At 72.6% G+C, this 57,671-nt stretch carries 49 protein-coding genes and 1 pseudogene (1 of these 50 cut by a window edge); 32 read left to right on the forward strand and 18 right to left on the reverse strand.

Annotated elements, in window-relative coordinates; genetic code table 11:
* Window positions 1-192 carry the 3' end of a S8 family serine peptidase gene (locus IO36_RS10975; RefSeq protein WP_037618857.1) on the forward strand. 3,117 nt of this gene lie to the left of the window's left edge, so 192 of the gene's 3,309 nt are visible here — the last part of the coding sequence; its start codon lies off the left edge, out of view; the stop codon is at window positions 190-192.
* Window positions 193-390: 198 nt separating this feature from the next.
* Here IO36_RS10975 and IO36_RS10980 read toward each other — a convergent pair whose 3' ends face one another.
* Both IO36_RS10980 and IO36_RS10985 read right to left on the reverse strand, forming a co-directional pair.
* On the reverse strand, window positions 391-1,173 hold the full coding sequence (locus IO36_RS10980) for a hypothetical protein (protein WP_037618858.1): 783 nt from the start codon (window positions 1,171-1,173) through the stop codon (window positions 391-393).
* A gap of 1 nt (window position 1,174) precedes the next feature.
* The gene (locus IO36_RS10985) at window positions 1,175-1,702 is read right to left on the reverse strand and encodes a sigma-70 family RNA polymerase sigma factor (protein ID WP_209441183.1); all 528 of its coding nucleotides are present in this window, start codon (window positions 1,700-1,702) and stop codon (window positions 1,175-1,177) included.
* 307 nt (window positions 1,703-2,009) lie between these two features.
* Here IO36_RS10985 and IO36_RS10990 point away from each other — a divergent pair, with 307 nt between their 5' ends.
* Complete coding sequence (locus IO36_RS10990) at window positions 2,010-3,029, forward strand: aspartate-semialdehyde dehydrogenase (protein ID WP_037618861.1); 1,020 nt, start codon at window positions 2,010-2,012, stop codon at window positions 3,027-3,029.
* A gap of 71 nt (window positions 3,030-3,100) precedes the next feature.
* Here IO36_RS10990 and pepN read toward each other — a convergent pair whose 3' ends face one another.
* Complete coding sequence (gene pepN / locus IO36_RS10995; protein ID WP_037618862.1) at window positions 3,101-5,680, reverse strand: aminopeptidase N; 2,580 nt, start codon at window positions 5,678-5,680, stop codon at window positions 3,101-3,103.
* Window positions 5,681-5,792: 112 nt separating this feature from the next.
* Here pepN and IO36_RS11000 point away from each other — a divergent pair, with 112 nt between their 5' ends.
* Entirely contained in the window at window positions 5,793-6,278 is a 486-nt protein-coding gene (locus IO36_RS11000) for a DUF1203 domain-containing protein (RefSeq protein WP_037618864.1), read from the forward strand.
* A gap of 196 nt (window positions 6,279-6,474) precedes the next feature.
* On the opposite strand, the gene IO36_RS11005 is transcribed toward IO36_RS11000, so the two are convergent.
* Window positions 6,475-7,989 (reverse strand): FAD-dependent monooxygenase, encoded by a 1,515-nt coding sequence (locus IO36_RS11005; protein ID WP_037618866.1) that lies wholly within the window; start codon window positions 7,987-7,989, stop codon window positions 6,475-6,477.
* 102 nt (window positions 7,990-8,091) lie between these two features.
* Here IO36_RS11005 and IO36_RS11010 point away from each other — a divergent pair, with 102 nt between their 5' ends.
* Window positions 8,092-8,712, forward strand: a complete 621-nt coding sequence (locus tag IO36_RS11010; protein WP_078943114.1) for a TetR/AcrR family transcriptional regulator — start codon at window positions 8,092-8,094, stop codon at window positions 8,710-8,712.
* 357 nt (window positions 8,713-9,069) lie between these two features.
* Here IO36_RS11010 and IO36_RS11015 read toward each other — a convergent pair whose 3' ends face one another.
* The 3 genes from IO36_RS11015 to IO36_RS11025 are packed head-to-tail and all read right to left on the reverse strand — an operon-like array spanning window position 9,070 to window position 11,791.
* Window positions 9,070-9,309 (reverse strand): hypothetical protein, encoded by a 240-nt coding sequence (locus IO36_RS11015; RefSeq protein WP_037618868.1) that lies wholly within the window; start codon window positions 9,307-9,309, stop codon window positions 9,070-9,072.
* A 56-nt stretch (window positions 9,310-9,365) separates the two neighbouring features.
* Window positions 9,366-11,522 carry a 4-alpha-glucanotransferase gene (gene malQ, locus IO36_RS11020; RefSeq protein WP_051900300.1) on the reverse strand — a complete coding sequence of 719 codons (2,157 nt, stop codon included), beginning with the start codon at window positions 11,520-11,522 and terminating at the stop codon, window positions 9,366-9,368.
* Entirely contained in the window at window positions 11,522-11,791 is a 270-nt protein-coding gene (locus IO36_RS11025; RefSeq protein WP_037619402.1) for a hypothetical protein, read from the reverse strand. Before IO36_RS11025 ends, malQ begins: the two co-directional genes overlap by 1 nt.
* 343 nt (window positions 11,792-12,134) lie before the next feature.
* On the opposite strand from IO36_RS11025, the gene IO36_RS11030 reads away from it, so the two are divergent.
* The 6 genes from IO36_RS11030 (at window position 12,135) to IO36_RS11055 (ending at window position 20,098) form a co-directional block, all read left to right on the forward strand.
* Entirely contained in the window at window positions 12,135-15,329 is a 3,195-nt protein-coding gene (locus IO36_RS11030) for a glycoside hydrolase family 84 protein (RefSeq protein WP_425535522.1), read from the forward strand.
* Between the two features lie 33 nt (window positions 15,330-15,362).
* Window positions 15,363-15,983, forward strand: a complete 621-nt coding sequence (locus IO36_RS11035) for an RNA polymerase sigma factor (RefSeq protein ID WP_051900301.1) — start codon at window positions 15,363-15,365, stop codon at window positions 15,981-15,983.
* Entirely contained in the window at window positions 15,980-16,876 is an 897-nt protein-coding gene (locus IO36_RS11040; protein ID WP_037618870.1) for a zf-HC2 domain-containing protein, read from the forward strand. Before IO36_RS11035 ends, IO36_RS11040 begins: the two co-directional genes overlap by 4 nt.
* Before the next feature lie 98 nt (window positions 16,877-16,974).
* On the forward strand, window positions 16,975-17,757 hold the full coding sequence (locus IO36_RS11045) for an ABC transporter ATP-binding protein (protein ID WP_037619407.1): 783 nt from the start codon (window positions 16,975-16,977) through the stop codon (window positions 17,755-17,757).
* Window positions 17,754-19,436 carry a hypothetical protein gene (locus IO36_RS11050; protein WP_051900302.1) on the forward strand — a complete coding sequence of 561 codons (1,683 nt, stop codon included), beginning with the start codon at window positions 17,754-17,756 and terminating at the stop codon, window positions 19,434-19,436. Before IO36_RS11045 ends, IO36_RS11050 begins: the two co-directional genes overlap by 4 nt.
* Window positions 19,437-19,510: 74 nt before the next feature.
* Window positions 19,511-20,098, forward strand: coding sequence for a hypothetical protein (locus IO36_RS11055; RefSeq protein ID WP_037619409.1), 588 nt, complete (start codon window positions 19,511-19,513; stop codon window positions 20,096-20,098).
* A 49-nt stretch (window positions 20,099-20,147) separates the two neighbouring features.
* On the opposite strand, the gene IO36_RS11060 is transcribed toward IO36_RS11055, so the two are convergent.
* The gene (locus IO36_RS11060; RefSeq protein ID WP_037618871.1) at window positions 20,148-20,684 is read right to left on the reverse strand and encodes an HNH endonuclease; all 537 of its coding nucleotides are present in this window, start codon (window positions 20,682-20,684) and stop codon (window positions 20,148-20,150) included.
* 268 nt (window positions 20,685-20,952) lie between these two features.
* Between IO36_RS11060 and IO36_RS11065 the strand changes: the two genes are divergently transcribed.
* Entirely contained in the window at window positions 20,953-22,065 is a 1,113-nt protein-coding gene (locus IO36_RS11065) for a mechanosensitive ion channel family protein (RefSeq protein WP_037618872.1), read from the forward strand.
* A gap of 361 nt (window positions 22,066-22,426) precedes the next feature.
* On the opposite strand, the gene IO36_RS11070 is transcribed toward IO36_RS11065, so the two are convergent.
* Complete coding sequence (locus IO36_RS11070; RefSeq protein ID WP_158997296.1) at window positions 22,427-23,086, reverse strand: hypothetical protein; 660 nt, start codon at window positions 23,084-23,086, stop codon at window positions 22,427-22,429.
* 414 nt (window positions 23,087-23,500) lie between these two features.
* Here IO36_RS11070 and IO36_RS11075 point away from each other — a divergent pair, with 414 nt between their 5' ends.
* The 14 genes from IO36_RS11075 to IO36_RS11140 all read left to right on the forward strand — a co-directional run bounded on the left by IO36_RS11075 (window position 23,501) and on the right by IO36_RS11140 (window position 42,742).
* Window positions 23,501-24,337: a hypothetical protein gene (locus IO36_RS11075; RefSeq protein WP_037618874.1), complete on the forward strand. Its 837-nt coding sequence runs from the start codon at window positions 23,501-23,503 to the stop codon at window positions 24,335-24,337.
* Window positions 24,338-24,593: 256 nt separating this feature from the next.
* Window positions 24,594-25,805, forward strand: a complete 1,212-nt coding sequence (locus IO36_RS11080) for an ROK family transcriptional regulator (RefSeq protein ID WP_037618875.1) — start codon at window positions 24,594-24,596, stop codon at window positions 25,803-25,805.
* 113 nt (window positions 25,806-25,918) lie between these two features.
* Complete coding sequence (locus IO36_RS11085) at window positions 25,919-27,256, forward strand: ABC transporter substrate-binding protein (RefSeq protein WP_037618876.1); 1,338 nt, start codon at window positions 25,919-25,921, stop codon at window positions 27,254-27,256.
* A 9-nt stretch (window positions 27,257-27,265) separates the two neighbouring features.
* Entirely contained in the window at window positions 27,266-28,207 is a 942-nt protein-coding gene (locus IO36_RS11090) for a carbohydrate ABC transporter permease (RefSeq protein WP_037618877.1), read from the forward strand.
* A gap of 3 nt (window positions 28,208-28,210) precedes the next feature.
* Window positions 28,211-29,104 (forward strand): carbohydrate ABC transporter permease, encoded by an 894-nt coding sequence (locus tag IO36_RS11095; RefSeq protein ID WP_037618878.1) that lies wholly within the window; start codon window positions 28,211-28,213, stop codon window positions 29,102-29,104.
* A 2-nt stretch (window positions 29,105-29,106) separates the two neighbouring features.
* Complete coding sequence (locus IO36_RS11100; RefSeq protein ID WP_037618880.1) at window positions 29,107-30,372, forward strand: 6-phospho-beta-glucosidase; 1,266 nt, start codon at window positions 29,107-29,109, stop codon at window positions 30,370-30,372.
* The gene (locus tag IO36_RS11105; protein ID WP_078943142.1) at window positions 30,369-31,403 is read left to right on the forward strand and encodes an N-acetylglucosamine kinase; all 1,035 of its coding nucleotides are present in this window, start codon (window positions 30,369-30,371) and stop codon (window positions 31,401-31,403) included. Before IO36_RS11100 ends, IO36_RS11105 begins: the two co-directional genes overlap by 4 nt.
* 338 nt (window positions 31,404-31,741) lie before the next feature.
* Window positions 31,742-33,169 (forward strand): hypothetical protein, encoded by a 1,428-nt coding sequence (locus IO36_RS11110; RefSeq protein WP_425535523.1) that lies wholly within the window; start codon window positions 31,742-31,744, stop codon window positions 33,167-33,169.
* Window positions 33,170-33,183: 14 nt separating this feature from the next.
* Entirely contained in the window at window positions 33,184-34,209 is a 1,026-nt protein-coding gene (locus IO36_RS11115) for a glutamate ABC transporter substrate-binding protein (protein WP_037618882.1), read from the forward strand.
* Between the two features lie 68 nt (window positions 34,210-34,277).
* Complete coding sequence (locus IO36_RS11120) at window positions 34,278-35,612, forward strand: hypothetical protein (protein ID WP_037618883.1); 1,335 nt, start codon at window positions 34,278-34,280, stop codon at window positions 35,610-35,612.
* Between the two features lie 84 nt (window positions 35,613-35,696).
* Window positions 35,697-38,381, forward strand: a complete 2,685-nt coding sequence (locus IO36_RS11125) for a serine/threonine-protein kinase (protein WP_078943143.1) — start codon at window positions 35,697-35,699, stop codon at window positions 38,379-38,381.
* Window positions 38,382-38,384: 3 nt separating this feature from the next.
* Window positions 38,385-39,815, forward strand: coding sequence for a PP2C family protein-serine/threonine phosphatase (locus IO36_RS11130; RefSeq protein WP_037619413.1), 1,431 nt, complete (start codon window positions 38,385-38,387; stop codon window positions 39,813-39,815).
* Between the two features lie 100 nt (window positions 39,816-39,915).
* Window positions 39,916-41,262 carry a VWA domain-containing protein gene (locus IO36_RS11135; RefSeq protein ID WP_037618884.1) on the forward strand — a complete coding sequence of 449 codons (1,347 nt, stop codon included), beginning with the start codon at window positions 39,916-39,918 and terminating at the stop codon, window positions 41,260-41,262.
* Between the two features lie 73 nt (window positions 41,263-41,335).
* Entirely contained in the window at window positions 41,336-42,742 is a 1,407-nt protein-coding gene (locus tag IO36_RS11140; protein ID WP_037618886.1) for an FHA domain-containing protein, read from the forward strand.
* Window positions 42,743-42,903: 161 nt separating this feature from the next.
* Here IO36_RS11140 and IO36_RS11145 read toward each other — a convergent pair whose 3' ends face one another.
* Window positions 42,904-43,896: a methyltransferase domain-containing protein gene (locus tag IO36_RS11145; RefSeq protein ID WP_037618888.1), complete on the reverse strand. Its 993-nt coding sequence runs from the start codon at window positions 43,894-43,896 to the stop codon at window positions 42,904-42,906.
* A gap of 162 nt (window positions 43,897-44,058) precedes the next feature.
* On the opposite strand from IO36_RS11145, the gene IO36_RS11150 reads away from it, so the two are divergent.
* Window positions 44,059-44,463, forward strand: a complete 405-nt coding sequence (locus IO36_RS11150) for a globin (protein WP_037618889.1) — start codon at window positions 44,059-44,061, stop codon at window positions 44,461-44,463.
* 84 nt (window positions 44,464-44,547) lie between these two features.
* Here the strand turns inward: IO36_RS11150 and IO36_RS11155 are convergent, their stop codons facing one another.
* The 3 genes from IO36_RS11155 to ettA are packed head-to-tail and all read right to left on the reverse strand — an operon-like array spanning window position 44,548 to window position 47,360.
* Window positions 44,548-45,282: a DUF8010 domain-containing protein gene (locus tag IO36_RS11155; protein WP_037618890.1), complete on the reverse strand. Its 735-nt coding sequence runs from the start codon at window positions 45,280-45,282 to the stop codon at window positions 44,548-44,550.
* The gene (locus IO36_RS11160) at window positions 45,279-45,689 is read right to left on the reverse strand and encodes an acyl-CoA thioesterase (RefSeq protein ID WP_037618891.1); all 411 of its coding nucleotides are present in this window, start codon (window positions 45,687-45,689) and stop codon (window positions 45,279-45,281) included. The genes IO36_RS11155 and IO36_RS11160 overlap by 4 nt, the downstream gene beginning before the upstream one ends.
* A 6-nt stretch (window positions 45,690-45,695) precedes the next feature.
* Window positions 45,696-47,360: an energy-dependent translational throttle protein EttA gene (gene ettA / locus IO36_RS11165; RefSeq protein WP_078943115.1), complete on the reverse strand. Its 1,665-nt coding sequence runs from the start codon at window positions 47,358-47,360 to the stop codon at window positions 45,696-45,698.
* A gap of 431 nt (window positions 47,361-47,791) precedes the next feature.
* Here ettA and IO36_RS11170 point away from each other — a divergent pair, with 431 nt between their 5' ends.
* The 3 genes from IO36_RS11170 to IO36_RS11180 all read left to right on the forward strand — a co-directional run bounded on the left by IO36_RS11170 (window position 47,792) and on the right by IO36_RS11180 (window position 50,655).
* The gene (locus IO36_RS11170; RefSeq protein WP_037618893.1) at window positions 47,792-48,043 is read left to right on the forward strand and encodes a hypothetical protein; all 252 of its coding nucleotides are present in this window, start codon (window positions 47,792-47,794) and stop codon (window positions 48,041-48,043) included.
* 427 nt (window positions 48,044-48,470) lie between these two features.
* Window positions 48,471-49,682: a YVTN family beta-propeller repeat protein gene (locus tag IO36_RS11175; protein WP_245173210.1), complete on the forward strand. Its 1,212-nt coding sequence runs from the start codon at window positions 48,471-48,473 to the stop codon at window positions 49,680-49,682.
* Window positions 49,683-50,007: 325 nt separating this feature from the next.
* Complete coding sequence (locus IO36_RS11180) at window positions 50,008-50,655, forward strand: class I SAM-dependent methyltransferase (RefSeq protein ID WP_037618894.1); 648 nt, start codon at window positions 50,008-50,010, stop codon at window positions 50,653-50,655.
* Window positions 50,656-50,658: 3 nt separating this feature from the next.
* Here the strand turns inward: IO36_RS11180 and IO36_RS11185 are convergent.
* Together IO36_RS11185 and IO36_RS11190 are read right to left on the reverse strand one after the other, a co-directional pair.
* Window positions 50,659-51,051, reverse strand: a pseudogene (locus tag IO36_RS11185) (transposase); the annotation flags it as partial.
* Between the two features lie 545 nt (window positions 51,052-51,596).
* Window positions 51,597-52,181, reverse strand: coding sequence for a hypothetical protein (locus IO36_RS11190; RefSeq protein ID WP_158997298.1), 585 nt, complete (start codon window positions 52,179-52,181; stop codon window positions 51,597-51,599).
* Between the two features lie 610 nt (window positions 52,182-52,791).
* On the opposite strand from IO36_RS11190, the gene IO36_RS11195 reads away from it, so the two are divergent.
* Entirely contained in the window at window positions 52,792-53,259 is a 468-nt protein-coding gene (locus IO36_RS11195; RefSeq protein ID WP_245173212.1) for a hypothetical protein, read from the forward strand.
* A gap of 259 nt (window positions 53,260-53,518) precedes the next feature.
* Here the strand turns inward: IO36_RS11195 and IO36_RS11200 are convergent, their stop codons facing one another.
* The 3 genes from IO36_RS11200 to IO36_RS11210 all read right to left on the reverse strand — a co-directional run bounded on the left by IO36_RS11200 (window position 53,519) and on the right by IO36_RS11210 (window position 56,027).
* Window positions 53,519-53,695, reverse strand: a complete 177-nt coding sequence (locus IO36_RS11200) for a hypothetical protein (RefSeq protein WP_158997300.1) — start codon at window positions 53,693-53,695, stop codon at window positions 53,519-53,521.
* A 786-nt stretch (window positions 53,696-54,481) separates the two neighbouring features.
* Entirely contained in the window at window positions 54,482-55,099 is a 618-nt protein-coding gene (locus IO36_RS11205) for a class I SAM-dependent methyltransferase (protein ID WP_037618899.1), read from the reverse strand.
* Window positions 55,100-55,385: 286 nt separating this feature from the next.
* Complete coding sequence (locus IO36_RS11210) at window positions 55,386-56,027, reverse strand: SIMPL domain-containing protein (RefSeq protein ID WP_037618900.1); 642 nt, start codon at window positions 56,025-56,027, stop codon at window positions 55,386-55,388.
* Between the two features lie 200 nt (window positions 56,028-56,227).
* Between IO36_RS11210 and IO36_RS44350 the strand changes: the two genes are divergently transcribed.
* A complete protein-coding gene (locus IO36_RS44350; protein WP_051900304.1) occupies window positions 56,228-56,761 on the forward strand; it encodes a hypothetical protein in 534 nt (177 codons plus the stop codon).
* Window positions 56,762-57,108: 347 nt separating this feature from the next.
* Window positions 57,109-57,402, forward strand: coding sequence for a DUF1876 domain-containing protein (locus IO36_RS11220; protein WP_051900346.1), 294 nt, complete (start codon window positions 57,109-57,111; stop codon window positions 57,400-57,402).
* The last annotated feature ends 269 nt before the right edge of the window (window positions 57,403-57,671 follow it).

Here is a 57,671-nt window from a genome sequence, read left to right on the forward strand (position 1 = left end):
GGCACGGTCTCGGTCGACGGCACCACCCCGGTGAAGCTCGCCACCGGCGCCTCGGCCACGGTGTCCGGCACGGTCACCGCCGCGGCGCCCGCGCCCGAGGGACGCGAGTTCTTCGGGCAGGTCCAGCTGGTGAACGCGCGCGGCACGGTCGCGGGCCTCGGCAGCGTGAAGATCGACAAGGTCACTCCGTAGCGGTGTGACCCCCGGCCGCGCGAGCGGTCCGGGGCAGGGGGCGGGCGTCCGGGAACGGGCGCCCGCCCTTTCGCGTTTCCCCCGCCGGGTGCCGGGTGCCGGGGCGCGGCGCATCCCCGGGAACCGGCGTCACCGGTCACGGCACAACCCCGGGGACCCGGCGTCCCGCGTCACGGCACAACCCCCGGGGACCCGGCGTCACTCGGCGCAGCGCGTCGCCCGGGACTCGGGCAGTGCCTTGACGATCCAGGACCGGTCGCGGGCGATCTCCTGCTCGCCGGTGGTCCAGATGTCGGGCGTCGAGGCGTGCCGCTGGATGCCGACCAGCACCTCGTCGCCCCGGTGCAGCCGCGGGTCGACGTCCTGGTCCATCAGGAAGGTGACCTCCTTCGCGCCCGTGGCCGGCTTGTAGTAGTGGTAGACGTCCAGCGTGATCCGGTCCTGCGCGGTGCCGGGGACCGCGGCCACCTTCGTGACCGTGCCCTCCACGAGGAGCCGGGAGCAGGCGATGTAGCCGGGGGCGCTCAGCGAGCCCGCGCCGCCGCGGCCGCTGTCGGCCTTGGCGTCGGACGACGCCTGCGCGTTCTTCGAGTCCGATCCGCCCTGCGCCGCCAGCCAGCCGATCCCGATCACCAGGGAGGCCATGGCGGCGGCCACCAGCGTGGCGACGACGAGGGCGCCCGGATGCCGGGAGCGTTCCTTCGGCCCGCCCCCCGGCCGCCCTCTCCCGGCCGCCCGCGGCCCCCGGGCCCGCCGGTACCGTCCGGCCGCTCCGGGCCTGCGGTCCCGGCCCGGCTCGGCCGGCCGGCCGGCGTCCGCCAGCGCGTCCCCGATGACGATCAGCTGCTCCCGCAGCACGTCCACGTCCGCGGCGGCCGACCGGTGCTCGGCCATGAACACGACGTCGTCGCGAGCGCCCTCGGGCAGTTCGGCGTCCGTGATCGCGGCCAGCAGCGCGTCCAGATCTTCGTACTCGGCCACGTCACACCACCTCGTCCTCGTGCAGGCGGGTGCGCAGCGCGCGGACCGCCGTGTGCAGCCTGCTCTTGACCGTGCCCTCGGGGATGCCGAGCTCGTCGGCGATGTCCCGGACCGGCAGATCGGCGTAGAACCGCAGGACGAGGACCTGGCGCTGAGCGTCGGGCAGTTCGTCCAGGCCCTGGGCGACGGCCAGCGACAGCACGCTGGACTCCTCGTCCGAGGGCTGCTCCCACTGGCGCAGGGAGGCCAGACGCTCCCCGAGCCGCTCCTGCCGGCGTTTGGCCCGGTGCCAGTCCATCGCCAGGTTCGAGGCGACGACCGCCGCCCAGGCGGACACGTCGCGCGGCGCCTCGTCCCCCTTCGCCGCCCGCTCCAGCAACCGCAGCCGGACCTGCTGTACCCCGTCCGGCAGGTCCGCCTGCGGTACGCCGCCGAGCGCGAGCACCGCCCGCACCCGGCGTTCCTGTGTCGCGTCCAGGGGATCGTCCGCCCCCTGTGCCCGACGTGGCCTTCTGCGCAGCACAGCCACCCCTCCCCTCCCCGCGTCCCCTCTACGACGCCGGTGCGGGCCGAAACGTTCGGACCGGTTCGAGTCGTACGTCACACCGGGCCCCCTCGGGTGACCGCGGGCACACCGTACGGCTTGCGGCCGCCCCGGGTCACCGGGCGATTTCTTCGTACCCGGACGCCCGGCCGCCGCAGGATCGGGGCCCGGCGGGGCGCCTTCCGGCGTCCCACTCCTCGAGCGGCGTGACGAAAGGATTGGACACGCGGGCCCGGGTCAGACGCATGATGGAAGCGCTGGACCACGTAGAACGCACGTCAAGGGAGTCGCCGTGAGGGTCGGAATCGTCGGAGCCACCGGGATGGTCGGCACAGCCATGCGCAAGATCCTCGTCGAGCGGGACTTCCCGGTCACGGAACTGCGTCTGTTCGCCTCGGCCCGTTCGGCCGGGACGGTCGTCGACGGGGTCACGGTGGAGGACGCTTCCACGGCGGACTACTCGGGCCTGGACATCGTGCTGTTCTCCGCGGGCGGGGCCACCTCCAAGGCGCTGGCCGAGAAGGTCGCCTCCCAGGGCGCGGTCGTGATCGACAACTCCTCCGCCTGGCGCAAGGACCCCGAGGTCCCGCTCGTCGTCTCCGAGGTGAACCCGCACGCGATCGCGGACCGCCCCAAGGGCATCATCGCCAACCCGAACTGCACGACGATGGCCGCGATGCCGGTCCTGAAGCCGCTGCACGAGGAGGCGGGCCTCGAAGCCCTGGTCGCCACCACCTACCAGGCGGTGTCCGGTTCGGGCGTGGCCGGTGTGGCGGAGCTGCACGGGCAGGCGCTGAAGGTCGTCGGCGAGGCCGACCGGCTGACGCACGACGGCGAGGCGGTCGACTTCCCCGAGCCGCAGGTCTACAAGCGCCCCATCGCCTTCAACGTGCTCCCCCTCGCGGGTTCGATCGTCGACGACGGTCTGAACGAGACCGACGAGGAGCAGAAGCTGCGCAACGAGTCCCGCAAGATCCTGGAGATCCCCGCCCTCAAGGTCTCCGGCACCTGCGTCCGGGTGCCGGTCTTCTCCGGCCACTCGCTCCAGGTGAACGCCCGCTTCGCCCGTCCGGTCTCCGTCGAGCGCGCCACCGAGCTGCTCGCGGGCGCCCCGGGTGTCGTCCTGTCCGACATCCCGACGCCGCTCCAGGCCGCCGGCAAGGACGCCTCGTACGTCGGGCGCATCCGGCGGGACGAGACCGCCGAGCACGGTCTCGCGCTGTTCATCTCCAACGACAACCTCCGCAAGGGCGCCGCGCTGAACGCGGTCCAGATCGCGGAGCTGGTGGCGGCCGAGCTCAACGAGGGCTGACAGCCGCGTCCACCACGCCCGAGGGGGCGGGCACCGGCCGGTGCCCGCCCCCTCGGGGTCGTTCCGCGTGCCTAGGCGGTCGCGGCCGCCGCGTCGGCCGCCTGTGCCTTCAGGGCGCGCTCGACGCCGGAGCGGGACTCCGAGACGAGCCGCCGCAGCGCCGCGTTGGGCTCGGCCGAGGCCAGCCACGCGTCGGTCTTGGCGAGGGTCTCCTCGAAGACCTGGACGCCCGGGTAGAGACCGGTCGCGATCTGCTGCGCGATCTCGTGCGAGCGGGCGTCCCAGATCTCCTTGACCACGGAGAAGTACTTGTCCGTGTACGGGGCGAGCAGCTCACGCTGGTCGGCCTGCACGAACCCGCCGATGACCGCTTCCTGCACGGCGTTCGGGAGCTTGTCGGACTCGACGACCGAGGCCCACGCCTCCGCCTTCGCCTCCTCGGTGGGACGGGCGGCGCGGGCGGTGGCCGCGTGCCGCTCGCCGGCGGCGGTCTTGTCGCGCTCGTACTCGGCGGCGATCTCCGCCTCGTCGAAGCGTCCGACGGCCGCGAGCCGCTGCACGAACGCCCAGCGCAGCTCGGTGTCCACGGAAAGGCCCTCGATGGTCTCGCGGCCCTCCAGCAGCGCCTCCAGGAGGTCGAGCTGCTCCGGCGTGCGTGCGGTCGCCGCGAAGGCGCGGGCCCAGGCGAGCTGGTGGTCGCCGCCGGCCTCGGACGCGTGCAGGTGGGCGAGCGTGGCGTCCGTCCAGCGGGTCAGCAGCGCCTCGCGGGCGGTCGGGTCGGCGTACAGCTCGATGGCGAGCTTCACCTGGCGGTGCAGCGACTGCACGACGCCGATGTCGGACTCCTTGCCGATGCCGGCCAGCACCAGCGCGAGGTAGTCGCGGGCGGCGAGTTCGGCGTCGCGGGTCATGTCCCACGCCGAGGCCCAGCACAGGGCGCGGGGCAGGGAGGACGCGAAGTCGCCGAGGTGCTCGGTGACGAAGGCCAGGGAGTCCTCGTCGAGGCGGACCTTGGCGTACGACAGGTCGTCGTCGTTGAGCAGGATCACGGCGGGGCGGGGCTTGCCGGCGAGCTGCGGGACGGCGGTCAGCTCCCCGTCCACGTCCAGCTCGATCCGCTCGACGCGCACGAGCTTGCCGGTGTCGGCGTCGAGGTCGTAGAGGCCGACCGCGATGCGGTGCGGGCGCAGCGTCGGCTCGCCCTGGGCGCCGGCGGGCAGGGCCGGGGCCTCCTGGCGGATGGCGAAGGAGGTGACGACGCCGTCGGCGCCGGTCTCGATCTCCGGGCGCAGGATGTTGATGCCTGCGGTCTGGAGCCACTTCTGCGACCAGGTGCCGAGGTCGCGTCCGGAGGTCTCCTCCAGGGCGCCGAGCAGGTCGGACAGGCGCGTGTTCCCGAACGCGTGGGCCTTGAAGTAGGCCTGGACGCCGCGGAAGAACTCGTCCATGCCGACGTAGGCGACGAGCTGCTTGAGGACGGAGGCGCCCTTGGCGTACGTGATGCCGTCGAAGTTGACGAGCACGTCGTCGAGGTCGCGGATCTCGGCCATGATCGGGTGGGTGGAGGGCAGCTGGTCCTGCCGGTACGCCCACGTCTTCATGGAGTTGGCGAAGGTGGTCCAGGAGTGCGGCCAGCGGCTGTCGGGGTGATAGGCCTGACAGGCGATGGAGGTGTAGGTGGCGAACGACTCGTTCAGCCACAGGTCGTTCCACCACTCCATGGTCACGAGGTCGCCGAACCACATGTGGGCGAGCTCGTGCAGGATCGTCTCGGCGCGCAGCTCGTAGGCGGCGTCGGTGACCTTGGAGCGGAAGACGTACTGGTCGCGGATGGTGACCGCGCCCGCGTTCTCCATCGCGCCCGCGTTGAACTCGGGCACGAAGAGCTGGTCGTACTTCGTGAACGGGTAGGCGTAGTCGAACTTCTCCTGGAACCAGTCGAAGCCCTGCCGGGTGACCTCGAAGATGGCGTCGGAGTCGAGGAACTCGGCGAGCGAGGGGCGGCAGTAGATGCCGAGCGGCACGGACTGGCCGTCCTTCTCGTACACGCTGTGCACGGAGTGGTACGGGCCGACGATCAGGGCGGTGATGTACGACGAGATCCGCGGCGTCGGCTCGAAGACCCAGACGTCGTCCTTGGGCTCCGGGGTCGGCGAGTTGGAGATGACCGTCCAGCCGGTCGGCGCCTTCACCGTGAACTGGAAGGTGGCCTTGAGGTCGGGCTGCTCGAAGGACGCGAAGACGCGGCGCGCGTCCGGGACCTCGAACTGGGTGTACAGGTAGGCCTGCTGGTCGACGGGGTCGACGAACCGGTGCAGGCCCTCGCCGGTGTTGGTGTAGGCGCAGTCGGCCACGACGCGCAGGACGTTGCGGCCCGCCAGGAGGCCGGGCAGCACGATCCGCGAGTCCTTGAAGACCTCGGCCGCGTCGAGCGCGTCGCCGTTGAGCGTGACCTCGTGGACGGCCGGGGCGACCAGGTCGATGAAGGACTCCGCGTCGTTCTCGGCGGAGTCGAAGCGCACCGTGGTCACGGACCGGTAGGTGCCGCCCTCCTGCGCGCCGGAGAGGTCGAGTTCGACCTCGTACGAGTCAACGGTGAGCAGCTTCGCGCGCTGCTGCGCCTCTTCGCGGGTCAGGTTTGTGCCAGGCACGCGGTCATCTCCTCGTTATGTGTGGGTTGCGCCATCCTTCCACGGGACCCGCACGGAACGCGATGTCCGTTTACCGCCGGTGCCGGGGCGTCACCGGCGTGATCCTCGGTGCATGACGACGTACACCGCGCGGCCCATCGGCCGGACCGCCCTGAAGGAGCTCCGCGACACCGACGACTCCGGCCGCCGGCCCGTGCCGCCGACCGACGCGGAGGGCGGGTCCCCGCTGCGCTGCTGTCTGCGCCGCAGCGAGCCCGGCGAGCGCATCGCGCTGGTCTCCTACGCCCCGTTGCGCCGCTGGGCGCGGGAGACGGGCGCCGAGCCGGGCCCGTACGAGGAGACGGGTCCGGTCTTCGTCCACGCGCAGGAGTGCGCGGGCCCGGCCACGGACGCCCTCCCGTTCACGAACGCCCACCGCACGGTCCGCCGCTACTCGGCCCGGGGGCACATCCTGGGCGGACGGCTGGTGGAGACCCCGGAGGAGTTCCCCGAGGCCTTCGCCGAGGCGTTCACGGACCCGGACGTGGCCCTGGTCCATGTACGGGCGGTGGAGTTCGGGTGCTTCCTGTACGAGGTGCGGCGGGGCCGGGGCGCGTAGCCGGCGGACGTTCGCCGGTCGGAGTGGTCGCCCGTCGGCGTGGTCGCCCGTCGGGGTGGTCGCCCGTCGGGGTGGTCGCCGGGCCGCGCGCCGCCTTCGGCCGGTTCCCGGCACCAGGGCGGCGGGCGTTCCCGGGCGGGCGTTCCCGGGCGGGCCACCGGCCTGCCCGCCTCTCTCCGCCGACGGCCGCGCCTGCCTAGGCCATGGCGTCCGCCGCCCCCACGGCGGCGGCGAGGGCCGCCTCGACCGCGGCGGCGTCGGGGGACTCTGCGGCCCAGGCCACGTATCCGTCGGGCCGCACCAGCACCGTGGTGCGGCGCTCCCCCGCCCAGTGCTCCACGGCGAGACGGCCCGCGCGCTCACCGGCCCGCCCGGTCTCCCCGGTCTCGTTTCCCGGCGGGGCGATCAGGACGAACCGCCCGCCCCGCAGTGCCTCGTAGAGCCGGCCGCTCCCGAGCCGGACGTCGGCGGCGCGGGTACCGACCGACGGGTGGGCACCGCGCGGCGCCCCGTAGGCGTATCCGATGCCCGTGATCCGGCCGATCGCCCTGCGCCGCGCGGGGCCGACGTGGCCGACGACCGCGGTGACGGCCCTGCGCAGCGCCCGCGTCCAGGGGTGCTTGGCCATCGCGAGGCGGACGATGCCGCCGCTGCTGCGCAGCACGGAGGCGCCGACGGGGTGGCGTTCGGCCTGGTAGGTGTCCAACAGGGCCGCGTCGACCTGTCCGTTGAACACCGCGGCCAGCTTCCATCCGAGGTTCGCCGCGTCCTGGAGCCCCGTGTTCATGCCCTGGCCGCCGGCCGGGGTGTGCACGTGCGCGGCGTCGCCCGCGAGGAAGACCCGGCCCACGCGGTAGGCGGGGGCCTGGCGCTCGTCGCTGTGGAAGCGGGACATCCAGCGGGCGTCGCGCATGCCGTAGTCGCGTCCGAGCGCGAGCCGGGTGATCTCCTTGACCTCGTCGAGTCCGAGCGGTTCGCTGTCCGGGACGTCCCGGCCCCGGTGCCAGCCGATCACGCGGTGGTAGCCGTCGCCGAAGGGTGCGATGAAGGCGAACGCGTCGCCGACGGCGTTCGCGGTCAGCAGCGACTCGGGTTCCTCGTCGAGCCGGACGTCCGCGAGCACGACGGACCGGATGACCGAGCGGCCGGGGAACGGCAGCCCGATCGCCGTCCGCACGGCGCTGCGCATGCCGTCCGTCCCGACGACGTAGTCGGCCGTCAGCTCTCCGGGCTCTCCGTCCGGACCGCGGACCGCGAGCGTCACCCCGTCCGGGTCCTGCCGCAGTCCGGTGACCTCCGTCCCGTGCAGGAACCGCACCCCGGTGTCCCGCGCCCGCCGCAGCAGCGCCTTCTCCACCTCGTACTGCGGAATCACCAGGAGGTGGTTGAAGCGGGAGGGCAGCGTGTCCAGCGCGAGGGCGAGTCCGCCGAAGAGCCGGATGCGGTCCAGTGCCTCGCCCTCGCGCTCCAGGCCGTCGGCGAGCCCGCGGGCGTCGAGCTGCTCCAGTGTGCGGGCGTGCAGGACGAAGGCGCGGGAGAGGTTGCTGATCCCACCGGGGCGCTTCTCGACGACGGTGACCGGGACGCCGGCGGTGGCGAGGTCGCCGGCCAGCAGCAGGCCGGTCGGGCCGGAGCCGACGACGATCACCTGACGGGGGGTGGAGGTGCTCTGTGCGCTCGTGGTGCCGGGCTCGTGCGTCTCGCCGGTCATGACGGCCTCCTCAGTTTGCCAACACTTGTTGGCCAACGCCTGTTTGCAACCATAGAGAGCCGTCACTGGACCGTCAACACCTGTTGGCCTACGGTTGTTGGCATGCGATTCGAGGAACAGCGCGAGCCTGGCCCGGAACGGCGCGGGTCCGGCCCCGTGCCCGCGGCGGCACCTCGGCGGTCCGACGCCACGCGCGGCGCGATCCTGGCCGCGGCCCGCGAGCGCTTCGCGGCCGACGGCTACGAGCGCGCGACCATCCGCGCCATCGCCCGCGAGGCGCACATCGACCCGTCGATGGTCATGCGCTACTACGGCTCGAAGGAGGGGCTGTTCGCGGCGGTGCTCGACGTCGATCTGCGGCTGCCCGATCCGGAGGCCCTCGACCGGGGCGACGTCGGCCGTGTCCTGGTGGGCCACTTCCTCGACCTGTGGGAGGAGAACGAGGTTCTCACCGCGATGCTGCGGGTCGGCGTGACCAACGCGGCGGGCGCCGAACGGATGCAGGGCATCTTCCGGGACCAGCTCACGCCGGTGGCCCGGCTCGCCTGCCCCGACCCGGAGCAGGCTCCCGCCCGCGCCGCGCTCTGCGCCTCGCAACTGCTCGGGCTCGGTCTCACCCGCTACGTCCTGCGGCTGCCCCCGGCGGTCGCACTGCACCGCGACGAGATCGTGGCGTGGCTGGGCCCGACGGTGCAGCGCTATCTGACGGCACCACACCCGTAGGCCCGGGCGGGGCCGGGCAGGGCAGGGCAGTTCCGGGCCGAGCCCGGCAGGTCCGGACGGGGCCCGTCAGGTCGGGGCAGGGCCCGGGAGTCCCGGACAGAGCCCGCCAGTTCCGGACAGAGCCCGTCAGGTCCGGGCGGGGGCCCGGCAGGTCCGGACGGAGCCCGGCCGTCCCGCAAGGTCCGGGCAGGTCTCGGCCACGGAGAACCGGGCGGCTGCCCATGACGGGCGGCGGACCCCCGGCGGCCCGCTCCGCTCACGGCCCCCGGAAACACGAAGCACGAAGCACGAAGGGGGAGTCCCCGCGCCGGTCGGTGCGGGGACTCCCCCTTCGGAGAGTCGGTGAAGCGGGGGCGCTCAGCCCTGCTTCGGCTGCTTGTGGGACTTGTCCAGGACCATCACGAGAGCGGTGATGCCCGCGAACAGCACGATCGGCAGCACGACGTAGAGGCCGAGCGTCTCGATCACGCTCAGGCCGGAGCCGGGGTCGTCGCCGTCGTCGCGGGTCAGCGCGAGCGCGGGGGACGACATGAGCAGCATCATCAGCGTCGTACCGGCCGCCAGGGCACCGGCGCGCAGAGCGTTCTTCTTGTCCACGGTGCAAACGTAGCGAACACCTGTCGGGCCCGCGCGCCCGGGGTGCCGTACGGAGGTCACGGGGCACGCCCCGCGGGGTCCTGGGGACCCTCGGGCGATCCGGCGGGGCCGCCCGGGTCGCGCAGCACGTCGATCAGGGCGTGCAGCCGGGGTGAGGCGGCCAGTTCCTCCAGGGTCACCGGGCGCCCCTCGGCGTCGGCGACGGGCAGCCGCCAGTTGGGGTACTCGTCCCAGGTGCCCGGGAGGTTCTGCGGGCGGCGGTCGCCGACGGTGTCCGGGAGCCAGACGCCGATCAGCCGGGCCGGGGTGCGCAGCAGGAAGCGGTGCACGGCCTGGATCTCGGCCTCCTCCGCCGAGGCGGGGGACCCGCCGCTCGGGCCGCGCAGCAGACCGAGCCGGGAGAGCAGCGCCAGCCACTCCCGGACGTCCGTGGCGGCGGCGGTCCGTTCCTCGTCGAGGGGGCGGGTCGACAGGCCGAGCCGGTCGCGGAGTTCGACGTGCTCGCCGGTGAACCGGGCCGCGGTGGACGGCAGGTCGTGGGTGGTGGCGGTGGCCAGGCAGTCGGCGCGCCAGGCCTCGGGGGGCAGCGGCAGACCGTCCCCCTCCCAGTCGCGTTCGAACCACAGCACGGAGGTGCCGAGCACCCCGCGTTCCTGGAGCGCTTCGCGCACCCCGGGTTCGACCGTGCCGAGGTCCTCGCCGATCACCAGCGCCCCGGCGCGTGAGGCCTCCAGGACGAGGATCGCGAGCATCGCCTCGGCGTCGTAGCGGACGTAGGTGCCCTCGGTGGGCGGCCCGCCCGCAGGGATCCACCAGAGCCGGAACAGGCCCATGACGTGGTCGATGCGCAGGGCGCCCGCGTTCCGCAGGAGGGCACGCAGCAGCCGGCGGTAGGGGTCGTAGCCGCAGGCGGCGAGCCGGTCGGGGCGCCAGGGCGGCAGCCCCCAGTCCTGGCCGCGGGCGTTGAAGGCGTCCGGGGGCGCTCCGACGGACATGCCGGCCGCGAAGTACTCCTGCTGGGCCCAGGCGTCGGCCCCGTCGGGGTGGACGCCGACGGCGAGGTCGTGCACGAGCCCGACGCTCATGCCCGCCTCGCGCCCGGAGCGCTGGGCGGCGGAGAGCTGGGCCTCGGTGAGCCAGGCGAGCCGGCCGTGGAAGTCGACGCGGTGCCGCAGCTCGGCGCGGGCACGGGCGGTGGCTCCCGAGCGGGGGTCGCGCAGGGCCGTCGGCCAGCTCCGCCAGTCGGAGCCGTGCACCTCGGCGAGCGCGCACCAGGTGGCGTGGTCCTCCAGCGCCCGGCCCTCCTCCGCGAGGAAGTCGTCGTACGCGGCCTGGCGTCCGGGCCCGAGCGGCACCGCGCACACCGCTTCGAGCGCCTCGCGCTTGAGGGCCCAGACGGCGTCGCGGTCGATGAGGGCGCCCTTGCGCAGTACGGAGTCGCGCAGTCGTCCGGCGCGTTCCAGCAGCGCGGACAGCCGGTCGCGGTCCTCGGCGTACGGGTACTCGGGGACGTCCTCGACGCGCAGGTGCACGGGGTCGGGGAAGCGGCGGGAGGAGGGCCGGTAGGGGGAGGGGTCGGTGGGTTCGCCGGGCACGGCCGCGTGCAGCGGGTTGACCTGGACGAATCCCGCGCCGAGCGCGCGTCCGGCCCAGGCGGTCAGCTCGGTGAGGTCGCCGAGGTCGCCCATGCCCCAGGAGCGCCGGGACAGCAGGGAGTAGAGCTGGACGAGGAGTCCGTGGGCGCGTCCGGGCGGGGCGGGCAGCCGGGTGGGGGCGACGACGAGGTGGGTGTCGGCGGTGCGGCCGTCGGGGGCGGTGGCGGACAGCCGGTGGACGCCCGGCGGGAGGTGTCCGGCCGAGGTCAGCTCCTCGCCCTGTTCGGTGGCGATCCGCAGACGGGTGCCCGCCGGAAGTTCGGCGAGCGGGGCCGGGGCGAGGCCGCCCCAGGCGACCAGCGTCGGCGGCAGCAGCCGCTCCGCCGTTGCCGCCTCGTGCCGCGCGAGGGCGTCCCGGACGGCCTCGGGGGTGCTCGCGTCGACGCCGAGGGCCGCGAGGACCGCCACGAGCGCGCTGTCGGGCGCCGCGACCGTGCGGCCCGGTGAGGGGCTGTAGGCGGGGGCGACGCCGTGCAGTTCGGCGAGCCGGGACAGGGGCGTGGGCGGAGCCGGCTCCGAGGCCGTCCGCGGCGGTTCGTCGGACCCGGTGGGTGCCATCAGGCCCCCGAGGCGGCGCCGGCCGAGGTGGGTTCGCTCGTCAGGTGCGCGGCGTCCGCGAGCGGCGGCTCGCTGGTCAGCGGCTCGGCGTCGGGCAGCGGGGGTTCGCTGGTGAGCGGCGCCGCCGAGCAGGCACCCTCCGCGCCGGAGGCGCACGGGTCGGCGCCCTCGGGCCCGGCGGCGGCGCGGCCGGTCCGCGGGCCGGGGACGGACGCCCGTGCCGCGGGTTCGGACAGGGCCGTGAGGAGCAGGTGTGCCGATGCGGCCACGGGGGCCTCCTTGTCGAGGTCGGATACGGCGGCCGGGGGCATTCCGGCGGTTCCTGCCGGAAACGGATGCACCGGGCGGTCATCGCAGCCCTACCCCGTGGGCGCGAGCGCAGACGCCCCCGGACGGACAACGTGGCTCTGGTCACAATCCGTGTCCGTCCCGCATACCCCGACCGCCCCTCCAGGCTGGGGTAATCCCGGCACTTCGGCCACTCTCGTTGACACCCTCACCACCCGAATGGTGGGCTCGGACGCCAACCGACGCCGTCGTCGGAGCGGCGGGCTACGAGGGGGAACTGTGCGACTCGGGCGTGGAAAGGGAGCGGCCGCACTCGCGTTCGCCGTGGTCGCGGGCGCGTTCGCCACGTCTCCCGCGGCCGTCGCGGCCGTCGCGGCGCCGCACGGTCCGGCGGCCGGCGCGGACGAGTCCGCCGGGAGCGCGGTGCCCTCCGTCTGGCCCCGCCCGCAGTCGCTGCGCGCGAACGGCACCCCGGTCGCGGTCACGGACGAGGTCGTCCTGGTCACCCCCGCGCCGAACGCCGGCTCCGTCCCGTACGGCCCCTACTCCCCCGGCGTGCCGAAGACGCCGTACGTCCCCGGCGTGAGCGCGGACGCGAGCACCCCGGACGCCGACCTCGACCCGTACGCCCTCGAAGCGTTGCGGACGCTGCTGCGGCAGGCCGGAGCGCGCACCATCACCACGGCGCGTGACGGTGACGCGCTCCCGGCGCACGCGCTCGTCGTGCGCCTGGGCACGGAACCGGCGAACGGCGGCGGAGGGGGCGCGGGTTCCTTCGGTACGCCCGTCGCGTCGGGCTCGCTGGAGCGGGCGCTCACCGCGCTCGGCGCCGCGCCCCGCGCCGACCTCCCCGCGGGCGGCTACCGGCTGGCCGTCGGCCGCGCCGACGGCCGCGACACCGTCGCCCTGTCCGGGGTCGGCGAGGACGGCCTGTTCCACGCGGTGCAAACCCTGCGCCAGCTCCTCGGCGCCGGCCGCCGCATCGCCGGCGCCGTCGTCCGGGACTGGGCGGGCACCGCCGTGCGGGGCGTCACCGAGGGGTTCTACGGGGGCCCCTGGACCCCCGAACAGCGCCTCGCGCAGCTGGACTTCATGGGCCGGACCAAGCAGAACCGCTATGTGTACGCGCCCGGCGACGACCTGTTCCGGCAGGCGCGCTGGCGCGAGCCGTACCCGGCCGGGGAGCGCGCCCTGTTCCGGGACCTGGCGGAGCGGGCGCGCCGCAATCACGTCACGCTGACCTGGGCGGTGGCCCCGGGGCAGGCGATGTGCTTCTCCTCGGACGCCGACGTGCGGGCGCTGACACGCAAGCTCGACGCCATGTGGGCGCTCGGGTTCCGGTCCTTCCAGCTGCAGTTCCAGGACGTCAGCTACACCGAGTGGCACTGCGGGGCGGACGCGGTGGCGTTCGGCTCCGGCCCCGGGGCGGCGGCGAAGGCGCAGGCCCGGGTGGCGAACGCGGTCGCCCGGCACCTCGCCGCCCGGCACCCGGACGTGGCCCCGCTGTCGCTGATGCCGACGGAGTACTACGAGGACGGTTCGACCGACTACCGCCGGCGGCTGGCGCAGGCGCTGGACCAGCACGTCGAGGTCGCCTGGACGGGCATCGGCGTCGTGCCGAAGACCATCACCGGTGGCGAACTGGCCCGCACCCGCGCGGTGTTCGGCAGCCACCCGCTCGTCACCATGGACAACTACCCGGTCAACGACTACGCGCAGGACCGGGTGTTCCTCGGCCCCTACCAGGGGCGCGAGCCGGCGGTGGCGACGGGTTCGGCGGCGCTGCTGGCGAACGCGATGCCCCAGGCGGAGGCCTCCCGCATCCCGCTGTTCACGGCCGCCGACTACGCCTGGAACCCGCGGGACTACCGGCCCCAGGAGTCCTGGGAGGCCGCGATCGAGGACCTCGCGGACGGTGACGCCCGGGGCGCGGACGCGCTGCGCGCGCTGGCCGGCAACGAGGCGTCCTCCGTGCTCGGCGGCGAGGAGTCGGCGTATCTGCGCCCGCTCCTGGAGGAGTTCTGGCGGGCGCGCACGGCCACGGACCGGGCCGCGGCCGACCGGGCCTCCGAGCGCCTGCGGGCCGCGTTCACCGTCATGCGCGAGACCCCGGAGCGACTGGCCGGCCGCCCGGTCGCCACCGAAGTGCGGCCCTGGACCGAGCAGTTGGCACGCTACGGCGAGGCCGGGGAGACGGCCGTCGCGCTGCTCGACGCCCAGGCGAAGGGGGACGCGACGGCGGCGTGGACGGCGTACCGGGCGCTGAACCGGCTGCGGACCGGGCTCGCGGGGAGCGAGGTGACGGTCGGGGCGGGCGTCCTGGACCCGTTCCTGACGAAGGCCCGCACGGCGTACGAGAAGTGGGCGGGGCTCGACAACGAGGACTCCTCGGGCCACGACGCCCCGAAGGGCACCGGAAAGGACGGGGACGCGGGCGCCGGAGACGGCGCGACGGCGGGCCCCGGCACCGGCGCCGACGGCGAGGGGAACCCTCCGAAGGACGAGGCGCCCGCGGACGACAGCGGGCCGGACGGCCGCGTCGTCCTGCTCCCGCGCCCCCGGGTCCTGACCGACGTGAGCGTGCTCACCGAGCCCGGAGCGACGGGATTCGTGGAGGCGCACGTCCCGGGCGAGGGCTGGCGCCACCTCGGCGCGCTCGACGCCGGGGGCGCGACCGAGCTCGGCGCGGCGCAGATCGGTACGGCGGGCGTGCGCGTGGACGCGCTGCGGGTCGTCGGCCCCGAACGCTCCCAGGTCCGCCATCTCGTTCCCTGGTTCGCCGACACCCCCGCCGCGGCACTGGACCTGGACCGCTCCACGGCGGACGTGGAGATCGGCGGCACCGAGCGGATCACGGCCCGGCTGACGTCGCTGCGCCCGACCGGTATCAGCGGGGAACTGACCGCGCGGGCGCCCGGGGAGATCCGGGTCAAGGTCTCGCGGCCCGCCCCGACGCTGTCCCGCGGTGCCGTCGTCGACAGCCTCGTGGAGGTCACGGTCCCGCCGGGCACGCCGTCGGGCACGTACAAGGTGACGGTCTCCTTCGGCGCCGAGACCCGCGCCCTGACCGTCCGCGCCTTCCCGCGCACGGCGGGACCCGACCTGGCCCGCACCGGCACGGCCTCCTCCTCCGCCGACGAGACCCCCGACTTCCCCGCCTCGGCGGCCAACGACGGCGATCCGGCGACCCGCTGGTCCTCCCCCGTCGACGACGGCGCCTGGTGGCAGGTGCAGCTCGCCGAACCGGTGCGCCTCGGCCGGCTCGTGCTGAGCTGGCAGGACGCCCACCCGTCCGCGTACCGCGTCCAGGTCTCCGCCGACGGCCGCGTGTGGCGCACCGCGACCACGGTGACCGACAGCCGCGGCGGCCGGGAGTCCCTCCGCTTCGACGAGCACGACGTCCGCTACGTACGGGTGCAGGGCGTCCGGCGCGCCACGGCCTACGGGTACTCGCTGTGGTCGGCGGAGGCGTACGCGGTCGCGGAGGACGCCGGCGGGCAGGAATCCCCCGCGCCGTGAACCGGCGGACCCGAAGCCGTCGATAGACGGAGTGTGAGACTGTTCCGCCCCCGAGGGGGCCACCGGGAGGACGATTCGGACGCGGCGCTGCTGCGGGCCGTCTCGGACGGCGACGCGGCGGCGATGGCCGCACTGTACGACCGGCACGCGGGCTGGCTGCACGCGCGGCTGACCCGGCGCTGCGCCGACCCCGAGACCGTGACCGAGGTGCTGCAGGACACCTTCGTGACGGTGTGGCGGTCCGCGGGCGGCCACCGGGGCACGGAGGCCGGCGGCTGGCTGTGGACCATCGCCGCCCGGCGGCTGGTGGACGCGCGGCGGGTCCAGGAGCGGGCCGAGCGCGTGGAGTACACCGCGCCGGCGCCGGCGCCGTCCGCCGAGGACCGCGTCCTCGCGGAACTCGAGTACGGCGACGTGGGCACGGCGCTGGACCGCATCTCCCCCGAGCTGCGCGAGGTCCTGAGGGCGACGGTCGTGGACGGTCTGACCACCCGCGAGGCCGCCCGTCTGCTCGGGATACCGGAGGGCACGGTCAAGACCCGCGCCCTGCGCGCCCGCGCCGAACTTCGCAAGGCCCTCGCCCAGTTGAACCCGCCCCCGGGCGCCCCCGCGCGCCCGGCCCTGGCCCCGTCCCTGCTGGGAGGCCCGGCATGACCGGTTGGCACGCCCCCGACGACCTCGTCACCCGCTACGCCGACGGTTCCCTCGCGGAGACGGACGCCTGGTCCCTGGACAAGCACCTGGAGCGCTGCGGCCGGTGCGCAGCCCGCGTCTCGCACGCGGTGCGGGCGGGCGCGGCGGGACCGTCGCTCGCGGCGGTCCGCGCCGGCGTCCTGGCCGCCGCACCCGCCCCCGCCCGCGCCCGGCGAACCGCTCCGACGCCCGGGGCCCCGCGGGCCCTCGGCGGGCGGTTCACCCGGATCCTGTGGGCCGCGGGACCCGCCGTCCGCGGGACCTGGGCCGGGTCCGTGGTGCTCGTCGCCCTGGGCGCCGTCGCCCTCGCCTACGGGGGCGGATGGGCGGGCGCGCGGCCCCTGCTGCTCGCCCTCGCCCCCGTCGTCCCGGTGGCCGGGGTCGCCCTCTCCTACGGACGGCACTCCGATCCGCTCCACGAGATCGCCGCCTCGGCCCCCGGGGGCGGGCTGCGGCTCCTGCTGACGCGGACGGCCGCCGTGCTGGCCGTCAGCGCGCCCTCGCTGACGCTGGCGGGACTGCTCCTGCCGTCCCCCGGCCCGCGGCTGCCCGCGGGACCCGCGACGGCCGGCTGGCTGCTGCCCGGACTGGCCCTCACCCTCGCCTCGCTCGTCCTGTCGGGATACCTCGGCTGCCGCACAGCGACGGCCGTGGTGGGCGGCGGATGGCTGCTCGCCGTCTCGGCCCCCCTCCTGCTGTCCGGCGGCACCGGTCTGACGGCCGGTCTCACCGAGCAGCTCTCCCTCTACTTCACCGGCGCCCCCTCCCAGGGCGGCTGGGCGGCGGCGACCGTGCTGTGCGCCCTGCTCCTCGCCGCGCGCCGCACCGCGTACGACCGTCTGGAGACGATGTGAACAGGCCCGACACGACCGCCGTACCGCCCCTCGGCGGCGCCGCGCACCCCACGGGCACACCGGACGGGCACGGCCTGGGCGGCTCCGGCGACACCGCCGTGCGGGTCTCCGGGGACACCGCCGTCCGGGTTTCCGGGCTGACCGTCCGACACCGCAGGACCACCGCGCTCGACGGCGTCGACCTCGACTTCGGGCTCGGCGTCCACGGTCTGCTCGGGCCCAACGGCGCGGGCAAGACCTCCCTCGTCCGTGTCCTCGCGACGGTCGCGCGGCCCACTGCGGGCTGCGTCGAGCTGCTCGGCGGCGACCTGCGCGGGCACCGGGAGCGCGTCACCGTGCGCCGCGAACTCGGCTATCTCCCACAGGACTTCGGGTACTACCCGGGCTTCACGGTGCGGGAGTTCGTCGCCTACGTGGCCTGGCTGAAGGAACTTCCCGGGGCGGAAACCGACGCGGCCGTCGAACGGGCCGTGACCCGGGTCGGCCTCGCCGACCGCATCGACGCCAAGGTGAAGACCCTGTCGGGCGGCATGATCCGGCGCGTCGGCATCGCCCAGGCCATCGTGAACGACCCCCGCCTGCTGCTCCTCGACGAGCCCACCGCGGGCCTCGACCCCGAGCAGCGCGTCGAGTTCCGCGCCCTGCTGCGGGAGCTGGGCCGCACCGCCACCGTGATCGTCTCCACGCACCTCGTCGAGGACGTGGCCGCGGCCTGCACGGAGGTGACGCTGCTGGAGGCCGGGCGGGTCGCCTACCGCGGCACGCCCGGTTCCCTCGCCGCGCTCGGCGCGGACGGCCACGAGTCCGACGGCAACGCCATCGAACGCGGCTACACGACGGCCCTGCGCGGCCACCGCGCGGCGACGGGAGCCGGCCGATGACCGCCCGCGTCCGGCCGGGCGGAGACGGCCCGGCACACACCCCCACCCGAACCGAGACCGCCCACGGGGCCGACGCAGGCCACGGCACGGCCCACGGGAACGGCCCCGGCCGCCGCGAGACCGGCACCCGACACGGGAACGGCCCCGACGACGGGAACGGCACCACCCTCGGGGCCGCCCCCGGGCACGACGCGGGCCCCGAGACCGGCACCGGCCACGGGCACGACGCCGGCCACGGCACCGCCCGCCCCAGCGCCGCCGGCCTCCGCACCGGCACGGCACCCGTGACCCGCCCCGGCCGGGGCGGCGGACGTCGGGGCCCGGGGGCCGGCGGCGGGCGTGGCCGCCTGCGCCGGTCCGCTCCACACCCCCTGCGCGCCGAGTGGCTGCGCGGTTTCGCGCCCTGGGCGGGCGCCGGACTGCTGCTCGCCCTCGTGTGGCCTGTGGCCGCCAAGGCGGACCAGTGGCAGGGAAGCTGGGGAGCGACGACGTACACGCTCAGCAGCGCCGCCGCCATGATCAGCGTCCCGTTCGCGCTCGCCGCGGGCGGCTGGCAGGGCGGCCGGGAACACCGGCGCCGTACGACGGAACTGCGCGCCTCCACCGCCCGTACACCGCTCGTCCAGCTCCTTGCGGCCGCTCTGCCGCTCGCCTGCTGGCTGGCCGCGGCGCAGCTCCTGGTGACCGCGGGAACACTGGCGGCCTGCGCGCCGTACGCGTCGGCGGGCGGACCCGCGTACACCGTGTTCGCGGGGAACGCCCTCACGATCGCCGCCTGCGCGGTCCTCGGCCACGCGGCCGGACGGGCGGTCCCCCTCCGGCTCACGGCTCCGGTCCTCGCGATCGGCGGATACGTGACCGTCGGCGCCCTCGGCACCAGCCGGTCCGACGTCCGCCACCTCGCGTTCTGCATGGTCCAGGTGCTCGGGGACCGGGACCTCGCCGTCTGGTGGTACCCGCTGGTGTCGGCCCTGTGGGCGGCCGGGCTCGCCGCCGCCGCGGTCCTGGCCCTCACCGCGTTCCGCAGGGCCACCGCCCTGCTGCCGCTCGGGGCCGCCCTCGGCGCCGCCGCCCTGCTCGTCTCGACGGGCGACGGCCTGCTGCGCGACAACCCGCTGGCCCACCGCCAGGTGTGCGACACCTCGACCACTCCGAACGTCTGCGTCAACGGCACCTATCCGGGCATGCTGCCGGAGGTGACCCGGGCCCTGTCCGGTCTGGCCGGCCGGCTGCACGGGGTGCAGAACCTCCCGGTCCGTTACGAGGACCTGTGGCGGTCCCCGCACCGGGGCGAGGTCCAGCTGCCGAACCTCGGCCCGATCGGCTGGAGCGTCGTCCGCGGGAAGGTGACCGATCCACGGCGGTACGCGTGGGAGGCCGCCCACATGCTGGTCCGCCCCGACTGCGGCAAGGCGCCGGCAGAGCGGATCACCGTCACCGACGAGGCCGTCCTGCGCTGGCTGGCGCCGGACCCCGCTTACGAGAAGCTGCGGGCGTCCTTCAGGGCGAGCGCCCGGCAGGAGAGAAACACGAAGGAGCTGGCGAAATTCCGGGCGGAGGACACGGCGTACGCACGGCTGACCGCAATGAGCGACGGCGAGCGCCGCTCCTGGCTCGGCCGCTACTTCGCCACCGCCGACGACTGCCACCCGAAGCCGAGCGAGGTGCCGTCCCTGTGAACACCGGACCGAACGGCCGACGGACATCCCGGCCGGCGCGGCCCGCGCCCGGACATCGGCTCCGCCGTCTCGCCCTGTACGCCCGCTCGCGCGCCGTCCCGGCGACCGTCGCGGCCCTGGTCTGCGCCGCGCTGCTCACCGTGTGGATGGCGAGCCGCCAGGACACCTACCTCGACCCGTACCGCAGGGTCCCGCTGGTCGCGCTCGCCCCGCTGCTGGCGGCGGCCGCGACCGGCGCGAGCCTGCACACGCACTCCCCCGAGCTGGACGGCACCTCCGTACGCCGCTGGTGGCCCCGGCGCCTGGCCCACCTGCTGATCGTCGGCGCCCTCGCGGCCACGCTGCTGGCCCTCGCCGTGCCCGGACACGTGCAGGAGTTCGGCGCGGCGGCGATGGTCCGCAACACGCTGGGGGCCATCGGCATCACGGCCGGCGGGGCGGTGCTGGTCGGCGCCCGGCTCAGCTGGATGCCGACGACGCTGTACTTCAGCGCCGTCTACCTCTCGGCGAGCTCTCCCCGTGTGAACAACGCGACAGTGGTGGGCTGGCTCATGCAGCCGGGTCCCCAGCACGGCGCGTGGGCCGCCGCACTCGCACTCTTCGTGACCGGCACGGCACTGTGCGCGGCCCGTGGAGCCCGTCCCGAAGGACCCCGCGTCTGACACGGGGTCGCACGGGCCGGGCCCCGGACCGACACGAAGGCCCGGATCGTCAGGCCGAAATGCCGTCGATCCGGGCCATGGCGTCGTCCGCGCCGTACGGTTGCAGGTAGGGCATCCAGCGCGGGTCCCTGTGCCCCGTTCCGATGATGCGCCAGGCGAGCCCCGTCGGCGGGGCGGGTTTGTGGCGCAGGCGCCAGCCGATCTCGACCAGGTGGCGGTCGGCCTTGGTGTGGTTGCAGCGGCGGCAGGACGCCACCACGTTGTCCCAGGCGTGCTGACCCCCGCGGGAGCGCGGGATGACGTGGTCGACGCTGGTTGCGACGCCACCGCAGTACATGCACCGGCCGCCGTCGCGGGCGAACAGAGCTCGCCTGGTCAGCGGGACGGGACCTCGGTAGGGGACCCGTACGAACCTCTTCAGCCGGACCACGCTGGGTGCGGGGACAGTAACGGTCGCGCTGTGCATGAAGGCGCCGGATTCCTCGAGGCAGACTGCCTTGTTCTCGAGGACGAGGACGAGCGCGCGGTGGAGCGGTACGACGCCGAGCGGCTCGTACGACGCGTTGAGGACCAGGACATGCGGCACGGATGCCTCCTTGTACGCCGGCGGCGCGTGGCTCGCGCCGGGACGATCTGCAGTCAGTCTCCCCTCATGCCTGGTGACGGCGCCACCATGTCCCGGTAACGGGCTGGGAGTGTTTTCGACCACATCCCCTACATCCCCAGGTGAGCGCTGTCTCTCCCCCGAACATTGCAACGATCCACACACGATGCCCCGTTAGTGTGGTGGTTCTGCCCGGACGGCACCCTCCTGTCCCCGCCGCGGGCAGACCGCCCCACTGGAGGTACCTGCTGTGTCCCTGCCCGTCCTATCGGCCCTGGTCTCCGGGCCGGCCCCCTCGCCGTCGCCCTCGACGTCGACCGGTCCGCTCCAGGTGACCCCCACGCTTCAGGACGCCCAGGAGAGTGCGACCCACGCCGCGAGCTGGGTCGAGCAGAACTGGTCGACCTGGCTGGCCATAGGTCTGCGCGTCCTGCTGATCCTGGTGATAGCCGCCGCGCTGCGCGTGTTCGTGCGCCGGGCGATCACCAAGCTCATCGACCGGATGAGCCGCACCGCCGAGGCCGTCGACGGCACGTCGCTGGGCGGGCTGCTGGTCAACGCGGAGCGGCGCCGGCAGCGCTCCCAGGCCATCGGGTCGGTGCTGCGCTCGGTGGCGTCCTTCCTGATCATGGGCACGGCCGCGCTGATGGTCCTCGGCACGTTCGAGATCAATCTGGCCCCGCTGCTCGCCTCGGCCGGTGTGGCCGGTGTCGCGATCGGTTTCGGCGCCCGCAACCTGGTCACCGACTTCCTCTCCGGCGTCTTCATGATCCTGGAGGACCAGTACGGCGTCGGTGACACGATCGACGCGGGCGTGGCCTCCGGCGAGGTCATAGAGGTGGGCCTGCGCGTGACCAAGCTGCGCGGCGACAACGGCGAGATCTGGTACGTCCGCAACGGCGAGGTCAAGCGCATCGGCAACCTCTCCCAGGGCTGGGCCACGGCCGGGGTGGACGTCACCGTCCGCTCCTCGGAGGACCTGGACCACGTCCGGTCCGTCATCGGCGAGGTCGCCGAGACCATCAGCAAGGAAGAGCCCTGGAGCGAGCGGCTGTGGGGCCCGATCGAGATCCTGGGCCTGGACAGCGTCCTGCTCGACTCGATGGTGGTCCGCGTCTCGGCCAAGACCATGCCCGGCAAGGCCGGCTCCGTGGAGCGCGAGCTCCGCTGGCGCATCAAGCGCGCCTTCGACGCCGCCGAGATCCGCATCGTGGGTGGTCCGGCCGCGGTGGTGGAGGACGAGCCGGTCGACCCGAGCGCCGCGGTGGCGGCCCCGTCGGCCCTGGGCAACCCGGCCTCCCCGCAGTCGGAGGCGACGGCGCCCATCCCGTCCCCGGCCGCCTCGTCGGGCGTGCCGAAGTAGGACCGCGACGCCACACACGAGGGGCGGCACCCGGACACCCGGGCGCCGCCCCTTCGTCGTCACGCCACCGCGCGTCTCGACCGGGCCGCCTCTTCACGTCACACGCCCCGCAAACGTCAGCCGGGCCGCCGCTTCACCGTCACACGACCCGCGAGCGTCAGCCGGGTCGCCGCCCCTTCGTCGTCACGCCACCCGCGCGCCTCGACCGGACCGCCCCTTCACCGCCACGCCCCAGCGCACGCCAGCCGGGCCGCCGCACCGTCGCCGCTCGGCCCACCGCACGTCAGCCGGGCTTCCCCTTCGTCGGCGGGCGGTCCGCCCCGTCGCCGTCCACCGTCCACCGTCCACCGTCCATCGGCCGTCAGCCGTCGGCCCGTCCCTCGCGCCCCGGCGGACGTTCCGTCACGAGTCCCTCCGGTACCGGCCCGGCCAGGTGGTCCCTCCCGGCCGGGTGGTCCCTCCCCTGCGGGACCGCCTCCAGCCCGGTCGCCGCGGCCAGCTGGCACACGGCGACGAGCGCCGACCCCCTGCCCAGCCCGGCCACGCCCCGGAGCTCCTCGCCGTCGCGGACGTCGAGGACGACCTCTCCCGGGGCCGCGCCGAAGGACAGCGAGCCCCAGACCGACTGCTCCCCGCGCCAGGGACGCCACCGGAAGTGGATCTCCTCGCGGCCCTTCTCGGCGACGAGGAACGCCCGCTCCGAGGCCACCAGCCGCTCACGGACCCGCTCCTGCCAGCCCTCCGGGTCCGACGCCGGGCGCAGCACCCGCGTCTGCCGCTCGTCCAGCGCGCCGTCGGTGAGCGCGATGCCGGCCTTCCGGGCCCGGCGCCGTAGCGACCGCACTCCGAAGGCGGCCCAGCCGAGTGTCATGACACCCCAGCACAGGGGCCTGAAGAGCAGCCCGCGGGCCACCGAATCCCGGGTGAACCCGTCGCTCACGAACTCGGTGACCAACAGGACGAACGCCACGGGCACGCTCTTGGCCAGGGCCGCGCGCCAGGCGGCCGTCAGCAGCTTCACGGCCGGCCTCCCGGCCGGTCCGGCGCGGCCCACGCCGCACGGTTCCGCTTCATGCGGCGGATCATAGGAACGGGACCCTGTGCACCAGGCATGAGACCGAACCGGCCACCGTCTTCCGCACGGCGAAGACCCCCTCCCCAAGAGGTGCGCACCGGCACAAATCCGCGCGGCCCGACCGGGCCGCGCGGAACCGATCGTGACGAAGCCGTAATGCCCCCGGGCCGTCACGCTCCTGACGCGCCGACAGGGCATTCCTACCCCCGGCACCCCGCCTCCCACACAAGGACGGAACGGTTCCTCTTCACAGGACCCCCGCATTCCCTCCACCTTGATCAACCGTCTACTGTCGCCCCAACAGCGGGCCCTTGTTCTGGAGCGCAACGCCCCGGGGCCCGCCTCGAATGTGGGGAATCCATGCGCAAGTACGCCATCGGCGCCGTCGTGTCCGGTGCCCTGGCCCTGTCCGCCGTGGCCGTGCCGTCCGCCTCGGCCGCCACGCCGGACCTCTCCTTCTCCGGTGTCGTGGTCAACAACGGCAAGCCGATCGTCGTCGGCACCACGAACCTCGTGAAGGTCCCGGTCACCTACACCTTCGTCCGCCCCGCCGGCCTCGTCATCGACGGCGAGCAGAACGGCGCGGGCGTCCTGCTGTACCGCGGCTCCTCGCTCGCGAAGCAGGAGAACGAGCTGGGCCCGGACGACATGCCGACCTGCACCACGACGGCCACGACCGCCACGACGGTCACGCAGTCCTGCAAGGAGGTCATCGCGGTCGACCCGCAGGAGTACCTGTACGAGGCGGCGGACGCCGGCACCTGGAAGATCGCCGGCTTCTACAGCGCCACGGCCCTGGACAACGACGACTCCGACAACCACGTCGGCATGCAGTTCGGCTACGACATGTGGGGCGTCCCCGGGACCGCGCAGGTCAAGCGCGCCGCCAAGCTCACGGTCAACGCCACTCCGGAGCCGGTGAGGAAGGGCGCGACGCTCACCGTCAAGGGCGTGCTGACCCGCGCCGACTGGAACACCGGCAAGTACGCGGGCTTCAAGGGGCAGCCGGCCGTGCTCCAGTTCAAGGCCAAGGGCGCCACCGCCTACAAGACCGTCAAGACGGTGACCACGGGCACCGCGGGCGCCCTGAGCACCACGGTCAAGGCGTCGGCCGACGGCACGTACCGCTACACGTTCGCGGGCACGTCCACCACCGGCACCGCCACGGCCGCCGGCGACTACGTCGACGTGAGGTAACCAGGAGCCGAGCGCTCCGACGCCCCACCCCGAGCCGCCCCCGCCGCAGACGGACCCGTCCGCGGCGGGGGCGGCTCCGTGCGTTCCGGCGACGGCCGCGCGGGCCGGGCGGCGGTTGCTCTTGACGCCCGCACCCCCCGCGGCCTACGTTCCTCGCACCAGCAATAGGAAACTTTCCTAACAATGATCTTCTGGTGGACTTCCCGCAGGCTCCCCTGGGAAGCTGGTCGGCCGAGAAGGGCAGGTGGCGACAGACATGGCAGGTTCCGCCGGTACGCCGGGCACTCCACGCGTCCTGCGCGCGATGAACGACCGTGCCGCCCTCGATCTGCTGCTCGCGCACGGACCGCTCTCACGGACCCGGATCGGGAAGCTCACGGGGCTCTCCAAGCCCACCGCCTCGCAGCTCCTGGCCCGGCTGGAGGCCGCCGGGCTCGTCCTGGCCACCGGCACCAGCGAGGGCCGGCCGGGCCCCAGCGCCCAGCTCTACGAGGTCAATCCGGGCGCCGCCCACGCGGCGGGCCTGGACGTCACCCCCGAGCGCGTCCTCGCCGCCGTCGCCGACATCACCGGCAGGACGGTCGGCACGTACGAACTGCCCACCCCCGGCCGCCGCGCCGCCCAGCCCGTCGTGCGCCAGGTCACCGACGCCCTCGACGGAGCGGTGAAGGCCGCCGGGCTCGCCCGGGACGACGTCCGCCGCCTGGTCATCGGCACCCCCGGCGCCTTCGACCCCAACACGGGCCGGCTGCGCTACGCCTCGCACCTGCCCGGCTGGCACTCCCCCGCGCTCCTGGACGAACTGGCCGCCGCGCTGCCGATGCCCGTCGAGTACGAGAACGACGTCAACCTCGTCGCCATCGCGGAGCAGCGGCTCGGCGCCGCGCGGGGACACGAGGACTTCGTCCTGCTGTGGAACGAGGGCGGTCTCGGCGCGGCCCTCGTCCTCGGCGGCCGGCTGCACCGCGGCTGGACCGGCGGCGCGGGCGAGGTCGGCTTCCTGCCGGTGCCCGGCGCGCCCCTGGTGCGCCAGGTGACCCGGGCCAACAGCGGTGGCTACCAGGAGCTGGCCGGCTCCCAGGCCATCCCCAAGCTGGCCCGCGAGCTCGGCGTCGAGGACCTGCCGACGGGCCCGTACACCGAGGTCGCGGCCGCCGTCGTGGCACGGGCCGCCGCCGTCGGCACGGGCCCCCACCTGCGGCTCCTGGAGACGTACGCGACCGGGCTCGCCACCGGTCTGGCCTCCCTCGTCTCCGTGCTCGACCCCGAGCTGGTCGTCCTCAGCGGATCCTCGCTCACCGCGGGCGGCGAACCGCTGCGTGCCCTGGTCCAGGCCGAACTGGAGGAGCTGGCCGCGTCCCGGCCGCGCCTCGTCGTCGGCGACGTCACCGAACACCCCGTGCTGCGGGGCGCGTTGGAGAGCGCCCTGGCAGCCACCCGCGACGAGGTCTTCGACACCTCCCGCTGACCCCGCCCCGATCCCCACTCCTTCGATCCGCCCCGGACGGCCGGCGCTCCGACCGCCCGCCCGGGCCGGCACCTTCCCGTGTCCCGCCCCGTCCCTCGCAGGGAGATCCCGTCATGCCCAGAATGTCCCGGAAGACGGCCGTCGCGCTCGCGGCCTCCGCCTCCATAGCCCTCCTCGCCACCGCCTGTACCGGCCAGTCCGGCAGCGGCGCGGACGACGACGCGTCCAAGGAGCAGACGATCAACTTCTGGCACGCCTGGAGCGCGCCGAACGAGGTCAAGGCCGTGAAGTCGCTGGTCGCGGGCTTCGAGAAGGCGCACCCCAACATCCACGTGAACATCGTCGGCAACATGACCGACGACAAGATCAACCAGGCGCTGCGGGCGGGCGGCGACAAGGCCCCGGACGTGGTCTCGTCCTTCACCACCAACAACGTCGGCAAGTTCTGCTCGTCCGGTGCGTTCGTCGATCTGAACCCCTTCTTCAAGAAGGCGCACATCGACCCCGAGACGACGTTCCCCAAGGCGATGAACGAGTACACCCAGTTCGACGGCAACCGCTGCACGGTGCCGCTGCTCGGTGACGCCTACGGGCTCTACTACAACAAGACCGCGTTCGAGAAGGCCGGGATCTCCTCCCCGCCGAAGACGTGGTCGGAGTTCGAGAAGGACGCGAAGAAGCTCACCGTCACCAAGGGCGACTCGTACTCCCAGCTGGGCTTCATGCCGAACTACCACGGCTGGGAGTCCACCACCGAGCACTACTTCGGGCAGTTCTCACCGACGTACTTCGACAGCAGCGGCAAGTCGAACATCGCCAAGGACCCCGCGTTCACGGCCGGGTTCACCCTGCAGAAGAAGCTGGTCGACGAACTCGGCGGCTTCAAGAAGCTGGAGACCTACCGCTCCAAGCTCGGTGACGAATGGGGCCCCAAGCACCCCTTCCACACCGGCCAGGTGGCCATGCAGCTCGACGGCGAGTGGCGGCTCGGCATGGCCGAGGAGGCCAAGCCCGGCTTCGAGATCGGCGTCGCCCCGCTGCCCGTCCCCGACGACCAGGCGGACCAGTACGGCAAGGGCTACATCACCGGCACGATCGCGGGCATCGCGTCCACCAGCCACCACCAGAACGCGGCCTGGGAGCTGGTGAAGTACATGACCACGGACACCGACGCGGTGGTCGGCTTCGCCAACGACATCCACAACGTGCCCTCGACGCTCGCGGCCCTCAAGTCGCCGAAGCTGAAGTACGACCCGCGCTTCAAGACGTTCCTGGACATCGCCTCGAACCCGAACTCGACGACGACCCCGGCGTCCATCAACGGCGGCACCTACCTCGTGACGCTCCAGCAGTTCGGATACGACTACGAGAGCGGCAAGGCCACGGATCTGAAGGCGGGCCTCGCGGCCACCGCCCATCAGATCGACACGGACATCGCGCAGGCGAAGTAGCCGGCCGCCATGAGTACCGTCACGCTCGCCTCGAAGCGCCGCCGTTCGGCGCTGGTGACCCTCGCCTTCATGTCGCCCTGGCTGATCGGCTTCGCGGTCTTCTTCGCCTATCCGCTGATCTCGACCGTCTACTTCTCCTTCATGCACTACGACGGCTTCAAGCCGCCGACGTGGAGCGGGACGAAGAACTGGACCTACGTCTTCGAGAACTACCCGCTGTTCTGGCCCGCACTGCGCAACACCCTGTGGCTGGTCCTCGTCATGGTGACCCTGCGGGTGGTGTTCGGACTGGGCGTGGGCCTGCTGATCACGAAGATCAGGACCGGGACGGGTGTCTTCCGCACCCTGTTCTACCTGCCCTACCTCGCCCCGCCGGTGGCCGCCACGATGGCGTTCGCCTTCCTCCTCAACCCCGGTACGGGGCCGGTCAACTCCATCCTGGAGAAGGCCGGCGTCACGGCCCCCGGCTGGTTCAACGACCCCTCCTGGTCCAAGCCCGCCCTGACCCTGCTGGCCCTGTGGGGCATCGGCGACCTGATGGTCATCTTCATGGCCGCGCTCCTCGACGTCCCCACCGAGCAGTACGAGGCCGCCGAGCTGGACGGCGCCTCGGCCTGGCAGCGCTTCCGGTACGTCACCCTGCCGAACATCTCGCCCATCGTGATGTTCGCCGTGGTCACCGGGGTCATCCAGACCATGCAGTACTACACGCAGCCGCTGATCGCCGGGAAGGTCGCCTCGGGCGTCATCCAGGGCGCCGGCACGCAGTTCGAGCCCGGCTACCCCGACAAGTCGACGCTCACCCTGCCCCAGCTCGTCTACAACCTCGGCTTCCAGCGCTTCGACTACGGCTCCGCCTGTGTGGTCGCGCTGGTGCTGTTCGCCCTGTCCATGGCGTTCACCGCGTTCCTCATGCGGCGCCGGGGCGGTCTCATCCAGGCAGGTGACTGACCGATGACCCAAGTACTCGACAAGCCCGTGGAGCTGACCGCCCCGGCCACCCCCGCCGAGCGCACCGCGCGCCGCCGGGCCCTCCTGGAGTGGGTCGCGGTCCACTCCCTCGGCGTCGCGGCCGCCCTCTTCTTCGTGCTGCCCTTCGTCTTCGTGTTCCTGACCTCGCTGATGAGCGACAGCCAGGCACTGAGCCGCGACCTGATCCCGCACACCTGGGAGTGGGGCAACTACAAGAAGGTCTTCGACACCCCGGGCTTCCTCACCTGGTGGAAGAACACACTGCTGTACGCCAGCTTCGGCACGGTCCTGACGGTCGTCTCGTCGATCCCCGTCGCCTACGCCCTGGCCAAGTTCCGCTTCCGCGGCCGGAATCTGTCGCTGATGCTGGTCATCTCGATGATGATGCTGCCGCCCCAGGTCGTGATCATCCCGATGTACCTGTTCTGGGCGAAGCAGCTGGACCTGTCCGGCACGCTGTGGCCGCTGATCATCCCGATGGCGTTCGGGGACGCGTTCTCCATCTTCCTGCTGCGCCAGTTCCTGATGACCATCCCGAACGAGTACCTGGACGCCGCCCGGGTCGACGGCTGCGGGGAGCTGCGGACCCTGCTCAGGGTCGTCCTGCCGATGGCGAAGCCCGGCATCGCGGCCGTCGCGCTCTTCCAGTTCTTCTACGCCTGGAACGACTACTTCGGCCCCCAGATCTACGCGTCCGAGAACCCGGCCGCCTGGACGCTGAGTTACGGGCTGGAGTCCTTCAAGGGCGCGCACCACACCGACTGGAATCTCACCATGGCCGCGACCGTCCTGGTCATGGCCCCCGTGATCCTCGTGTTCTTCTTCGCGCAGAAGGCGTTCGTCGAAGGCGTCACGCTCACCGGAGTGAAGGGTTAACCATGAAACTCACCGTGGTCGGCGGAGGGTCGACCTACACCCCCGAACTCATCGACGGCTTCGCCCGGCTCAGGGACACCCTGCCCGTCGAGGAACTGGTCCTCGTCGACCCCGCCGCCGAACGCCTGGAGCTGGTCGGCGGACTGGCCCGCCGGATCTTCGCCCGTCAGGACCACCCCGGCCGGATCGTCACCACCTCCGACCTGGACGCGGGGGTCGAGGGCGCCGACGCCGTCCTGCTCCAGCTGCGCGTCGGCGGCCAGGCCGCCCGCGAGCAGGACGAGACCTGGCCGCTGGAGTGCGGCTGCGTCGGCCAGGAGACGACCGGCGCCGGCGGACTGGCCAAGGCACTGCGCACGGTCCCGGTGGTGCTGGACATCGCCGAGCGGGTCCGCCGCACCAACCCGGACGCGTGGATCATCGACTTCACCAACCCGGTCGGCATCGTGACCCGTGCCCTGCTCCAGGCGGGCCACAAGGCGGTCGGCCTGTGCAACGTGGCGATCGGCTTCCAGCGGAAGTTCGCCGGACTCCTCGGGGTCTCCCCCGCCGAGGTCCACCTCGACCACGTGGGCCTCAACCACCTCACCTGGGAGACCGGTGTGCGTCTGGGCGGCCCCGAGGGCGAGGACGCCCTGCCGCGGCTGCTCGCCGGGCACGGCGACACGATCGCCGCCGATCTGCGGCTGCCCCGCTCACTGGTCGAGCGCCTCGGCGTGGTCCCCTCGTACTACCTGCGCTACTTCTACGCCCACGACGAGGTCGTCCGCGAGCTGCGCACCAAGCCCTCCCGCGCCGCCGAAGTGGCCGAGATGGAACGGACGCTGCTGAAGATGTACGGCGACCCGGCGCTCGACGAGAAGCCGGAACTGCTCGCGAAGCGGGGCGGCGCCTACTACTCCGAGGCGGCCGTCGACCTGGCCGCCTCCCTGCTGGGCGGGGGCGGCAGCCCGTACCAGGTGGTGAACACCCTCAACCGGGGAACCCTGCCGTTCCTGCCGGACGACGCGGTGATCGAGGTGCAGGCCGCGGTGAACGCCAAGGGGCCCGCGCCGCTGCCGGTGCCGGCCGTGGACCCGCTGTACGCGGGCCTGATGGCGGGCGTGACCGCGTACGAGGACCTCGCCCTGGACGCCGCCCTGCGCGGCGGACGCGACCGGGTCTTCCGGGCGCTGCTCGCCCACCCCCTGGTCGGCCAGTACGCCCTGGCCGACGCCCTGACCGACCAGCTGATCGCGCACAACCGGGAGCACCTCGCGTGGGCATGACCTCGACGGAGACCGGCGCCGGGACCGCGGCCGGGTCCGGCCCCACCGGCGCCGGGACGGAGCCCGCGGGCCTCGTCCTGGCCATCGACGCGGGGAACAGCAAGACCGACGTCGCCGTCGTGGCCGCGGACGGCCGCGTGACCGGCACCGCGCGCGGCGGCGGGTTCCGGCCCCCGGCGGTCGGCGTGGAGACGGCCGTGGACACCGTCGCCGACGCCGTGCGGCGGGCCTTCGCCGAGGCGGGCGTCACCTCGGTCGGGCATGTCTCGGCCTGCCTCGCCAACGCCGATCTGCCCGTGGAGGAGGAGCAGTTGGCGGCGGCGCTGCGGGCGCGCGCCTGGGGCGCGGGGGTGGAGGTGCGCAACGACACGTTCGCGATCCTGCGGGCCGGGATCGCCGAGCCGCGCGGGGTCGCCGTGGTCTGCGGGGCCGGCATCAACTGCGTGGGCATGCGGCCCGACGGCCGCACCGCGCGCTTCCCCGCCATCGGCCGCATCTCCGGTGACTGGGGCGGCGGCTGGGCTCTGGCGGAGGAGGCCCTGTGGCACGCCGCACGGGCCGAGGACGGCCGGGGCGGCGCGACCGAGCTGGCCCGCACCCTGCCCGCGCACTTCGGCCTGGACTCCATGTACGCGCTCATCGAGGCGCTCCACCTGGAACACATCCCGGGCGCGCGCCGCCACGAGCTGACCCCGGTCCTGTTCGCCACGGCGGCGGACGGCGACCCGGTGGCGCTGGCGGTCGTCGACCGCCTCGCGGACGAGGTGGTCAGCATGGCCACGGTGGCCCTCGGCCGTCTGGGCCTGCTCGCCGAGGAGACCCCGGTGCTGCTGGGCGGAGGCATCCTCGCCGCCCGCCACCCGCGGCTCGACGACCGCGTGCACGAGCTCCTGGCCGCCCGCGCGCCCAGGGCGGTCCCCCGCGTGGTCACCGCCCCGCCGGTGCTGGGTGCCGCGCTCCTGGGCCTGGACCACGTACGGGCCGCGGGCGAAGTCCACGCGCGGGTGCGGGCGTTCTACGAAGGGGGCTGAGGGGCCCCGTGGCCGGCGGCACCGGTGCCGCCGGCCACGGCTCCGGCAGGGCCCGTGACCTGGTGTGCAGGGACGGGAACCAAAAGGATGCGGAACACGTGTTCTTGAGAAGGGGGGTGGCACGGGGGAGTCGTGCCGCGCCGTGATCCGACAAGATCCAGGCAAGGCCTGTGCGGATACCGGTACGGACGGCGATACTTGCCGCCGTGCACGTACGCCGGACGGCGCGTCTCCCGCGTCCGCGGTGGGCGTGACCGAGCGGATGACCATGGGGGAGGTCGACAGTGACACACCCGCCGAAGGGCAGCGCGGCGCCACCTGGGCGGGGCGCGCCCACGATGCCGGCCGTGCCGCCGCAGGCCGGGCCGCCCCGGACCCCGGGCGGATCCCCCGCGTCCCCGGACGCCCCGCGGAGCGTCTCCCCGGCCCCCGGCGCGGCACCGCGGCGCACGGCGTGGGCCGAGGGTGTGGACCGGCTGCGCGCCGCGGCGACGACCGAGCCGGGCCGGCTGCGGATCATCGGCGCCGTCCTCGCCCTGCTGGTCGTCGCGTTCGGCGCCGTCACCGCCTGGCAGATGACGGAACGTTCTGCCGCCGCCGACAACGTGCTGCACCGCAGCCAGCCGCTGAGCGCCAGCGCCGCCGACATCTACCGCTCCCTGGCCGACGCCAACACCGCGGCCTCCAGCGGCTTCCTGGCGGGCGGGCAGGAGACGCAGGAGTCCCGCGACCGCTACGAGAGCGACATCAGGACGGCGGCCGCGAAGCTCATCACCGCGGCCAACAGCTCCGAGCCGGGCTCCGCCTCGGCCAGGACCATCTCCGAGCTCAACGAACTGCTGCCCCAGTACAAGGGGCTGATCGAGCGGGCCCGTGCCAACAACCGGCAGGGCTATCCGCTGGGCGGCGCGTACCTGCGGTACGCGAACGACACGATGCAGAACCGGATGCTCCCGAAGGCCGAACAGCTCTACGACCGGGAGAACCAGCGGCTCGGCAGCGACTACGCGGAGGCGAAGCCCTACCCGTGGGCGGCGATCGCCCTCGGACTCCTCGCGCTCGGCGCGCTCGCCTGGGCCCAGCGGCGCAACTACCTCCGGACGAACCGGGTGCTCAACCACGGCATGGCCGCCGCCACCGCGGCCGGCCTCGTGGTGCTGCTGTGGCTCACCGTCGGACACACCCTCGCCCGGTCCGGGCTCGAGGAGTCCTACGACCACGGGGTCCGTTCCCTGAGCGTGCTGCACGACGCCCAGATCGCCGCCCTGAAGGCGCGGGGCAACGAGAACCTCACCCTGGTCAGCCGGGGCGCGGAGACCATGACGCTGCCGGACAAGACCACCGTCGACCTGTACGACTTCAATTTCGACAAGGACATGAAGGCGCTCACCGCGCACCTCGCCGCGGCGGCGAAGCTCGCCGACGACCAGGCGGGCGAGAAGCCCGTCCACGCCGCGACCGCCGACATGGAGGTCTGGAAGGACCGTCACTCCCTGGCCCGGAAGGCCGACAACAACGGCGAGTACCAGCTTGCGCTCGACCGGGTCATCGGCTCCAAGGACAAGAAGCCCACGGGCGTGTGCTTCGACGGCGTCGACACGAACCTGAGGGACGCGGTCACGCACGAGCAGGACGAGTTCCAGCGGGCGGCGGGCAACGGCCTGGACGCCATGACCGGCCTGCCGGCCGGCGCCGCGGTCCTGGCCGTGCTGGCCGCCGCGGGCGCCCTGCTCGGCATAGGCCGCAGGCTTTCGGAGTACCGGTGAGAGGAGGAGCGGCGATGAACGCACGACGTCTGAGGGCGAGCCTCAGGGGCTGGGGCGGCGTGGGCGCGATGGCGCTCGCCTGCGTGACGGCGCTGATCCTCGCGCTGATGCTGCCGGACTCCGCGCGCGGGAGCGGCGGCGCCGGTGTCGGCGGGCCCGGACTGGCCCTCGGCACCCAGGCCAGGGACGAGGACTGCACCGACCCGCAGGACCGCAGCCTCTCCCCGTCGGGCGCCGACGGGGCGACGATCGACGCCATCAAGAACCGCAAGGACCGGCGGCTGATCGTCGGCGTCGACCAGAACAGCTACCACTGGGGCTACCGCGACCCGAACAACCCGAAGGCCGGCGGCGACCTGGAGGGCTTCGACATCGACCTGGTGCACGCGATCGCCAAGAACATCCTGGGCGACGAGAACGCCGTGCAGTTCCGGGCCATCCCCACCAGCCAGCGCATCCCCGCCCTGCAGCAGGGCAAGGTCGACATGGTGGTGCGCACCATGACGATCACCTGCGAGCGCCTCCGCCAGGTCACGTTCTCCGCGCCCTACTTCAAGACCGGCCAGCAGGTGCTGGCCCCGGCGAACTCCGGCATCACCGGGTACGACAAGAGCCTCGCGGGCAAGCGGATCTGCTCGGCGGCGAGCTCCACCGCCTACGACCGGCTGAAGTCCGACCGGGACCACCACAAGCTCGCCCCCTCCGCCGTCGTCCTCCCTCCCGTGCCCAACCAGCTCGACTGTCTGGTGCGCCTCCAGCTCGGCGAGGCCGACGCGGTCGTGACCGACGGCGCGCTCGCCGCGAGCCAGGCCGCCCAGGACCCCACGGTCAAGCTCGAGGGCGGCACGTTCACCACCGAGTACTACGGCGTGGCGATGAACCTGGGCGCCAAGGATCTGGTACGCCGGGTCAACCAGGTCCTGGCCGACTACCGCAAGGACGGCTGGCGGCAGTCGTACGACAAGTGGCTCGCTCCGACCCTCGGGGCCGATTCGCCCTCGCAGAACCCGCCTCCCGCCGTGTACGGGCGGACGACCTGACACGACCGCAGAACCGACCGGCCGCGCACCCGCGCGCGCCGGAACCGCACGAGAACGAGAGGTGATCGATGGGCGTCACGGGACCCCCCGGGCCGGTGATGGACCGGGACGAGGCGGACCGTGCGCTGGCGCGCCTCGGCGCGGAGCACGAGGCCATCGAGACCTCGCTCCTCGCCCTCCAGGACCACGCGGGCCGCAGACTCCTGGAGGGCGCCGAACTCACCGGCTCGACCAAGGAGCGCTGGGCGTCCGCGGACGCGTCGATCACCCTGCTCTGGGCCTACTTCGACGCGTACACGGACGCGCTGCACTCGGCGCGCGGGATCCGTTCCCGCAGGCGCTGGTCCAGCCGTGAGGACCTCGTCGAACTGACCGAGCTGCTGCGCGGCTCGGGCATCACGGTCGCCGGGTCCACCACGGCCACCGCGAACGCCCCCACGCTGGCCGGCACCGGCAAGCTCAGCGAACGGTTCTCGCTGGCCGCCCTGGTCGACCGGATGAACGAGCTGTACGCGTCCTCGCTCGACATGGTCGTCACCGCGGACGCCGTCTGGTCCGCGCTGCCCGCCCGCATAGATTTACTGGCCGCCGAGCTCCAGCGCACCCGGGCGCTCGCGCACTCCGTCGGCGTGCGTCCCGGCGAACACCCCTCCGGCGACGACCTGGAGCGGATCACCCGGACCCTGACCGCCCTGCGCGAGCGCGTGGTCTCCGACCCGCTCTCCTTCTGGGTCCCGGCACAGGGCAGTTCGGCCCCGGGTGGCGGCCGCCCCGACACCACGGCGTACGACCGTGAGGCACGTGCCCTGGAGGAGGTGCGCCGGGAGATCGAGGCGGTCCTGACGGTGCGCCAGGACGCCGAGGCGCGGCTGGTGAAGCTGCGGGACGTGCTCAGCCGCGCGGACCGTACGCTCGCCGAGGCGCGCAGTGCCCGCGGCGAGGTCCTCGCGAAGATCGCCGCGTCCGAGGTGCCGGCCGTCAGCGGCCCGCCGACGGCGTTGCAGGAGCAGCTGGCGACGGCCGCGGAGTACCGCAGGCACGCGCAGTGGCACCGCCTCTCGCCGCTCCTGGAGGCGCTCGAGGAGCGGGCGGAGGACGAACTCCTGCGCGCGCGTGAGTCCTTGACGGCGGTCACCCAGCCGCTGGCGGTCCGCGCGGAGCTGCGGGGCCGGCTGGACGCCTACAAGGCGAAGGTCGCCCGGCACGGCCTCGCCGAGGACCCGTTCCTGGTCGAGCGCTACGACGCGGCCCGGCGCATGCTGTGGAGCGCTCCCTGTGATCTGCGGGTGGCCGGGGAGGCCGTCCTGCGCTACCAGCGGGCGGCGGCCGAGCTGCTGAGCCCGCAAGTGCCCGGGCAGGGCGGGCCCGAGGACCGTACGGACCACAGGGGGTCCGGAGCGTGAGCGGCGAGGGGATGCGGTGTGAGCGAGCAGCCGGTGAGTGAGCGCGGGTGCGAACGGCCCGGCTGCGACGGGTCGTACGAGGACATGGGCGGCGGCGAGCTGTACTGCGACACCTGCGGCCTCGCCCCCGCCGGACCCGCCGCACGGTCCACCGGGTCCGAGCGGCCCGCGGGCGAGCCGGAACCCGCCGCGGGCGAACCGCCGGTGAGCGGGCACGGCTGCGGACGGCCCGGCTGCAACGGGTCGTACGAGGACATGGGCGGCGGCGAGCTGTACTGCGACACCTGCGGCCTCGCCCCCGCCGAACCGGCCGCACGGTCCACCGGGTCCGGGAGCGCGTCGAGTCCCGCCACGGGTGCGGGAGGCGCGTCCGCGGCGGGCAGGGGCGGGGCCGCCGGCGGCTCCGACAGCAGCAGTGTGCGCGGCGGTTCACGCGCCAGCTCGCGCACCTCGTCGCGCTCCTCGCAGTCGCGGCGCTCGGTCTCGGGCCGGCTGTCACGGTCGCTGTCGGGCCGGTCGACGGGCCGCTCGGTGTCGGTGCGCAGCTCGGGTTCGTCGGCGTCCGCCTCGGCGCGCGGGCGGCTCGGCGCGGGGCTCGTCGAGGTCCCGGGGGTGCCGCGGCCCGATCCGCGCGCGATGGTCCTGGAGAACCCGGAGGTGCCCGAGCGCAAACGGTTCTGTTCGCGCTCCGACTGCGGGGCGCCGGTCGGGCGTGCCCGCGGCGAACGGCCGGGCCGCACCGAGGGGTTCTGCACGAAGTGCGGCCACCCGTACTCGTTCGTGCCGAAGCTCACCACCGGTGACATCGTGCGCGGCCAGTACGAGGTGATGGGCTGTCTGGCGCACGGCGGGCTCGGCTGGGTCTACCTCGCCGTCGACCGCGCGGTGTCCGACCGCTGGGTGGTCCTCAAGGGTCTGCTCGACACGGGCGACCAGGACGCGATGGCGGCGGCGATCTCCGAGCGGCGCTTCCTCGCCGAGATCGAGCACGCCAACATCGTGCGGATCTACAACTTCGTCGAGCACCTGGACCAGCGGACGGGATCGCTGGACGGGTACATCGTCATGGAGTACGTCGGCGGCAAGTCGCTCAAGGAGCTCGCGAACGGGCGCCGCACGGCGGACGGCAAGCGCGACCCGCTGCCGGTGGAACAGGCCTGCGCGTACGGCATCGAGGCCCTGGAGGCCCTCGGCCATCTGCACAGCCGCAACCTGCTGTACTGCGACTTCAAGGTCGACAACGCCATCCAGACCGAGGACCAGCTCAAGCTGATCGACATGGGCGCGGTGCGCAGGATGGACGACGACGAGTCGGCCATCTACGGCACGGTCGGCTACCAGGCCCCCGAGGTGGCCGAGGTGGGCCCCTCGGTCGCCTCCGACCTGTACACCGTGGCCCGTACGCTCGCCGTCCTCTCCTTCGACTTCCAGGGCTACACGAACGTCTTCGTCGACTCCCTGCCGGACCCCGACAACATCGAGGTCTTCCGCCAGTACGAGTCGTTCTACCGGCTGCTGGTGCGGGCCACCGACCCGGACCCGGCCCGCCGGTTCGCCTCGGCGCAGGAGATGTCCGAGCAGCTGACGGGCGTGCTGCGCGAGGTGGTCTCGCTCCAGACGGGGCGGGCGCGGCCGGCGCTGTCGACCCTGTTCGGTCCCGAGACCAAGGTCACCGACACCGAGCTGTTCGGGAGGGCGGCCGAGGACGTGTCGCGGCTCGGGGCCCGCGCGGTCCCGGCCCGGGGCCGGAAGGGCACGTCCCGGCCGGCCGCGGGCACGAACGGCTCCCGGCCGCTGCCGCCCGCTCCCCCCGCCTCCGCCGCGCTGGTCAGAGCCGTCCGGACGGCGGCGACCGCGCTCGCCCTGCCCGTGCCGCGGGTCGACCCCGGCGATCCGAACGCCGGTTTCCTCGCGGGGCTCATCGCGTCCGCGCCGGCCGAGCTGATCGCGGCGCTGCGGGCGGCCCCGGCCCCCTCGCCGGAGCTGCGGCTGCGGGAGCTGCGGGCCCTTCTGGAGATGGGCGAGCAGCGCGCCGCCGGCACGGCCGTCGACGTACTGGAGGCGGATCACCCGGACGACTGGCGGGTGGTCTGGTACCGCGGTGTCACGGCGCTGGCGGCCGGCGAGAACGAGATCGCGGCGCTGTCCTTCGACGCGGTGTACGACGCCTTCCCCGGCGAGCCCGCGCCCAAGCTGGCCCTCGGTGTGTGCGCCGAGGTGCTCGGCCAGCTGGACAACGCCGCCGAGTACTACCGCCTGGTGTGGACGACCGATCCGAGCTATGTGAGCGCGGCGTTCGGGCTGGCCAGGGTGCAGCTCGCGGCGGGCGACCGCGGCGGCGCCGTACGCACCCTGGAGTCCGTGCCGGAGTCGTCGATCCACTACACGGCGGCCCGGGTCGCGGCGGTGCGGGCGCGGCTGCGGCAGCGGCCCCTCACGGAGACGGCGGTGCCGTTCCTGGACGAGCTGACGGCGGCGGCCGGGCAGGTGGAGGCGCTCGACGGGTTCGGTCTGGACGCGGTGCGGCGCGAGGAGTTGTCGACGGAGGTCCTCGGCTGCGCCCTGGACTGGGTACTCTCCGGTAGCCAGGGTTCCGGTCCGGCTTCCGGGGTCGGAACCGCGCTGCTCGGCAGCGAGTTGGACGAGCGTGGCCTCCGTTTCGGCCTCGAACGTTCGTACCGGACGCTGGCCCGGCTCGCGCGGGGCGGCGAGGAGAGGATCGACCTGGTGGAACGTGCAAACCGTTACCGCCCCCGGACGTGGGTGTGATTGATGTCCCAGATGCCCCAGCCGACGGCCCTGTCGCGGTGCCCCAGTTGCGAGGAGCCGCTGGAGGCGGCCGACCGTTTCTGCGGCGCGTGCGGCTATGACCTGTCGGCGGTGTCCGCACCGCCGCAGGACCATCCCACGATCGCCATGAACGGCAGCGAGGCCGGCCTCCCGCCGGCCGCCCCGTCCGTGGACTGGCCCCGGGCGGAGGAGCCCGGCAGCACCGACACGCCCGCGCCGGTCCACCGCGCCGCCGACATCCAGGGCACCGATTCGGGTGGTTCCGAACTGCCGCATCCGGAGCACCCCGAGCGCCCCGGCGACCCGGAGCACGCGCAGGCCGATCCGGCGGGCCCCCGGCCGCCCGCCGCGAGGCGGCCCGCCTCGAAGCCCTCGGGGGTGCGCTTCGATCGGCCGTCGGAGCCCGACGAGTACCCGCTCGCTCCCCCGGCCCAGGGCTCCGGCCCCGGGACTCCCGCCGATCCCCGCACCGCGGACCTGCCCGCTCCGCCCGCGGGCGCCAAGGTGTGCGTGGCCTGCCGCGCGGGCCAGGTGGACACCGACGGCTACTGCGAGAACTGCGGGCACGCGCAGCCCCGCGAACGGGACCACATGGAGCAGGAGTTGGGCGCGGTCGCCGCGGTCAGCGACCGGGGGCTGCGCCACCACCGCAACGAGGACGCGTTCGCGGTCTCCTCGACCGCGCTGCCCGACGGCTCCCCCGCGGTCGTCGCGATCGTCTGCGACGGGGTGTCCTCCGCGACCCGCCCCGACGAGGCGTCGCTCGCCGCCGCCCACGCGGCCAACGAGTCGCTCCTGGCGGCCCTTCCGCTGGGCACGCATCCGCAGGCCGCCCTGCACGAGGCGATCGTCGCGGCCTCGGAGGCGGTCAACGCGCTGGCGGGACCGGACAGCGCGCAGGGCGAGAACGCCCCGCACGTGAACGCCCCCGCCTGCACCATCGTCGGCGCCCTGGTGACGTCCACGCTGCTGATCGTCGGCTGGGTCGGCGACAGCCGCGTCTACTGGGTCCCCGCCGACCGCACCTCGCTGCCGGCCCGGCTCACCGAGGACGACTCCTGGGCCGCGCAGATGGTCGCCGCGGGCCTGATGAACGAGGCGGAGGCCTACGCCGACGAACGCGCCCACGCGATCACCGGCTGGCTGGGCGCCGACGCCTACGAACTGGAGCCGCACACCGTCTCGTTCAAGCCGGACCGGCCGGGCGTGGTCGTCGTCTGCACCGACGGACTGTGGAACTACGCGGAGACGGCGGAGGAGATGGCCGAGGCCGTGCCCCTGGACGCCGCCGAGAGGCCGCTGCACGCGGCGCGGGTTCTGGTGGGTCATGCCCTGGACGGCGGGGGCCACGACAACGTAACAGTGGCCGTCCTGCCGTTCCCCGCACCCTCGCAGGGGGCAGGATCGGCCTGAGGCCGCGAACGAACGGGGGCGGCCGCGGACCGGAGGGGACCGGTCCGCACCCAGTCAGCACCTCCGCCGGGGGGCGGGGGCCGAGGGGGACACAGTAGGCATGGCCAATTTCTCGAAGTCGAACGTGCCGCAGTTCTCGGTCGACGTGTACCAGAACGAATATCTGCCGGAAGGCGGCCGCGAGGTCAACGCGATCGTCACGGTGAGCGCGACCGGCGGCGGCACCGTCGGAAGCGCCGTCGCCGCGCCGCACCTGTACAGCGCGGGCCAGGCGCCCGACGCCGCCGTGGCGATCATGGTCGACTGCTCGGGTTCGATGGACTACCCGCCGGCCAAGATGCGCGGCGCCCGGGAGGCGACGGCCGCCGCGATCGACGCCGTGCGCGACGGGGTGCACTTCGCCGTGATCGGCGGCACGCACGTCGCCAAGGAGGTCTATCCGGGCGACGGACGGCTCGCCGTGGCGGACGCGGGCACCCGCGAGCAGGCCAAGCAGGCGCTGCGCCGGCTGAGCGCGGGCGGCGGCACGGCCATCGGCACCTGGCTGCGGCTCGCGGACCGGCTGCTGTCCTCCGCGGAGGTGTCGATCCGGCACGGCATCCTGCTCACCGACGGCCGCAACGAACACGAGTCGCCCGAGGACCTGCGGTCCGCGCTGGACTCCTGTGCCGGACGCTTCACCTGTGACGCGCGCGGAGTGGGCACCGACTGGGAGGTCAAGGAGGTCACCGGGATCGCCTCGGCGCTGCTCGGCACCGCGGACATCGTCGCCGACCCCGCCGCCCTCTCCGCCGACTTCACGCACATGATGGAGACGGCCATGGGCAAGGAGGTCGCCGACGTGGCCCTGCGGGTGTGGACTCCGGTCGGCACCGAGATCGCCTTCGTCAAGCAGGTGGCGCCCACCGTCGAGGAACTGACGGACCGCCGTACCGAGGCCGGACCCCGCGCGGGCGACTATCCGACGGGCTCCTGGGGCGACGAGTCCCGCGACTACCACGTGTGCGTCCGGGTCCCCACGGCCGGGATCGGCCAGGAGATGCTCGCGGCCCGGGTCTCGCTGGTGATCCCTCGGAGCGACGGCTCCGTGCAGAACCTCGGGGCGCAGGGGCTCGTGCGGGCGGTGTGGACCGACGACATGGCCGCCTCGACGTCGATCAATCCGCAGGTCGCACACTACACGGGCCAGGCGGAACTGGCGCAGGTCATCCAGCAGGGCCTCGATCTGCGCAAAGCGGGAGATGTCGATGGAGCAACGGCCAAGCTGGGACGGGCCGTTCAACTGGCAGGAGCCTCCGGAAACGCCGATACTGCGAAACTGCTCGCGAAGGTGGTGGACGTGGTCGATGTCGCGGCAGGTACTGTGCGATTGAAAGCGCGTGTCGCGGAGGCCGACGAGATGACCCTCGAGACACGTTCCACAAAGACTGTTCGTGTAAAGAAGTAGCGAGCCCGGTTCCCGCTGGGATCCGGAGAAACCCGGTCACATCGACCGGAAAAGGGAAGGGGGAAGGACCGACATGCCGACATGCCCGAACGGACACCAGTCGAATTCCGACGATTGGTGCGAGGTCTGCGGTCACCGCATGGCCGGTGTGCCCCCGCTCCCTCCCCCGCCGCCGCCCGGCGCCGGATACGGCTACCCGGCGCCCGGTTCACCGCCGCCGGCCCCCGGCGGCCGCTCCGGCATGCCGGACCCGAACGCCGAGCTCTGCCCGCAGTGCCGCACGCCCCGTGAGGGCGCGGCGCCGTTCTGCGAGGAATGCCGGTGGAACTTCCTGACCAACACCGCGACCTCGTACACCCCGGCGGCACCGCGTCCGCCGGCCGGCGGCATGGGGGGACCGGGCGGTCCCGGCGGCCCGGGTGCTCCCGGCGCGCAGTCGCCGTACGGCGCTCCCGGCGGCCCCGGCGGCCCCGGCGGCCAGAATCCGCCGCCGCGGTTCCCGCAGTCCGGTCCCGGTGGTCCGGGCGGTCCGGGTGCCGGCGGTCCCGGCCACGACCCGTTCGACTACCAGAGCTCGCGGCCCTCGCAGATGAACCGGCCCGCCGAACCGATCCCGCCGGGTCCGGGGGCCGGGCCCTACGGCAGCCCTCAGGGGTTCGGCGGCGACCCCTCACGTCCCGCCGCGCCCGGTGGCCACGGCAGCCCGCAGGGCTTCGGCGGCGACCCCTCGCGTCCTGCCGCGCCCGGCGGCCCGGGTGCCGCGCAGGCGCAGGCCTACACCCAGCAGCCCTCCCCGTCGCCCTTCACCCAGGGCGGACCGCCGCAGCAGGGCGGCCCGCAGTCCGGCGGCCCGGCCTTCGGCGGCGCCGAGGACGACTGGGTGATCCCCCCGCCGTCCTCCGGTGCGCCCGGCGGCCAGGGCGGTCCCGGCCGTCCCGGAGTCCAGGGCGGCCCCGGAGCGCAGGGCGGCCCCGGCGGCCAGGAGCGGGCCGGCGGCTACGGCTACCCGGACCCCGCGGTCACCCAGGCCCCGCCCGGCCCCGGCTACCAGCAGCAGCCCCAGCAGCAGCAGTCGCTGTCCTGGAGCGCGACCATCGCCCCGGACCGTGAGTACTTCATGGCGATGATGCACCGTTCCGGCCCCGAGGCCGCGGGCCTGAACCTGCCCGCGTACTCGCCGGAGCTGCAGCGCCCGCTCCTCGGCAACCAGATCACCATCGGCCGCCGCCGGCACTCCACCGGCGACACCCCGGACATCGACCTGTCGGTGCCGCCGGAGGACCCCGGTGTCTCGCACCAGCACGCGGTCCTGGTCCAGCAGCCGGACAGCACCTGGGCGGTCGTCGACCAGAACTCGACGAACGGGACCACGGTCAACGGCGGCGAGGAGCCGATCCAGCCGTTCGTCCCGGTGCCGCTGCAGGACGGCGACCGGGTGCACGTGGGCGCCTGGACGACGATCACGATCCGCCGGGGCTGAGCGGACCCCCTGCCACCACCTGCCGGGCCCGAGGCGGCCCGGCAGGGCGTTTACGCGGCGCTCCCGTTCGCGCGGCGCCTTCGTTCGCGTACGACGCCCGGAAGCCGGCCCGCGCCGGCCCAGGGCAGCCGTCTCATTTCAGCGGCCCCACGTCAGCGGTCTCAGGGCAGCCGCCAGGTGTACGGCCCCTCGGGGTCGTCCAGCCAGGCCCAGGCGCTCTCCTCGTCGACCGTGACGCCGTACCGCTCGCGCTGCGGCTGCCCCTCGCGTTCCCACAGCGCGTAGGCGTCCTGTGGATCCAGCCGGCCCGCCGTCAGGGCGAGCAGGAAGCGGAACAGATCGTGGCCGCGGGCCCGGCGCGGCACCCCGCCGGTCCGGGCCGGCTCCGGCTCCGGACCCGACCGGGTGGCGCCCCGCAGCGGCACGAAGAAGGCCGACGTGTGCAGGAAGCGCCCCTCGGCGTGCCCGGCGTCCCGGACCTCCAGCCCGATCAGTCCGGTGGCCAGCGGAGCCAGCACGCGGGCTCCGGGGGCGCACTGCGCCAGCCAGGCGCGCGGGATCGTGGTCAGCGTGCAGGTGGCGATGATCCGGTCGAACGGAGCGCGCTCGGGCACGCCCCGGGCTCCGTCGCCGGTGACGACGTCCGGGTGGTACCCGGCGATGTCCAGATGCGCCCGCGCGGCCTCCGTGATGTCCACGTCGAGGTCGACGGTGGTCACCAGGCCGTCGCCGAGACGGTACGACAGCAGGGCCGCGTTGTAGCCGGTCCCGGCCCCGATCTCCAGGACGGCGTCCCCGTCGCGCACCTCCAGGGCCACCAGCATGGTCGCCATCAGCGACGGCTGGCTGCTGGAGGAGACGAGCTCCCCGTCCCGTACCCGGGTCGCCAGCGGGGTGTCGGCGTAGGCGCCGCGCAGCCACCGGTCCCGGGCCGCCGGGTCCGGGTCCTCGCCCCACAGCCGCTCGTAGCCGCCGGTGACGCCGATGTAGTAGTACGGCACGAAGAGATGGCGCGGGACGGCCTCGAAGGCCTCCCGCCAGACGGGATCGCTCGCCCAGGCCCCGCTGCGGTCGATCAGGCGCACGAGGGCCGCCCGCGCCGTGTCGGCGGGGTCCGCTGGTCCGGGACCGGTTTCGGGAGCGTGCGCGCCCATACCTCCACTGTGCTGCCGAACGGTCCGCGGGGCGAGCGCCGCACCGGCCGATCCGGAACCATCACCTCCACCGCCCGGGCGGAGAGTGCGCGCCCCGGCGGGTCCCGCAAGCGCGGTCCTAAGCCTTGAGTCCTCGGCCGCCCCGTCTGAGAACATGGGGGCGTGAAAGAGATTCGGCGCGGCACGCTTCAGGAGCAGACCTTCTACGAGCAGGTCGGCGGCGAGGAGACCTTCCGGCGCCTCGTCCACCGTTTCTACGAGGGTGTCGCCGGGGATCCGCTGCTGAAGCCCATGTATCCGGAGGAGGACCTGGGCCCGGCCGAGGAGCGCCTCACGCTGTTCCTGATCCAGTACTGGGGCGGCCCGACGACGTACAGCGAGAACCGCGGCCACCCCCGGCTGCGGATGCGGCACGCCCCGTTCAAGGTCGACCAGGCCGCGCACGACGCCTGGCTGAAGCACATGCGGGTCGCCGTGGACGAACTCGGGCTCTCCGAGGAGCACGAGCACACGCTGTGGAACTACCTGACGTACGCGGCCGCCTCGATGGTGAACACGGCGGGCTGACCGAGGGTTCGGGCGTCCCGTGCGCGGGGCGCCCCACGCACGCGTCGCCGGCGCGGAGGCCGGTACGTTCCGGCTCCCGCCGGATCAGTGGACGCTGACGCCCAGCGCGCCGAGTCCGGCCCGGCGGACGGCGATCGACCCGAACGGCGTCCGCAGCCGCAGCCACGCGCCCGACGAGTACAGCACCAGCGCCGGGGCGGCGTCGCCGGCCGGGAGCTCGCCCGAGGATGCCCGTCCCCCGGCGGGGACGGCCATGGGCGGTACGGGCCGCAGGAATCCCAGGGACTGCGCGGCGTGCGCGGCCCGCACGGGAAGTCCGGTGTCGCCGACGGGGCGGGACCATATCTCCCGCCCCACCCGGTCGAGTTCGGCACGGGTCCGCAGCTCGGGGGGCAACTCCTCGGTGCGCGAACGGAATTCGGCCACCACTTCGGCGACCTGGGCCCGCACGGCCTCCGGGGCGGGCAGCCCCGGCTCCCGCCGCCAGCCGCCCTGGGGCGGCAGGACACCGGCCCACGGGGGCCCGGTGACGGCGGCGGGGACGGCGAGGGTCGCCGCCGACTCCTCGACGGACTCCAGGAGTTCGCCCGCGGAGACGGTCGTGTCGAGGGTGAGGTCGAGCCCGTTCTCGTACGGCTTGGCGAGCCGCGCCGTCCGGATCGCGAGGACCTCGAACGACGGCGGCCGGCCGAAGACCGCGAGCGTGGTGCCGCCCGCCTTGAGGCGCACGGCGGCCGCGCGGTCGTAGTGGACGAGCCGGGAGAGGAAGGCGGCCAGATCGGCCGCCTCCCCCGTGTCGGCGAGGTGCAGGACGGTCATGCCGCGACGGCCTCGTCCTCGTCGTCGCGGTACGTCTCCAGGAAGTCGCGCTCCTCGGCCGTGATCCGGCGAGGGCGCTGCTGCTCGAAGTCGAACGGCACGATCACCGTCGAAGCGGTGACGTAGACCTGGTCGGGGTCCTTGACCTCGTAGGCGATCGTGAAGGACGCCGCCCGGATCTGCGTCACCCACAGCTCGATGTCCACCGGCGCGTGCCGGTGGACCAGCTGACGCTTGTAGTCGATCTCGTGGCGCGCCACCACGGACCCCTGCTTGAAGTCCTTCTCCGGGCGGAACAGGAAGTCGATACGGGCTTCCTCCAGATAGCGGAGGAACACCACGTTGTTGACGTGGCCGTACGCGTCCATGTCCGCCCAGCGCAGCGGGCAGCGGTAGATGTGCCGCAAGATCGATCAGCCCCGGGTCAGCTTCTTGTAGGTGGCACGGTGCGGACGCGCCGCCTCCGCGCCGAGGCGCTCGATCTTGTTCTTCTCGTACGACTCGAAGTTGCCCTCGAACCAGAACCACTTGGACTCGCCCTCGTAGGCGAGGATGTGGGTCGCGACCCGGTCCAGGAACCAGCGGTCGTGGGAGACGACCACGGCCGCACCCGGGAACTCCAGCAGCGCGTTCTCGAGCGAGGACAGCGTCTCGACGTCGAGGTCGTTGGTGGGCTCGTCGAGGAGCAGCAGGTTGCCGCCCTGCTTGAGGGTCAGCGCGAGGTTCAGGCGGTTGCGCTCACCACCGGAGAGGACGCCGGCCGGCTTCTGCTGGTCGGGGCCCTTGAAGCCGAACGCGGAGACGTAGGCGCGGGAGGGCATCTCGACCTGGCCGACGTTGATGTAGTCGAGCTCGTCCGAGACGACGGCCCACAGCGTCTTCTTCGGATCGATGTTCTCGCGGCTCTGGTCGACGTACGAGATCTTGACGGTCTCGCCGACCTTGATCGTGCCGGAGTCCGGGGTCTCCAGACCCTGGATCATCTTGAAGAGCGTGGTCTTGCCGGCGCCGTTCGGGCCGATGACGCCGACGATGCCGTTGCGCGGCAGGGTGAAGCTGAGGTCGTCGATGAGGACCTTGTCGCCGAAGGCCTTCGAGAGGTTGTTGACCTCGACGACGATCGAGCCCAGACGCGGGCCCGGCGGGATCTGGATCTCCTCGAAGTCCAGCTTCCGCATCTTGTCGGCCTCGGCCGCCATCTCCTCGTAGCGGGAGAGACGCGCCTTGGACTTGGCCTGACGCCCCTTGGCGTTGGACCGCACCCACTCCAGCTCTTCCTTGAGCCGCTTGGCGCGCTTGGCGTCCTTCTGGCCCTCGACCTTCAGGCGGGAGGCCTTGTTGTCGAGGTACGTGGAGTAGTTGCCCTCGTACGGAATGGCGCGGCCGCGGTCCAGCTCGAGGATCCACTGGGCGACGTTGTCGAGGAAGTACCGGTCGTGGGTGACGGCGACGACGGTGCCGGGGTACTTCGCCAGGTGCTGCTCCAGCCACTGCACGGACTCGGCGTCCAGGTGGTTGGTGGGCTCGTCGAGGAGCAGCAGGTCGGGGGCCTCGAGCAGCAGCTTGCAGAGCGCGACGCGGCGGCGCTCACCACCGGAGAGGTTGGTGACGGGCCAGTCGCCGGGCGGGCAGCCGAGGGCGTCCATGGCCTGCTCCAGCTGGGTGTCCAGGTCCCACGCGTTGGCGTGGTCCAGGTCCTCCTGGAGCTTGCCCATCTCGTCCATGAGGGCGTCGGAGTAGTCGGTCGCCATCAGCTCGGCGACCTCGTTGAAGCGGTTCAGCTTGCCCATGATCTCGGCGGCGCCGTCCTGGACGTTCTGCAGAACCGTCTTGGACTCGTCGAGCGGGGGCTCCTGGAGCAGCATGCCGACGCTGTAGCCGGGCGACAGGAACGCGTCACCGTTGGAGGGCTGCTCGAGGCCCGCCATGATCTTGAGAACGGTGGACTTACCGGCACCGTTCGGACCGACCACACCGATCTTCGCACCGGGCAGGAAGCTCAAGGTGACGTCGTCGAGGATCACCTTGTCGCCGTGCGCCTTGCGCGTCTTGCGCATGGTGTAAATGAACTCAGCCAAGAGAAACCGTCCGGACGCTTGAAATCGGCAGTGGGCAGATACACCCCATCTTGCCTGACGGCTACCCCTCGGGGGAAACCCGTTCGGCGGGGGGCCTGTGACCTGGGGTTCAACCGCTGACGTCTGTAGATCGTCTGTCACTCTCGGTCGCCGTCGGTCGTCCTCGGCGCCCCTCGGACGGCCCAGAGACGGCCCAGCCGTGGCGCGCTCGACTGCCGGCGACACCTCGCCCTGCCTCGCCTGAACCTCAGCCGACGCCAGTCAGCCACGACGGCGGTGCACGGACCGACCACGCGCGCGTGGCCTCGCTGCACCCCCACTGGCCTCAGCCACGCCATCGGTGCCGTTGACCAGAGCAAGCCGCGACGGCCGGCCCGCTACGACAGGGCCCTCGGCGTGTCACGGCCAAGGAGCTCGCATACCTTCACGTCATGGACTTCAACATCACCGCGGGAGAGGAAGCCGCCGTGTTCCACGTGGCGAGCCTCGTCCAGGATGGCCTCTCCCCCACGGATGACGACTTGGCGAAGGAGCTGGGTGAAGAGATTCGCCCAGTGCTGCAATCCCTCCTGGACAAGGGTTGGCTGGTGGTCGACGAGGAGCACGAGCTGGCCTTGTCCACGATCGCGCGGCATGTCGCGTCCAGCCGCAGGGATGCCGAGGGGCCGCGGGCGTCCCAATAGATACGAGCAGTCCAAACCGCTGAGCCATCAGCTTGGGAAGCTGAGGTTTCCTGGCGGCGGTTGCTGCGCTGATCTGCGGCGGAGTGGTGCTGGAGCCCGGGTCGTCTCTGGGGTCAGTCCCCGCTGTTCCCCGTGGTTCCCCGCAGGATCTGGCACGCGAATGGCACGGTCTCTTCGCCTCGGACGTCTCTTGGCGAAGCTGTGCGATGGAGCGTCTGAGTCTCAGCCGGCGGCAGTCAGCCACGATGGTGGGTCGGTCGACCATGGGCCTCCCGTGCCCCTGCCAGTCGCCCACAGCCGCCGTGCCCCAGATCCTCCGGTTCGGTCGCGGCAACCGACCGGGTGCGGTCTCGGTGGGGCGTACGAACGTCCAGGTGACCGCCATGGCCCATGGTCGGGGCGGTCGCGCGTCTCCGCCGTACCGAATATGACGGACTGTCATAATGCGCCACATTATGTCGGTCCGGTCGAGAGGATTGCTGTGACTATCTGTCAAGCCGTAAGGGGGGTGGGCGCGCAGGAGACCCTCCCGTCGTCGGCGCCGCCTGATCTTCGAGTGCGTCGCTCGTGGTGGGGTGGGTTGCTGCGGGCGCTGGGGGCAGGTCTCGTCGTAGTGGCCGGCCTGGCCGCGCCCATGGTGGCCCCGCAAGCCGCCCAGGCCGTGCCGCCCGGCACCTACGCCTACGTCACCAACTTCAACGCCAACACGGTGTCGGTGATCAACAGAGCGACGAACACGGTGGCGGTCACGGTGCCCGTCGGCGCTGCGCCGTGGGAAGTGGCGGTGTCGCCGAACGGCACCCGCGCCTACGTCACCAACCGCGCCGATGACACGGTGTCCGTGATCAACACCGCGACCGACACGGTCGTCGCCACCGTTCCCGTCGGCCTTGAGCCCCTGGGGGTGGCGGTGTCGCCGGACGGCACCCGCGCCTACGTCACCAACTTCAGCGCCGACACGGTGTCCGTGATCAAGACGAACACGAACACGGTCGTCGCCACCATCCCCGTCGGCGATGCCCCCATCGGGGTGGCGGTGTCGCCGAACGGCACCCGTGCCTACGTCACCAACGCCGACGCCAACACAGTGTCCGTGATCAAGACGGCGACGAACACGGTCGTCGCCACCGTCCCCGTCGGCGCCTTCCCGTTCGGGGTGGCGGTGTCGCCGAACGGCGCCCGCGCCTACGTCACCAACTTCAACGACGACACGGTGTCCGTGATCAAGACGAACACGAACACGGTCGTCGCCACCGTCCCCGTCGGCGATGCGCCCCAGGGGGTGGCGGTGTCGCCGAACGGTACCCGCGCCTACGTCGTCAACGCCGACGCCGACACGGTGTCCGTGATCAAGACGGCGACGAACACGGTCGTCGCCACCATCCCTGTCGGAGATGCGCCCCGAGAGGTGGCGGTGTCGCCGAACGGCACCCGCGCCTACGTCACCAACGCCAACGCCGACACGGTGTCCGTGATCAACACCGCCACCAACACCGTCGTGGCCACCATTCCCGTCGGCGACCTTCCGTTCGGGGTAGCGATCGGCGTCGTGCCCTGCCCAGGCCACGGCAAGCCGGGTCACGGAAAGTCAGGCCACGACCGGCAAACCACGGCCACCGGCAACTGCACACGGGCATGACGAACGCCCCGGCGCCGGCCGCCCACCCTCGGACCACCGACGCCGGGGCACCCCGTGACCACGCAACCCCACACCACGGCCCGCCGCCCCAAGCCTCCGCCGGCCCTTCGCACCCAACCGGACCACCGATCAGACCGCGCTACGTGACTCACTTGTCTGAACGGCCGAACTCGCGCTGACCTGTACGTGTTCTTGGCACCCCCAGATAATCATCGCGCTGCACGGCAAGGTCCCCGGAACGTGATCGACCCGGGACCTAGGGCCTGTTTCAGAAGTGGATCAAGCAGCGAGGACGGCTTCGGTGAGGGCCGTATGCTGCTCTCGCATGAAGGATCTTGGTAGTCAGATCGCATACTGGGACGGCATCGGGGCGACGAAGACGTTCACCCATCCGGTAAATCTCAGCTGGCTGGCAGGGGTGAATTCGAACGCTCGGGTTCTGGACTACGGCTGTGGATACGGCCGTGTCATGTCGGAGTTGAGCGATCATGGCTTCTCCGATGTCTCCGGCGTGGACCTGTCGCCGACGCTGATCGAGCGGGGCCGTGAGTTGCGGTCTGACCTGCGCTTCGAAGTCCTCGACTCTCCGCCAGACCTGACCTGCGCCTCGGCGACCTTCGATGTCGTCCTGCTGTTCGCGGTACTGACGTGCATCCCCGACACTGCAGCTCAGCAGGCGCTGGTCGTCGAGCTGAGCCGCGTTCTGGCTCCTGGCGGACTGCTCTACGTCAGCGACCTCGTCCTGCAGGACGACGAGCGAAACCGCGACCGCTACGCCGCGCATGCCCAGCAGTTCGGCACCCCGTACGGGATCTTCGCCACGGACGACGGTGTGGTGTGCCGGCACCATGACATCGCGCACCTGCGCGCCCTGCTGTCGGACTTCGACCTGGTGGAGGAGTACAGGATCGAAGTTGCCACGATGAACGGCCACCGGTCTCAGGCGGTGCAGTTGCTGGGTCGTAAGCGGTAATGATCACAGCCACTCGTTGATGACGGCGATGGTGACGGTGGCCTCGTAGCGGACGGCGAGCTTGTCGTACCTCGTGGCCACCGCCCGGTGGCGCTTGAGGCGGTTGATCCCGCACTCGACGGCGTGCCGCTCGCGGTAGTCCGCCTTGTCGAACTTCGGCGGACGGCCGCCGCGGGCGCCGAGCTTCTTGCGGTTGCGGATCTGGTCGGACTTCTCCGGAATCGTGCAGCGAATCCCGCGTTTGCGCAGGTAGACGCGGTTGGCTCGGGAGCCGTAGGCCTTATCGGCCCGAACGCGGTCCGGTCGGTAGCGCGGTCGGCCGACACCCATGCGGGGTACCCGGATCCGCTCCAGGACCGGCTGGAACTGGGGACTGTCGTGCCGCTGACCGGCATCGGGCTTGGCCGCATGAGCCGGGAACGGTGCGGCAGCGCACCTGTCGGCAGGCCGGTCTGCGCGTGCAGACAGAGCGTCCGCTTGTCGGGTGCGAGGACGTACATCGCCCCTGCGGTCGCTGCTGCCTCTTGAACGGCTTGCAGCAGGCTGTTGTCCAGCTCTTCGAACGCGTCCTTGGGGCTGAGACCAAACGCGTCCCAGCCGTCCGGCCACGATTCCTGCCGAACCACCGACCGCTCATGCCGGTCGCGTCGCCCGGAGCGCCTCGCCGTCACTGTTCAATCGCAGTTCTGCATAACGGCGCCTGCGTTCCCGGCGCGACTTGCAGACGGGACCCCGACCGGAGCGCGCATCCGAAGCCATTGATGCAAACACGGGCACAGGTCTACCTAGTGATCACAGAGCGTCGCAACTCCATGATCACCAGGAACCTGTGCCCGTGCTGTTGCCGATGTCCCCAACCGCCCAGTGCGCGACCTCTTAGGCGGAGGTCTTTCCCTTCGCTCCAACCCCAGCCCGCGCACTGCCTGGTATTGCAGGCAAGATCAGGCAGTCACCGTGATGGTCATGCCCACCCCGCTCGCCCCCGAGTCAGGAACCGGGTAGGACAGAAAAAGGCCATTCTCAGTCTCTCCTCCCACCACCGCACCGCCGAAGATGTTGCTCAGTGTCAGGACAGCAGAGTTGGCGCCCTGGTTGAACGCCACGGTGTAACTGGGGCCAAGGAGCGGGGAACACGCAACACCTGTAGCGCTAGCCCCAGCAGCAAGCGAGCCGGGAAGGTGCTGAGGGATGTTCTGTCCATCAAGCACGGAGTCAGCCAGGGCCAGCGGCTGGGCCGTACGGTTGATCACGGTGATCCGGGCGTAGGCCCCACTGGCGCACGACTGCGGCGACGCGAGGGACACGAGAGTGTGACCAGTGCCCGCCACATGCCCAGTGCCGGTGAGATTGTCGCGGCCGGCAGTGTTGTTGCCGTTACCGAAGACCGAGACGTTCCCGTCGCCGTTGTTGAACACCACCCCACTCACAGGTGCCGAGTCGCCGCCGTCCGCGACCGCCGTCGGCGACAGCGACACCGCACCAGCCAGAGCCACGGCCGCCACAACTACTGCACGAGCACCACGCATGCACCACTCCTCGATCGCCGGAGAACCAGGACATGGCGCGCTCGCGGCTCCGCGGCCGCCCACCGGCGAAGATCCGCGCCGACTCCCGGGGCGAGGACGCACAACGCATGATCCGCTACACCACACCGCGGGACGTGACCGTCTGGCCCTCCTCAGCTCAGCCGTTCCCCCAGCCCAGCTCTCATTCCGTACGCCGTTGCCCCCAACACGCTTTCCAACTGTGCTGGGGGCCTCGTGGGCTGCCTCCGGGGTCGTCCACCTGCGTTCATGGGCGGCTGGCGCGGGCGGCAACACCTGCTGACGGTCCCGTGTGAACGGTTCTGAATGGGGCTGAATGAGACGGGAATTGAGACGGGCGGCTCCACCCGGCAGGCTGCGGCCCCACGGGAGGAAATGCATGGACCCACCACCATGCAAGGGGATAGGTTCCGTCTGGTAATGCGTCGTCTAGCGGCCACGCGGAGTGCTGAGGCGGTTTGTACTACTGCCGTAACAACCACTGCCGAACCCCGGCAGGCACGCGCGCCCGGGTGCCGGGGATGGCACTCTTTCCGCCTACGGCCCGTCAGGTCGGGCCAGTCAGAGGGGGAGTCTCTCCACGATGCATCGCATGCGCGCCGCCGCGGCCGTTCTCGCCGCCGCAGGGCTCGTCACCGCCACCCAGCTAGGTCTCGCCGGCACGGCATCGGCCGCGACCCCGGCTGCGACGAGCACCGGCTGCCCGGTCAGCCTCGTCTACCCGGCGAGGTTCTACGTCGACTCGCACGGTTGGGTGACCAACGGCGGTCTGTACTTCGGGATCAAGAACAAGAGCACGACCAAGAGCTTCACGAAGGTCACGCTCACCGTCACGGACGTCGCGAACATCCGCTTCGGCACGGCCACGCCCAAGAACGGCCGGGTCACCAACAAGACGTCGATGACGGTCTCCGTGTACACGGGGACCCTCAAGCGGAGCAGCAGCCTCGGTGTGAAGGTGCAGACACACCTGCTCAACACCCACAGCTACAAGGTGAAGTTCGCCCTCCACGGCACCGGCTGGACCTGCGCCGTGAACCAGGGCACCTGGGGCGTCTGACCCCAAGTGCCCCTTCGGTCCGCAGGGCGTCGCGGGGCGCTGTCCATCGGTTCAGGACAGCGCCCCGCGACGCACAAGAGCTTTGAGGTCTGGCCTCATCTTTATCAGGTCGGTCGCAGGGGTCTATCGACGTCGGCCAACCGCCCGTGCGCCTCGACCGATCGCCTTCCGGGGTCCGGCCTCAACCGTCCCTGTTCGTGCTTGTTGGTGTCAGCCGCTGATGTCATCGGCAACAAGGGGTCAGCCGCACGACTGCTTCCTACCGGCTTTCGGTCCGCCGCTGGTACCAATCGTCAACGATCCACCACAACGACATGACCACCAGCCACATGGCCAACCCGACGAGCGCGCCGAACCATGACTCCCCCTTGCCGAAATGCCAAATCAGGGTGACAACGACCCCGCCGACAAACAGCCGTGCCAGACGCCCCGTCATGCCGATCATGCTAGCCACACAGAAGACCAAGATGGCAGGGCTCCGTCAAAGTTGGCGGTGGATGCCGGCCCGCCACGCCTGCGGTCGACAGCGGCGAGAGGTTGGCTCCGAGACTTTGGGCGGGAGCTGCCATGGGGCGAGTGATCATGGCCCCTTAAGCTTCCGGCGAGTCGGGCAGTCTGTGGACCTGCCCGTTGAAGCACGACGTTGGGGCCATGATCTTCGAGGCTCGCCCCATGGTGGCTGCCTAAAGTCTCGGAGCCAACCGGCCCGGCCACGACGTGGACGTGTTCTGACCTCATGCAGCCGGCCAACCCTCTCAAGGGCGCGCGTCGGCGCAGCCGCGCGGAGCGGGCCGAAGGCAGGAGCGGCGCGCGAGCGGAGCCGGGAGCGCGCCCGGCGGAGCGGAGCGCAGCCGGGGCTTGACGCCGGGGAGAACATCAAGGCGCTGAGCCTCTACCTCGGCCACAGCGACCCGGGCTTCACGCTCCGCGTGTACACGCACCTGATGCCGAGCAGCGAGACCAGGACCCGGAAAGCCATCAGCGCGATGTACCGGGCCGCCGGTCACGCCCACGACGGCCCAGAGACGGCCCAAGCCGCCTGACACGGCCCCTCATCGACGGGAAACCCGCTGGTGAGGGGCTGTTTCATGCCCTCGTTCGGCAAGTAACACCCCATCTTGCCTGACGGCTACCCCTCGGGGGAAACCCGTTCGGCCGGGGGCCTGTGACCTGCGGCTCTACCGCTGATCCCTGTGGCTCAGGATGAGTCGCGGCGGCGCCGTCATGGAGATACGGCGATCCCCAGGGAGTCGGCGCCCATGGCCTTCGGGGCGCCCTTCTCGTAGAAGACGTCGAGTTCGGCGATCGTGAAGCCGGCGGAAGTGAGCATGTCGACGATGGGCCTCGTGAGATGGCAGCCGTCGAAGATGCGCTGCTCCATCGGGTCGAGGCGGTGCTGCCAACGGCGTACCTGCTCGTCCGGGGCCAGGCCGTGCTCCACGAAGTGCAGGGTCCTTCCGGGCTTGAGGACGCGTCGAACCTCGCGCAGGGCGGCGTCCGCGTCGGGGATGGTGCAGAGCGTCCAGGTCGACAGGGCCGCATCGAAACTGTCGTCGGCGAAGGGAAGCGACTGGCCGTCCACCCCACAGCGCTCCACCGGGGTGGAGGTCGCGCCGAGACGCTTGCCGGCCAGCTTCCAGCCCACATCCGAGGGATCGACGGCAGCCACCCGCGTGACGGCGGGCGGATAGAAGGGAACGTTGTGCCCAGAACCGAAGCCGATCTCCAGGACTTCGCCCTCCAGGCCTTCGCACACCCGGCGCCGCAGCTCCTTGGCCTCCCCCATGCCGCATGCGACGTTGACGATGCGCGGAACGACTTGCTCGGCGTAGAAACCCATGGCAGCCACCACCATTCACGACAAGTCTGGCACCGCAGACACGCGCTTGCGAATCTCCTGGATCCAGACCACCCTCCCGTGATCACCTGCCCCCAGACCGGTCCTGACACGGGCACGGCAGACACCCCGGAATGACACGGATCGCACCTGCCCGACGCCGTTCCGGCGCCCTGACCTGGATCCGGAGCCGAGGAAGAGGACGACCCCTCACCTCCCATGACCGCCGGGCGGCGAGCCGAGGCCCGCGGCCGGGCTCGCCGGGCGGACGGGAATTGTCAGACCGGCCCTAGTCGGGCAGCAGGCCGAAGCCGAGCAGTACCGCGGCCTCGACGCGTACCGCCCCGGGCGCGAAGACGCCGTCGTTCTCGGGGTCGCCTCCCAGGCGGCCCCCATGACTGCGCCGCCCGACCGACTCCGGGTCGACGTCCTGAATGTGCACCACCGGGCCGAGCCGCACTCCGCAGGCCTCCGCGTAGACCTCGGCCTTGCGGCGCGCTGCCGCGACCGCCCTGCGCCGGGCCTCGTCCCGGAGGGCGGGCTTGTCGAGCACGTCGAAGTGGACCTCGTCCACGCGGTTGGCGCCCGCCCGTACGGCGTCCTCTATCAAGCGTTCGAGCCGGTCGAGGGCTTCGATCTGCACGGTGTACGTCGCCTCGCAGCGATAGCCGTGGAACGTGCGCTCCGCGCCGTAGCCCTTGAACTCCGACTGGAGGGCGAGGCGTGACCCGGACACGTCGGAATCGGGTATCCCGTGCTCACGCAGCACTGTCCGCAACCTGGCCACGGCCGCCCCGGCCTGTTCGAAGGCCTCCTCGGGTGTCGCTGCCACGAGGTCGACCGCGAGCCGCGCCTGGGCGATCCGGGGTTCCGCCGACACGTTCCCCGCACCGAACACACTGAGCCCCCAGGGCTCCTTGATCTCCGTCATCCGAGGATGGAAGCAGCAACACCTCATCACCGCAACGGGATTGACCCCAGGCCCGAGCCCCGAGCCCCGAGCCCCGAGCCCCGGCAGAGCGGACAGCCCGGATGCGGCCGTGCACATAGGCCGGTCACCACAGGGGCAACAAGAACGACGTGACCAACCTCCCCTCGCATCCCATCGGCCGCACCGTCCGGGAGTCGTGAATGCCGCGCCGAACCCTCGTGGGACTGGGCATCGCCTGCGTTCTCGCGCTTCCGTCCGTCGCCGCCTGTACATCGGCCCACACCGATACCCCGTCGTCGTCCGGCCGGTCCTCTCGCCCCTCCGAGCCGGGCTCGACGAAGGGCACGTCAGGCACCGGTTCCGCCCCTCCCTCCGTACAGAAGCCTCCGGAGCTGGACAAGGGCGAAACACTCGCCGGCCGCCGGAACGCGACCACCGGGAGTGCCACCCTCCCGTTCGGCAAGGGCACGAAGCACGACGCGCTCATCGTCGCCGTGAGGTGCCAGGGCGCGGGCAGGATCAAGGTGGCGGTGCGGTCCGTCCGCGTCGCCTTCCCCCTGAACTGCGTCGCCGACCAGGTGAGCACCACGTACAACGAGGTGGCGGTCGCGGGGGTCGACCGCGGCGGAGTCGTCTCCGTCGAGGCGCCCCCGGGTGTGCGCTGGTCCATGACGATAGGCCGGGGTCCGGCGGCCCACGAGGATGCGTCCGGAGCCGGCTCGGGTTCGGTGTGAGGGCAGGGCAAGGGTGTCGGCCCGGGGCGCGGACGCCGACCCGGGGGGGCAAGGGTGTCGACCCGAGGTCGCGGACGTAGGCCCGGGGGCGCGGGCGTAGGCGTGACGGCTCGGGTATGGGCCTGGGCCGCAGCCCGGTCCTCGGCGGGCGCCCATCGCTCCGGCGACCGCTCCGCCACCGGCCGTCACCCCCCACGCCACCCGTCGGGGCGGCCCCGCCACGACGCGTGACCCTCACGGCTCGCCTCGTGCCGGGCCCGCCCGAGAGGGACACTGCTTGTAGGGGCTGGGGTCCGCCCGGTCCTCCCAGGGCTTCACCGGGGGAAGCGGCTTCGGAGGTGATCGCGATGACACAGATGACAGCGACGCAGGCACGGACCACGGTCGGCTGGCACGTCGAGATGGAATTCCAGGAGGACGACCACCGCACCCGCGCGGCCGCCCTGCTGCGCCTTCCCGACGGAAGCGAGGTACGTGCGCACGGCTATGCCAGCCGTCACCCTTCCGACTCGAACCAGCCCAGGGTCGGCGAGGAGGTCGCGGGCGCGAGGGCGTTGAACGAACTCGCCATGCAGTTGCTGACCAAGGCCCACGACGAGATCGACGCGGCCTCGGGCAGGACCTCGCACGCGCTGCGGTGACCCCGGCGTCACCAGGGCCTGTCCGACCGTTCGCTTTTCGCACCGTCCGCCCCCGGACGCTCCCGGACACCTCCGGGACCTTCGGGGGCGTTCGTCATGCCCCGGACCGGCAGGGGTGGACACGGACCGGCCGGGGTGGACACGGATAGGCCGGGGTGGACAGGGGGGCAGGGGTGGACACTTTAGAGCCCTGTGCACACATCCCGCTCAGATTCCGCATGACTCCCAAAGAAACACTTTGCGGGCACTACAGTCCCCCGCGCACCGAT

It is taken from the genome of Streptomyces aureus (assembly GCF_000725495.1).
Classification (GTDB): Bacteria; Actinomycetota; Actinomycetes; order Streptomycetales; family Streptomycetaceae; genus Streptomyces; species Streptomyces aureus_B.

Excerpts from the sequence above, each read along its gene's own strand:
- IO36_RS11105 (WP_078943142.1), top strand. The coding sequence starts at position 30,369 with ATGACCTCGACGGAGACCGGCGCCGGGACCGCGGCCGGGTCCGGCCCC.
- IO36_RS11110 (WP_425535523.1), top strand. The coding sequence starts at position 31,742 with ATGCCGGCCGTGCCGCCGCAGGCCGGGCCGCCCCGGACCCCGGGCGGA.
- IO36_RS11075 (WP_037618874.1), top strand. The coding sequence starts at position 23,501 with ATGCGCAAGTACGCCATCGGCGCCGTCGTGTCCGGTGCCCTGGCCCTG.
- IO36_RS11155 (WP_037618890.1), bottom strand. The coding sequence starts at position 45,282 with ATGACCGTCCTGCACCTCGCCGACACGGGGGAGGCGGCCGATCTGGCC.
- IO36_RS11205 (WP_037618899.1), bottom strand. The coding sequence starts at position 55,099 with ATGGGTTTCTACGCCGAGCAAGTCGTTCCGCGCATCGTCAACGTCGCA.
- IO36_RS11080 (WP_037618875.1), top strand. The coding sequence starts at position 24,594 with ATGGCAGGTTCCGCCGGTACGCCGGGCACTCCACGCGTCCTGCGCGCG.
- IO36_RS11190 (WP_158997298.1), bottom strand. The coding sequence starts at position 52,181 with ATGCGTGGTGCTCGTGCAGTAGTTGTGGCGGCCGTGGCTCTGGCTGGT.
- IO36_RS11180 (WP_037618894.1), top strand. The coding sequence starts at position 50,008 with ATGAAGGATCTTGGTAGTCAGATCGCATACTGGGACGGCATCGGGGCG.
- IO36_RS11175 (WP_245173210.1), top strand. The coding sequence starts at position 48,471 with ATGACGGACTGTCATAATGCGCCACATTATGTCGGTCCGGTCGAGAGG.
- IO36_RS11000 (WP_037618864.1), top strand. The coding sequence starts at position 5,793 with ATGACGACGTACACCGCGCGGCCCATCGGCCGGACCGCCCTGAAGGAG.
- IO36_RS11040 (WP_037618870.1), top strand. The coding sequence starts at position 15,980 with ATGACCGGTTGGCACGCCCCCGACGACCTCGTCACCCGCTACGCCGAC.
- IO36_RS11140 (WP_037618886.1), top strand. The coding sequence starts at position 41,336 with ATGCCGACATGCCCGAACGGACACCAGTCGAATTCCGACGATTGGTGC.
- IO36_RS11010 (WP_078943114.1), top strand. The coding sequence starts at position 8,092 with ATGCGATTCGAGGAACAGCGCGAGCCTGGCCCGGAACGGCGCGGGTCC.
- IO36_RS11095 (WP_037618878.1), top strand. The coding sequence starts at position 28,211 with ATGACCCAAGTACTCGACAAGCCCGTGGAGCTGACCGCCCCGGCCACC.
- IO36_RS11120 (WP_037618883.1), top strand. The coding sequence starts at position 34,278 with ATGGGCGTCACGGGACCCCCCGGGCCGGTGATGGACCGGGACGAGGCG.
- IO36_RS11135 (WP_037618884.1), top strand. The coding sequence starts at position 39,916 with ATGGCCAATTTCTCGAAGTCGAACGTGCCGCAGTTCTCGGTCGACGTG.
- IO36_RS11115 (WP_037618882.1), top strand. The coding sequence starts at position 33,184 with ATGAACGCACGACGTCTGAGGGCGAGCCTCAGGGGCTGGGGCGGCGTG.
- IO36_RS11125 (WP_078943143.1), top strand. The coding sequence starts at position 35,697 with ATGGGCGGCGGCGAGCTGTACTGCGACACCTGCGGCCTCGCCCCCGCC.
- IO36_RS11050 (WP_051900302.1), top strand. The coding sequence starts at position 17,754 with ATGACCGCCCGCGTCCGGCCGGGCGGAGACGGCCCGGCACACACCCCC.
- IO36_RS11100 (WP_037618880.1), top strand. The coding sequence starts at position 29,107 with ATGAAACTCACCGTGGTCGGCGGAGGGTCGACCTACACCCCCGAACTC.
- IO36_RS11210 (WP_037618900.1), bottom strand. The coding sequence starts at position 56,027 with ATGACGGAGATCAAGGAGCCCTGGGGGCTCAGTGTGTTCGGTGCGGGG.
- malQ (WP_051900300.1), bottom strand. The coding sequence starts at position 11,522 with ATGGCACCCACCGGGTCCGACGAACCGCCGCGGACGGCCTCGGAGCCG.
- IO36_RS11200 (WP_158997300.1), bottom strand. The coding sequence starts at position 53,695 with ATGACGGGGCGTCTGGCACGGCTGTTTGTCGGCGGGGTCGTTGTCACC.
- IO36_RS11005 (WP_037618866.1), bottom strand. The coding sequence starts at position 7,989 with ATGACCGGCGAGACGCACGAGCCCGGCACCACGAGCGCACAGAGCACC.
- IO36_RS44350 (WP_051900304.1), top strand. The coding sequence starts at position 56,228 with ATGCCGCGCCGAACCCTCGTGGGACTGGGCATCGCCTGCGTTCTCGCG.
- IO36_RS11130 (WP_037619413.1), top strand. The coding sequence starts at position 38,385 with ATGTCCCAGATGCCCCAGCCGACGGCCCTGTCGCGGTGCCCCAGTTGC.
- IO36_RS11195 (WP_245173212.1), top strand. The coding sequence starts at position 52,792 with ATGCGCGCCGCCGCGGCCGTTCTCGCCGCCGCAGGGCTCGTCACCGCC.
- IO36_RS11145 (WP_037618888.1), bottom strand. The coding sequence starts at position 43,896 with ATGGGCGCGCACGCTCCCGAAACCGGTCCCGGACCAGCGGACCCCGCC.
- IO36_RS11090 (WP_037618877.1), top strand. The coding sequence starts at position 27,266 with ATGAGTACCGTCACGCTCGCCTCGAAGCGCCGCCGTTCGGCGCTGGTG.
- IO36_RS11085 (WP_037618876.1), top strand. The coding sequence starts at position 25,919 with ATGCCCAGAATGTCCCGGAAGACGGCCGTCGCGCTCGCGGCCTCCGCC.
- IO36_RS11170 (WP_037618893.1), top strand. The coding sequence starts at position 47,792 with ATGGACTTCAACATCACCGCGGGAGAGGAAGCCGCCGTGTTCCACGTG.
- IO36_RS11220 (WP_051900346.1), top strand. The coding sequence starts at position 57,109 with ATGACACAGATGACAGCGACGCAGGCACGGACCACGGTCGGCTGGCAC.